Here is a 54,972-nt window from a genome sequence, read left to right as displayed (position 1 = left end):
CCGTCATTCCGCCGTTTCTGGCTGAAGTCGGCGAGCCTGATCGAAAAGACTGGCCAAAGGCTGCCAACAGTCATGGCAGGCGGAGTGCTTATGGTTGAGGTGACAAAACACATCCGACCGCCCAGCGGCAGTGTTGCAAAGGATGCCGAACGTCGTCCGATAAAGGCGCTTGATGGCCTTCTGAAACCAGCCTGAGCAGCCCAGTCATTTCCCCTCTTCAATTCGCAAAAATTGAGGGAAAAAGGACACAGGAATCGCAAAAACCTACACTTTCGTAACATTTTTCGTCTGTTTCAGCCGGATAAAAGGGTCGCACCCTCCTTAAGTAATTGAAATTGAACATTTTGTGGATAAACCTGTTGCCGTGATAATATATTGCTAGCTGGGTTCGGCTCTGCTACATCCCCGGTGATTTTGATCCCCGACCGTCTGGCCGGGGTTTCTTCACGCCCCCGGGGTAGCTGCCGCAACGCGAATTCGGGGCCCAAAATATCGGAAGGGTGGACGTGTCCGAACCAGCTTCGATTTCCACAGGCATTGCCAAGCGCTATGCCACCGCGATCTTTGAGATCGCCAAAGAGAATAATGACCTCGCAGGTCTGGAAACCGGAATCAATGATCTGGCAGCAGCATTGGGCGAAAGCGCCGAACTGCGCGACCTGATCGCATCGCCTCTGGTTTCGCGTGCCGAACAAGAAGGCGCCATTACCGCAATCGCTGACAAAATGGGTCTGCACGCCATCATGCGTAACACGCTGGCTCTGATGGCTCAGAAGCGCCGTCTGTTCGTAGTTCCCGAGTTGGTGCAGGTTCTGCGCGACATGCTGGCGGACGAACGTGGCGAAGTGACCGCCGATGTCGCGTCGGCCAAGGCGCTGACCAAGACACAACTGGAAAAACTGTCCAAGACGCTGTCCGAGCGTGTGGGCAAGACCGTGACAATAAATGCGACCGTTGATGAAAGCCTCATTGGCGGTCTTGTCGTTAAAGTGGGCTCGAAGATGATCGATAGCTCGATCCGTTCGAAGCTCAACTCCCTACAGAATGCAATGAAAGAGGTCGGATAAATGGGAATCCAAGCTGCAGAGATTTCTGCAATCCTGAAGGACCAGATCAAGAATTTTGGTCAGGAAGCCGAAGTGGCCGAAATCGGTCGCGTGCTGAGCGTCGGTGACGGGATTGCCCGCGTATACGGTCTGGACAATGTGCAAGCGGGTGAGATGGTCGAATTCCCCGGTGGCATCATGGGCATGGCGCTGAACCTGGAAAGCGACAACGTTGGTGTTGTTATCTTCGGTTCCGACCGTGACATCAAAGAAGGTGACATCGTCAAGCGCACCAACTCGATCGTGGACGTTCCGATTGGTAACGGTCTGCTGGGTCGTGTTGTTGACGGTCTGGGCAACCCGCTGGACGGCAAAGGCCCCATCGAATCCACCGAGCGTGGCGTTGCTGACGTCAAAGCACCTGGCATCATCCCGCGTAAATCGGTTCATGAACCGATGGCAACCGGCCTGAAATCGGTTGACGCGATGATCCCGATTGGTCGTGGCCAGCGTGAGCTGATCATTGGTGACCGTCAGACCGGTAAAACTGCCGTTGCTCTGGACGCCATCCTGAACCAGAAAACCTACAACGATGCAGCAGGCGACGACGAGTCGAAGAAGCTGTACTGCGTTTACGTTGCGATCGGCCAAAAGCGTTCGACCGTTGCGCAGCTGGTGAAGAAACTGGAAGAGTCCGGCGCGATTGACTACTCGATCGTTGTGGCCGCAACCGCGTCCGACCCGGCGCCGATGCAGTTCCTGGCACCCTATGCCGCAACCGCAATGGCCGAATTCTTCCGCGACAATGGCCGCCACGCACTGATCATCTATGATGACCTGTCGAAACAGGCTGTGTCTTATCGTCAGATGTCGCTGCTGCTGCGTCGTCCGCCCGGACGTGAAGCCTATCCTGGCGACGTTTTCTATCTCCACTCCCGCCTGCTGGAGCGTTCGGCGAAGCTGAACGAAGACTTCGGTGCTGGTTCGCTGACTGCTCTGCCGGTTATCGAAACGCAAGGTGGTGACGTTTCGGCGTTTATTCCGACCAACGTGATCTCGATCACCGACGGCCAGATCTTCCTGGAAACCGAACTGTTTTATCAGGGCATCCGTCCTGCTGTGAACACCGGTCTGTCGGTTTCGCGTGTGGGCTCTTCGGCTCAGACCAACTCGATGAAGTCGGTTGCCGGTCCGGTTAAGCTGGAACTGGCTCAGTACCGCGAAATGGCTGCGTTTGCGCAGTTTGGTTCCGACCTTGACGCCGCGACCCAGCAGCTGCTGAACCGTGGTGCGCGTCTGACCGAGCTGATGAAGCAGCCGCAGTACTCGCCGCTGACCAACGCTGAAATCGTCTGTGTCATCTTCGCCGGCACCAACGGTTACCTCGACAAGATCGACGTTTCCGATGTTGGCCGTTACGAAGCTGGCCTGCTGGCGCACCTGCGCGGCAAGCACGCCGACCTGCTTCAGTGGATCACCGACGAAGATCCCAAGATCAAGGGCGACGCTTCCGACAAGATCAAGGCTGCGCTGGACGAATACGCCGCAACCTTCGCTTAAGGGAGAGGCGGGCACATGCCAAATCTTAAGGATCTTAAAAACAGGATCGAGTCGGTCAAATCGACCCGCAAGATCACCAAGGCCATGCAGATGGTCGCGGCTGCAAAACTGCGCCGCGCCCAGGAATCTGCCGAAGCCTCGCGTCCCTATGCTGAACGGTTCAATGCCGTGATGGCGGGGCTGGCGGCATCGGTCGGGGGCAGCGACAGCGCCCCCAAGCTGCTCCGTGGTACGGGCAGTGATGATGTCCACCTGCTGGTTGTCATGACAGCTGAACGCGGCCTGTGTGGCGGCTTCAACTCGAGCATCGCCAAGCTGGCCCGTGTCAAAGCGGAAGAGCTGCGCCTGAAAGGCAAGACGGTCAAGGTTTTGACTGTCGGCAAAAAAGGCCGCGACGCGCTCAAGCGTGACCTTGGCGATCTGTTCGTTGGACATATCGACCTGAGCGAAGTCAAGCGTCTGGGTTACACCAACGCGCAAGACATCGCCAAGGGCATCCTGTCCCGTTTCGATGGGGGTGAGTTCGATGTTGCCACGATCTTCTACTCGAAGTTCGTCAACGTTGTGACCCAGATCCCGACGGCACAACAGGTCATCCCAGCCTCGTTTGAGGATACCGAGGGCGACGACAGTGGTGCCGTGTTCGACTACGAGCCCAGCGAAGAGGCCATTCTGGCCGACCTGCTACCAAAGGGGGTTGCGACTGCAATCTTCTCGGCTCTGCTCGAAAACGGAGCCTCGGAACAGGGTGCACGTATGTCCGCGATGGACAACGCAACACGCAACGCGGGTGAGATGATCGACAAGCTGACGATCCAGTTCAACCGTTCGCGTCAGGCCGTGATCACCAACGAGCTGATTGAAATTATTTCCGGCGCTGAGGCGCTGTAGAGACAAACCGGAGACGAAACATGGCGAATGCAAAAGGCAAAGTCACACAGATCATCGGGGCCGTCGTCGACGTGCACTTCGAAGATCAGCTGCCAGAAATTCTGAACGCGCTGGATACAACCAACAACGGCAAAAAGCTGGTTCTGGAGGTTGCACAGCATCTGGGCGAAAACACTGTCCGCACCATTGCGATGGACGCAACCGAAGGTCTGGTTCGCGGCGAAGCTGTAACTGACACTGGCGCACCGATCGCGGTTCCGGTCGGCAACGCAACACTGGGACGAATCCTGAACGTTGTGGGCGAACCTATCGACGAAAAAGGCCCCGTTGAAACCAAAGAAACGCGCGCCATTCACCAGCCTGCGCCAGACTTTTCGGATCAGGCAACGGAATCCGAAGTTCTGGTTACCGGCATCAAGGTTGTTGACCTGCTGGCCCCTTACGCCAAAGGCGGTAAGATCGGTCTGTTCGGCGGAGCCGGCGTTGGTAAAACAGTTCTGATCATGGAGCTGATCAACAACATCGCCAAAGTGCACTCGGGCGTGTCCGTGTTCGCGGGTGTTGGTGAACGGACCCGTGAAGGCAACGACCTGTATCACGAGATGATCGAATCCGGTGTTATCGTTCCCGAAAAGCTGGAAGATTCGAAAATCGCGCTGGTGTACGGCCAGATGAACGAGCCTCCGGGTGCACGTATGCGGATCGCTCTGTCGGGCCTGACCCTTGCGGAACAATTCCGTGACGCAACCGGTACCGATGTTTTGTTCTTTGTCGACAACATCTTCCGCTTCACACAGGCAGGTTCCGAAGTGTCCGCCCTGTTGGGCCGTATCCCTTCGGCGGTGGGCTATCAGCCGACACTGGCGACCGACATGGGCGCGATGCAGGAACGGATCACCTCGACCAAGTCGGGCTCGATCACCTCTGTGCAAGCCGTCTACGTCCCTGCGGATGACCTTACCGACCCCGCGCCTGCGACGTCGTTCGCGCACCTCGATGCGACCACCGTTCTGAACCGTGCGATCTCGGAAAAGGGTATTTACCCTGCTGTTGACCCGCTCGATTCGACCTCGCGTCTGCTTGATCCGGCAATCGTCGGTGAAGAGCACTATACCGTTGCGACCGACGTTCAGCAGATCCTCCAGCGCTACAAGTCGCTGCAGGACATCATCGCCATCCTCGGCATGGACGAACTGTCGGAAGAGGACAAACTGACCGTGGCCCGTGCCCGTAAGATCGAACGCTTCATGTCGCAGCCGTTCGACGTGGCACAGGTCTTCACCGGCTCGCCCGGCGTTCAGGTTCCTCTGGATGTCACCATCGCGTCGTTCAAGGCCGTTGTGGCCGGCGAATACGATCACCTGCCCGAGGCAGCCTTCCTGATGGTTGGCGGCATCGACGACGTGATCGCCAAAGCGGAGAAGATGGCCGCAGAAGCCGCCTAAGGAGCAAACCTGATGGCAAACACGATGCAATTCGACCTCGTCAGCCCCGAGCGGAGCCTTGCTTCGCTCAGCGCGACCGCGGTCCAGCTTCCCGGCGCGGACGGGGACATGACGGCGATGCCTGATCATGCCCCCACCATCACGACGCTGCGCCCGGGCATCCTGAAGGTCGAGGCACCCGAAGGGTCCAGTGAATATCTGGTCACCGGCGGGTTTGCTCAGATCAATGGCGATGGCCTGTCGGTTCTGGCCGAAAAGGCCATTCCGGTCGCCGAAGTGACACGGTCGCATCTGGACGATCTGGTCGCCGAGGCGCGTGCTTCGCACGAAGCAGCCAAGGCAGGCGATGATCAGACAATTGTCGATGACGCTGCCAAACTGCTGGCCGACATGGAAGCCCTTGGAACGCATATGAGCCTGTAAGGCTCATCGTATTCCGACAGTTAGAAACGGCCCCGTAAAAACGGGGCCGTTTTTTTATCGTGATTTTATCAATGCGACGGGTTAAGGTCCGGAATTACATAGATAAAGACAAATCAATGAAGACGTTTCGAACCCATCCAATTGGTATTGACCAAGGCGAGGCAGTTATTTTTTCCGAATTCGCCGATGGTGGCGAGATGTGGACGGGGGAAGGACCGCGCCAGCGGCGGTCGAGCGTTATGTTCAGCCAACCGTTCCGATCAAATCCGGTGGTTCAGATCGGTGTCTCTTTGTGGGATGTGGATACATCTTCCGCTCTGCGCGCCGAAGTTACGGCCGAAGACATCACGCCAGAGGGCTTTAGCGCCGTTTTCCGCACATGGTCGGATACACGGATCGCCCGGATACGGGTCACATGGACCGCCATCGGAGAGGTGGCCCATGACGATGATTGGAATATCTCTTAACGCATCCGGGGGCTAAGGTCTGGCAATACCTTTGTTATTTTTGCTCATAGTTACTGCAGCGCAGAATTGAAATATTCCAAGAACTGAATGGGAAATCCTGTGAAGCGGACGGTCGAATAAGTCGCCAAAGCACCGATTAGAAAGTACACCGGCACTCGAACCAGGGCATATCTGCGCAGAAGAACGCCAACTAACCCAATGAAGATCGAGGCAACAAGCAATAAAACCGATGTATGAAAAGCAATCCGAAAGAACTGATACGCGGCCTCGGTTGCAATTTTTGTAGCTCCGGCTCCTAGAATTAAGCTTGTGCATGCACAAACGCCGAATATCAGGCCTAAAACAGAACTAAGCGTCCGCGCCCTTTTGGACGCCGTGCGGTTCTGACCCGGGCCTGTTTCTGACCCGTCGGAGATTGGTTCGTTCCCCTGTTTATTGGCCGCAGTGAAGCCTCGGTACATCAGGACAACGCCAACCACCAGCGCCACAGCGCCCGCAACACCCAACCCGGCTGCTGCACCGATCCCGTAGCTCTGCTTTATCGCTTCGTAGTTTTCGTTCGCCTGTCTTACCGCATGTTGTCCGGTGCTTAAAAACCCAGCGCCAATCAATACCTTTCCGTAATTTGGTCGGGATAACGGGGTTTTGGCAGCCCTTTGTGCAAGAGCAGAATTCGGCTGTGGGCTTTTGGCGTTGATGCGTTGAATTCGATCTTGAAAATTGGTGTTTGACATATGGTATCTTCTTTCAGCTTCGAAATCACTTCATCGTGCCGACGGAATGTGGTGACAATTGGTCGGGAGGCAGCTTCTGAGTTTTCCCAAACAGGCGCAACGTTGAAACTCGTTGTAACTGGGTGTGCGACAAGGACGGGCGGCTAGGCTGAACCACCCACCCGGTTCATAGGGGGGCAGGCGCTACATGTTTGCATCCGTGTCGTGGACACGCGGTGATGCACTTAGTTTCACTTTGAATGGCCTTTGGAACGGAGCCCTAACCGTCTTTTTCTTCGATCATGTCCACACGGGTTGCGTGACGCCCGCCTTCGAACTCGGCCTCCAGAAACGCATCTACGATATCCAGGGCCTGACCTTCACCCACGACACGTGCGCCAATCGACAGCATGTTGGCGTTGTTGTGCGCGCGGATCATGCGGGCCGAGAAGGCGTCAGAACACACGCCACAGCGAATGCCCGGAACCTTGTTGGCCGCCATCATGATCCCCTGACCTGTACCACACAGGACGATCCCAAGGTGGCAATCGCCCGAGGCAACGGCCTGAGCCGCAGCTTTTCCGTGGACGGGATAGTGTGTGCTTTCAGGCGTCTTGGGACCGATATCGAAGACCTCCCAGCCTTGCGCTGCGATGTGGTCGGCGACCGCTTGGCGCAGCTCGATAGCCGCGTGGTCGCTGGAAAGAACAATGCGTTTTGAGGCTGTCACGGGTACGTCCTGTCTTGCTGTGTTGACAAAAAAGGGCGGCTGTTACGCCGCCCAACTCGGTCAGTCCATGTGATACATCGACTCGTAGATCGGTGTCAGAGTCTTATCCTCGAACAACGAAGACACGCTTGTCCCGTTCCAGATGTTCAGGATCGCCTGAGTGAAAATAGGCGCGGTTGGCACAATGCGGATGTTCTTGGCGTTGGTGATCTCTTTGGTGGGCTGGATCGTGTCGGTCAGCACCAGAGATTTCATCACCGAATTTGTCACACGTTCGACCGCCGGGCCGCTCATGACGCCGTGGGTGATGTACGAATGTACCTCTTTCGCGCCGTTATCCAGCAGAACCTGAGCGGCCTTGCACAGCGTACCCGCGGTGTCGCACATGTCGTCGACGATCAGGCAGATCTTGTCTTTGACGTCGCCAATCACTGTCATCTCAGCCACTTCGCCAGCCTTTTCGCGACGCTTGTCCACGATCGACAGGGGGGCGTTGATGCGCTTGGCAAGCTCCCGCGCGCGGGCAACGCCACCAACGTCAGGTGATACGACCATAAGCTCGTCCAGATTGTCCTGGAACTGGTGTTTCACATCCAGCGCAAAAATCGGCGATGCATAAAGGTTGTCGACAGGCATGTCGAAGAACCCCTGAATCTGTGCTGCGTGCAGGTCCATGGTCAGGATCCGCTCGATCCCGGCGCCGGTCAGCATGTTGGCCACCAGCTTGGCGCTGATTGGCGTCCGCGCCTTGGTGCGGCGGTCCTGACGGGCATAGCCAAAGTAGGGGATCACGGCGGTGATACGCTGAGCAGAAGACCGACGCAGTGCATCGGCAATGATCAGCAGCTCCATCAGGTTGTCATTCGCCGGGTTCGATGTCGGTTGGACAATGAACATATCCTCACCGCGTACGTTTTCGAACACTTCGACGAAAATCTCGCCGTCATTGAAGCGCTCGACCCGCGCATCGACCAGATTCTGATCGACGCCGCGATACAGGCTCATGCGTCGCGAGATGGATTCGGCAAGAGGAAGGTTGGCGTTCCCAGCGATAAGCTTGGGTTCGTTGAGTGTCGGCATCGGCTGAGGTCCCCGGGCAGCAATGGCAATGTGACAGATTCGTGATGTTGACACCGCTTAGCACGGGTCTAACGTCCAGCAAAGATAACGCAGCGGAGAAAGTGCAGATGACCCAGATTGACTACTATTTTGCGACACTCTCGCCCTATACCTATCTGGCGGGTATGCGGTTGGAAGAGATCGCGGCGAAACATGGCGCGACGATCAACTACAAACCGCTGGATATTGTCGCCCTGTTTGGGCGTACGGGGGGCACTCCTCCCAAGGACCGCCATATTTCTCGGATCGAATATCGGGCGCAGGAACTACAGCGACAGTCCAAGCAACTTGGTATGGAATTCAATCTACAGCCCGCGCATTGGCCGACCAATGCGGCGCCGTCATCCTATGCGATCATCGCTGCAATCAAGGACGGGTCAGGCGACGTTGGAAAGCTTGCGCATTCCTTCGTGCGGGCCTGTTGGGCCGAGGAGAAAGACATCGCGCAGGATGATGTGATCCGCGATTGCCTGACACAGGCCGGTTTTGATCCGGGGCTGGCGGATAGCGGCCTTCTGGTTGGCGCGGAAACTTATGCCGCCAATCTGGAAGAGGCCGTGGATCGCGGTGTATTTGGCGCGCCGTTTTACATCACCGAAGACGATCAGCGGTTCTGGGGGCAGGACCGGCTGGATGATCTGGATCGCCATTTGTCGGAACTGAAGGGGTGAGGGACACCCCCCTGGCAGACAACACTTTTGTCAGAACGTTGGGGCAGGGCGCGCGCAAGGTGCTCGCCCTGCACTGCACAATCGCGCATTCCGGGGCGTGGTCGGGGCTGGCGACGGCTCTAAAGGGCGAGGTGACATTTACGGCCCCCGACATGCCGTCCCATGGCCGCAGCGCGGATTGGGATGGGCACGGGGATTTCTTTGACCAAGTGACCCAACTGTCGGCCGCGCATCTGACCGAACCGATGGATGTGATCGGTCATTCCTTTGGCGGGATGCTGGCCCTTCGGCTGGCTGTCGAGTTTCCGGACTTGGTCCGCAGTGCGGTCCTGATCGAGCCAGTGTTCTTTGCGGTTGCGATTCAGGACACGCCCGATTTGGTGCGGCAACATGATGAAGAGGCGAAACCTGTCTCTGATGCGCTCGCGGCCGGAAATTTTGAGCAGGCCGCCCGTTTGTTCAACCGGATGTGGGGCGCACAGGACGGCCCACGATGGCCCGAATTGCCAGAGCGGACACGCGCGGGAATGATCCGTGGTATTCACGTTGTGCCCGCCGTTGATGACGCTTTGTTCCTTGATCAGAAGGGGATGCTGAACCCTGGCGTTCTGGACCGCGCATCTATGCCGGTTCTGATCCTGAGCGGGTCTGAGACGCACCCCGTCATGCCCGCGATCGGAGAAGGTCTTGCCCGGCGGCTTCCCAATGCCGGAACGGGCGTTGTTTCGGGTGCTGACCACATGGTCCCAATCACTCACCCGGATCAGACGGCTGCCGTCATTCGAAAGTTTTGGGGTGGTCTATCCTGAATCATGTTGTTGACAGGATGACACCCCTAATCCCTGAAATCACAACAAGCCGATGAACCGGTCGATATCATCTGAGTTGATCGACCAGTCGCAGACCAGTCGGCAGGCCAGGATCTCGTCGTCATCCGCACCGTCCAGCTCTGCGCCCCACAGATGATAAACCGCACCCGCTTGGTGCAACTGCTTGTGACGCGCGCGCGAAAACTGCGCAAAGATCATGTTGGCTTGCGGCTCATGTAGAAAGGTCGCGCCTTTGCCGCGTAGACCATCGGCCAGATGCGCGCAGTTGGCGTTGGCTTGTCGCGCCATCTGCAGCCACAGATCATCGTTCAGATATGCGGCCATCTGGGCGGACAAGTAACGATGCTTGGAGAACAGATGCGCACCTCGCTTGCGCCGCAGTTCGAATTCCCAGGCCTTGGATTCGTCAAAGAAAACTACCGCTTCGACACCCATCAACCCGTTCTTGGTGCCGCCAAAGCTGACCGCATCGACGCCCGCTTTCCACGTCATCTCAGCGGGCGAGCAATTGAGCGCGACCAACGCGTTGGTGAACCGGGCACCATCCAGATGAACTGGCAGGTCGTATTCCTTGGCGATACTGCACAGCGCCTGCAATTCGGCCAGTGAATAAACCGAGCCACGCTCTGTCACCTGAGTGATCGACACGGGCCCACGCTGGGGGCCGTGCACGCCACGTGTTTCTTCGGCCAAAATCGAGCGACGCAGCGCTGCGGGCTCCATCTTGTCGCCGCCCGGCACCAGTGTCAGCTTTGCGCCGCTATAGAACTCGGGCGCGTTGCATTCATCCTCGTGGATATGCGCGACGGGTGAACAGAACACGGTTTCCCATGGGTTTGAGAGTGTCGCCAGAGCCAGCGAATTCGCGGCTGTCCCGGTGGCCACCAGATAAACTGCGGCCCCTGGCGCTTCGAAGATTCCGCGAATACGATCGCGCACTTCGTTCATCAGGGTGTCCGCGCCATAGGCCATTTGATAGCCCTGATTGGCTTCGTTCAACGCGGCCATGACCTGTGGGTGAACCGGACCGGAATTGTCAGAGGCGAAATACATCAGCTGGGTTCCTCAATGATATAGTCTTCCCACTCTTCCAAGGGGGTTTCGAATTCGGACACCGTGCGCCCCTGAACTGACATGCCAGCTGCGTGCACGCTGTCCGGTGTACCTGATATCAGGGGATGCCATTCGTACAGCGGTTTCCCCTCCCACAGCAGTCGATAGGCGCAGGTTTGGGGCAGCCAATAGGCGTGATCGTCGATGTTGTTGGGCTTCATCACGATGCATTCCGGGACGAATTGGTGGCGGATGTCGTATTGTGTGCAGCGGCAGGTTTCGTCGTCCAGCAGACGGCAGGCGACGCAGGTGAGGGCGACCTCGCCGGTGTCCTCATCCTCAAGCTTGTTCAGGCAGCACTTGCCGCAGCCGTCGCACAAGGCTTCCCATTCGCGCTGGTTCATCTTGGTTAGCGGTTTGCGTTCCCAGAACCGCGGGCCAAGGCCTTTGCGATCGATCGGATCGGTGGTCATAGCGCGGCCAACAGGGTGCGGGCCTTGTCGCAATCGGCATCCATCTGCGCGATCAGGGCATCCAGCCCGTCAAACGTCATCTCGGGGCGCAGGTATTCGACCAGGCCGACGGACAAGGTCGAACCATACAGATCGCCTGAGAAATCGAACAGGAAGGTCTCGATATTCGGAACCTCTCCGTTGAACATTGGCCGTACGCCAACCGAGGAGGCGCCGTGATAGCTGCCCTGATGAGGTCCGTCGAGCACATCGACCAGCACCGCATAGACGCCAAATTTTGGCGGGTGCAACCCTTCGATGGACATATTCGCGGTGGGGAACCCAAGCTCGCGCCCGCGTTGTTCACCGCCGATCACTTCGCCCTCGACGCGGTGCCAATGGCCCAGCATTGCCGCGGCGTCGCGGGGGCGGCCATCGGTCAGCGCGGTGCGGATACCAGTCGAGGATACCACATCGTCAGACCGTTCCATCAGCGGTGCAATGGTGACGCCAAACCCCATTTCTTGCCCGAAACGGGCCATATCTTCGGCGGTGCCACTGCGCCCTTTGCCAAAACAGAAATCCGCGCCGACCACGACGTGCGATAGACCAAGCCCCTCGCAGATGACATTGCGGGCAAAGCCTTCGGGCGTCAGACCGGCAAGCGCTGCATTGAACGGCAATTCGTACAGCTTTTGCACACCCAGTTTCTCCAACCGGTGCGCACGTGCGTTTCCGCGCATCAGACGAAAAGGTGGGGCATCGGGTGCAAAGTACTCGCGAGGGTGAGGTTCGAACGTCAGAACACCAAGCGGAGCATCCGGGGCCACGCTTTGTGCAAGTTCAATCACCGACTGATGGCCCACATGTACGCCATCGAAGTTCCCGATTGCCACACTGGCACCGCGGTCTTCTGGCTCGACAAACTGGAAATCACGGATGATCTGCATGCAGCTTGCCTAGCGGGACTGGAGACCGGGTTCAAGCACCTGATTGGTCCAAATGCTGCGCAACAAAAAAGGGCACCGTTTCCGGCGCCCTTCAAAAGGATAGAGGTATCGAGGCTTCAGTCGAATTTGCGCGACGGGGCCAGAACCATCGCTTCGCCCACCAACACCTTCTTGCCGTCGACCGCACAGTGACAATCCAGTTTCACGCGACGCTTGGCAAAATCAATATCGATCACTTTGACCTCGGCATAGACCATATCACCGGGGCGCACCGGAGCCAGAAATTTGAGAGACTGACCCATATAGACCGTGCCGTGGCCCGGCAGCTGCTCGCCGATCACGGCCGAGATCAGGCCCGCCGTCAACATGCCGTGGGCGATACGCCCTTCAAAGATCGTGTCGCGGGCATAGTCGTCGTCCAAGTGTACCGGATTCCGGTCCGTCGAAACCTGCGCGAACATCTCGATATCTTCGTCCGTCACCACTTTGCGCAGGTGGCGGGTCATGCCCATCTCGATGTCTTCAATACAGATCGTGCCGCGTGGAAGATTATCCAACATGTCGCCCTCACTCGAGTTCAATGGGCAACAAAACAACTCAAGTTGCCCCGGTTTGGCAACTTTATTACTTCGCAACTGCAGAAAATCAAGTCTTTTCTGACTACCTCAATCGACCGATTGTGTAGGTAGGATTGATGTTTTCCTTTGCAATATAATCACTTAGGGATTCATGATGCGGATGATGCTCAGTTTTTGTTTCCGCTGCGGCCAAACCACCCGAGATGAACAGAGAATCAATCCCTTCGCCCATACCGCCGAGAATGTCCGTATGTGGGCCGTCGCCGATCACAAGAATGTCGCCATCAGGGATGTCATGACCCAATTCCTGCAGCCTGCGCCGCGCAAGATCATAGATCGGCGGGTGGGGTTTTCCGAAATACAGGCTCTCGCCTCCCATCTCGGTATACAGCTTCGCCAACGCGCCCGCGCACCATTCGCGTATCTCGCCCCGGTCAACAACGATGTCGGGGTTGGCGCAGAGCAGCTTCATGCCTTTCTGCTTGGCATAGAGGAAATCGGCGCGATTGACCGCCGGATCCGCCATTGGGTCGAACGGCCCGCAGCAGACGATCCCTTCGGCCTCATCCAGCGGGACACGTTCGATGTGGATCGGATGGTGTAGTATTTTTAGCGGCTCAAAGAAACCCGCGTCGCGTTCCCATTCCCCCATGAAATAGACTTTTTCACCAACCGCCCCACGGAACATGGCCGACCGAGCCGAGTCCCCGCTGGTGGCGATGGTGTCATAGGCATCTGCGGGGACATTGAATTGTCCAAGCTGCTCAGCCACGCCAGCACGCGGTTTGGGTGAGTTGGTGACCAGCACAACGATCCCGCCTTGCGCCCGGTAGTTTTGCAAAGCCGCGACCGCATCGGAATAGGCAGTGATGCCGTTGTGAACGCATCCCCACAGGTCTACGAACAGTGCCTTGTAGCGGCCTGAAATCTCGGAAAGCGTGTGGATGATCTGGGTCATGGGAGCCTCGGGACCTGAAATTCTGAGTTGTGACAGCTATGGCAAAGCTTTCACCTCTTGGCCATCCCGCAATACCAATTGCGGGTCGAACACGGTGTGTCTGATCGTGTCATTCGACGATTTCTTCGACATCGGGTGCTTGTTGGACGTTTTCGGTGCCCAATATGATCTGTGCGCCGATCCTGTTCTGGAAACGCACTACGACCAGATAACCCGGCCCCAGCTCTTTCTGAAGTACGTCGACCAAAGGCGTCTCACGCAGGGTCTCGGGCAGCAAACCGGCGATCGAGGATACTTTGTAAGCCGCTTCAATCGGAAGGTCCACGATCAGCCAAATATCGGCGTGTTTACGTTTGGCATTCACGTCCACGCGGATGATCTCAACTGACACCGGATCGGCCCAGTCCCGGATCGTTTGCGCCAACTGTGCTTCGGTCCGGGTTTCGAGGTAACGGTTGTAGGTCGACTTTCCCAGTTGAAGGACAACGAAGGCTAGGAATGCCAGTGTCACCACCACGCTTGCTGTGAAGTTCAGCTTGCGCCGACCCTTGCTAAACACCACCGCCCGCGCTGCATATACGATGTAAACCGCGCAGGCCGACAGAATGATCGCTCCAAGGTTGGTGGCAAACAGCAGGCCGGCCTCATAGGCCTCGGCGGGCTCGTCGAAATACAGCAACACACCCGAAGCAGACAGAGGTGGCACCAAGGACACCCCGATGGCTGCACCGGGAAGCAGGCTGGCCTCGGACCGGTTGATTTGAACGTAAGCTGCAGCCACTCCGGCGGCCAGCGCAACGATCAGATCCTCGGTTCCCGGATCCGTTCTGGCCAAAACCTGATCGGGGATCAGAATGCCGCGCGGGACGTCTGCGACATAGACAAGAAGCCACGCCAGCAAGACACTGATTACCGCGGCACCGCAGACAATCAAAGCCAGTTTGAACGCGCGACCCAGCCATCCCATCACCATCGCCGCCGCAACCCCAAGGATCGGGGTCATCAATGGCGCAACAAGCATTGCGGCAATGACGACCGCACTGGAATCTCGCAGCATGCCCATCGTGGCGATCACCACGGATAAGGTCAGAAGCATGGCAAACCGCCGCCAATAGGCAGATTTGTCCTTGCCTTCAAACCTCAGGATGTCGCGTGTAGTGCTGAACTTGCGGGAACTCATGAACGTCGTCTGACCCAATTCGCTGTCTGGCTATTGATGGCAGACTACCAACGGATGCCATTCGCGCAAAACATTAGTAGCAAAGAAAAAAGGCGCCCGGGTGGGGCGCCTTTCGGTTGGGATGTTTGTCAGCGTCAAACCTTGAGGTTCGGGATGATCTGTTTTTTGCGGCTCATGATGCCGGGCAGGACTACGGCATCGCCGTCCACGCTTGCGCCAAAGCTCTTTTCCGCGACGTCTTTGACCAGATCGTTCGGCACCAGCAGGGTGGCCTCTTCGTTCAGGATATCGACCACGAACAGCAGAACCTGATCAACGCCGTCTTCCTTGGCCACGTCAGCCATCGAACCCGCTAGGCTTGCCTTGCGGTCCAGTACAACGCCCGGTGCGGTGGTTTCCAGAACCGAAACGCGGAACTTGGTACCGTCGACCTCATATTCCTTGCTGTCCATGCGGATCAGTTCGGCGTCCGAGAAAGACGACACATCCGATTTGGCCGCGAACATTTCCGCGGCATAGGTCGCGACGTCCAGACCCAGCTCGGCAGCCAGCTTCTCGGCCACTGCGCGGTCATGTGCGGTGGTGGTGGGTGAGCGGAATTCCAGCGTATCCGACAGGATGCAGGTCAGTGCGGCGGCTTTGATGGCGTCGGGCATCTCGGCGGCGTCGTCACCGATCAGGTCCATCATGATGGTCGCAGTGCAAGCCAGCGGACGCACGGTGATGTCGATCGGGCCTTTGGTTTCCAGACCGCCAACCAGCTTGTGGTGGTCGATGATTGCGCGGATGTCGGCGCTGTTTACGCTGGCTGGCAGCTCGGCCGGGTTGTTGGTGTCCACGATGACTACCGGTGCGCCCTCGGCCACGTCCTCGATGATGCGCGGCTTTGGCAGGTCCCAGCGCTGCAGCAGGAATGCTGCTTCGGTGTTGGGTTCGCCCAGCAGAACGGGTTCAGCCTGTTCGCCTTTGATTTCGTTCAGGTACCATGACCACAGGATAGGTGAACCTGTGGAGTCGGTGTCGGGGGATTTATGTCCAAATACGAGCGTTGTCATGTCAGCGTCCTGAGGGTGATCATTTTGCGCGCCTTATAGGGCGGTCCGCCGGGGTTGTCACCCGACAGTGTTTACGCTGCGACGGTTGGTCTGAAATCGAGGTGGGTCAGAACGGGGCACGGGTCAGGGTGTACCCGGCCTGTTGCAATTGGTTCAGCAGCCCGAAGTCGCCCCCAAGATGCCCGGCGCCGACCGCGATCACGGCAGTTTGCTCCTGAATGTTCAGAATTTTCTGCATCCAGATGCTGTTGCGCTCGACCAGAAGTTTTTGTTCGAAATCGTTCCATTCCTCGTCGAAAACCTCGGGCGACAGACCCGATTCTTCCAATCCCTGAAGGCGGGCGAGCTGGATGATTTCAACATGTTTCTCTTCCAGATATGCATTAGCCATCGTCGCCAGTTGATCCTCGCTGCCGCCCATGGCACCGGCCATCCGCACAAGGGACTGGACCTGCTTTTCGATGGGGTGGCTGTCGAACATACTCATAAGATCGGCAACCTGTTCAAGCGAGCGTTTGGGGATGCCCAACTCGTCAGCCAGTTGATCCAGACGGGCGTCCATCCCGTGGCTCGCACTGGGGTCCTGCATCATACACGGGGGGACGCCCAGCATCATGCTTAGAAACCAGGGACGCATTTTGGCTGCCATCCAGCCGGGGATACCGCGCTCGGATAGCCCGTCAGACAGGGCAGACCAATCTTCCTCGGACATCAGGTCAATCAGGCTGGGTCCCGAGGTGATCATCACCGGGCTCATGTCCTTGGCCAGGTCTTGTTCGAACGCGTCCATTTCTTCCTGCGTGACCTCGAAATAAAACGCGTCCGCATCGCTGAGGGCCGGCGTTAGCCGTTCTACCACTGCGTCCATGCGTTGGTCATTGGCATGCAACGTACCAACAAGGTGCAGGATCGTGTCGCCCTGGGACGCGATCCAGTGATTGCCTTCGGGAAACGGGATATCGGCCACTGCCTGTTGCAATTCGGACTTTACCGCAGGGCTCAGTCCCGGCCTCAGATCATTCCCTTCGCATGCGGCCTGTATGGTGGCGGGCAAGAATAGGAAAAGTAGCGGTGCAAACAAGCGCATAAGGATCATCTCGGAAACTACAGTGTGACCGCGACATTGCCTTTGCGCAGCAATGTATTCAAGCCAGATGCAGGTGATGGCTGGCGTTCGCGGCAAATTTGCATAGCATGGCGGAATGGACCGCGAGCAGGATCTATACCCGCCGATCAAGGCGCTGTTCGAGCGCCAGGGCTATACCGTCAAAGGCGAAGTCGGCGCTGCCGATATCGTCGCTGTTCGGGATGGCGATGAGCCGGTGATTGTTGAGCTAAAGCTGCGGTTCTCATTGGCGCTGTTTCATCAGGCGATCACGCGGTTAAGGGTGACTGATCAGGTATATGTCGGTGTGTGCAAACCAAAAGGGCGAACCGCGCGGCGTGCGTTAAAGGACAATTTAGCGCTGTGTCGCAGGCTTGGTCTTGGTCTGATCACTGTACGTGCCGACGGCGCGGTCGAGGTGCAATGTGACCCGGGCCCGTATGCACCGCGAAAAAACAAAGTAAAGGCGGCTCGTCTGCTCCGTGAATTTGACCGGCTTGAAGGTGATCCCAACGCAGGTGGGGCCACCCGGCACGGGATCGTGACGGCCTATCGTCAGGACGCGCTGAAATGTGCAGCCCATCTGGCCGAATGCGGCGCGACAAAGGGGGCGGAAGTTGCCCAATCCACCGGCGTCGCCCAGGCCACGCGCCTGATGCGGGATAATCACTACGGGTGGTTCGACAAGGTCGATAAGGGGGTCTATGCGCTGTCGGCTACGGGGGCCGAAGGGTTGAAGCACTGGGCCTATAGCTGGGAAGAGACCAGCTGAGCCTCGCAACCAAAAAAATCCATCACAGCTTGTTGACTCGGGGTTTCCGACTCCCTAGCTATGCGTCGTTATCACTCTCTACCCTTGAGTGCTAACGCCTCGCCAGCCGGCGAGGGGAGGATAGATAAACTTTGAGCCCAAGGAGCTGCAAAGATGGCATTGAAACCGCTTCATGACCGTGTGCTGGTTCGTCGTACCGAAAGCGATGAGAAAACCGCAGGCGGGTTGATCATTCCCGAAAGCGCAAAAGAAAAGCCCAGCGAAGGCGAAGTCGTTTCGACCGGTGAAGGCGCGCGCAAGGACAGCGGCGAACTGATCGCAATGGCTGTAAAAGCTGGCGACAAGATCCTGTTCGGCAAGTGGTCGGGCACCGAGGTTCAGGTCAACGGCGAAGAGCTGCTGATGATGAAAGAAAGCGACATCATGGGGATCATCGAGTAAGCGCCCACGCTTCTCTGATCTTCATTTCCAACATTTTTCTCAAGGAGAAACAACATGGCTGCTAAGGACGTCAAGTTCGACACCGATGCCCGCAACCGCATGCTGTCAGGTGTGAACATCCTGGCCGATGCTGTCAAAGTGACCCTGGGCCCCAAAGGCCGCAACGTGGTTCTGGACAAATCCTTCGGCGCACCGCGCATCACCAAAGACGGTGTATCGGTTGCCAAAGAAATCGAACTGGAAGACAAGTTCGAAAACATGGGCGCGCAGATGGTGAAAGAAGTCGCCAGCCGCACCAATGATGAAGCTGGCGACGGCACCACCACTGCAACTGTCCTGGCTCAGTCGATCGTCAAAGAAGGTCTGAAGCAGGTTGCTGCTGGCCTGAACCCGATGGACCTGAAGCGCGGCATCGACCTGGCAACTGCCAAAGTCGTTGAAGGCATCAAAGAGATGGCGCGTGAAGTCAAAGACTCGGCAGAAGTCGCTCAGGTTGGCACCATCTCGGCCAACGGCGAAGCCGAAATCGGTCAGCAAATCGCAGACGCGATGCAGAAGGTTGGCAACGAAGGCGTTATCACCGTCGAAGAAAACAAAGGTCTGGAAACCGAGACCGATGTTGTCGAAGGTATGCAGTTCGACCGTGGCTACCTGTCGCCTTACTTCGTCACCAACGCAGACAAAATGATCGCAGATCTCGACGACTGCATGATCCTGCTGCACGAAAAGAAACTGTCCTCGCTGCAGCCGATGGTTCCGCTGCTGGAGCAAGTGATCCAGTCGCAAAAGCCGCTGCTGATTATTGCAGAAGACGTTGAAGGCGAAGCGCTGGCAACTCTGGTTGTTAACAAACTGCGCGGCGGCCTGAAAATTGCTGCTGTCAAAGCACCGGGCTTCGGCGATCGCCGCAAGGCCATGCTGCAGGACATCGCAATCCTGACCGGCGGTCAGGTCATCAGCGAAGATCTGGGCATGAAGCTCGAGTCCGTCACTATGGACATGCTGGGCACTGCCAAGAAAATCGAAATCACCAAAGACGAAACCACCATCGTCGACGGTGCTGGCGAGAAAGCCGAGATCGAAGCACGTGTTGCCCAGATCCGCACTCAGATCGAAGAAACCTCGTCGGACTACGACCGTGAGAAGCTGCAAGAGCGCGTTGCCAAACTGGCAGGCGGTGTTGCTGTTATCCGCGTAGGTGGCATGACCGAAGTTGAAGTGAAAGAGCGTAAGGATCGTGTTGACGATGCTCTGAACGCAACGCGCGCAGCCGTTCAGGAAGGCGTTGTTGTGGGCGGTGGCGTTTCGCTGGTTCAGGCCGGTAAAGCACTGGACACTCTGAAAGGCGCAAACGCTGATCAGGACGCAGGCATCAATATCGTGCGTAAAGCCATCGAAGCGCCGCTGCGCCAGATTGCTGAGAACGCGGGCGTCGACGGCGCAGTTGTTGCAGGCAAAGTTCGCGAATCTTCGGAAGCGGCCTTTGGTTTCAACGCTCAGACCGAAGAGTATGGCGACATGTTCTCGTTCGGCGTTATCGATCCGGCCAAAGTTGTCCGCACTGCGCTGGAAGATGCAGCATCGGTTGCTGGCCTGCTGGTCACCACCGAAGCAATGGTTGCTGACAAGCCTGCCAAAGACGGCGCGCCTGCTGGCGGCGGCATGCCCGACATGGGCGGCATGGGCGGCATGATGTAAGACGTCGAATTCGCCTCGGCGAATTCTGACGGTCCCGACAGGCGCTTGGCTGTAAGGCCAAGCTGCCGAAGGGGAAGCCTTAAAATATAGGGACGGGGTCGCCTTCGGGCGGCCCCGTTTCGTTTTGCGGACCATCCCGCAGGAATGTCAGTGTGCAAAACGCGCCGAAACCGGCTATGCGGTTGATATGAAACTGTTCCTATTCACGTGCCTGACGATGTGCGCCTTTGCGTCCAACTCAATACTTAATCGTCTGGCGATTGATAGTGGCGCCAGCGATCCTGCTGCCTTTGCCGTGGTGCGGGTCTTAGCTGGTGCAGTGGTGCTGGCCGGGTTGGTTCTTCTAAGGGCTGGCCACTTGCCCCTGTTTGACCGACGCAGGATTGCCGGGGCGGGGTCGTTGTCCCTGTACATGATCGGATTCTCTGTCGCCTATCTGACGCTGGACGCGGGTCTTGGCGCGCTGATCCTGTTTGGGGTGGTGCAGGTGACGATGTTCACTGCGACATCAATGAAAGGCACGCTGCCCACTGGTCAGCAGATCGCGGGCGCCGCAATCGCGTTGCTGGGGTTGGTCTACGTGCTGTGGCCGTCCGGATCGATACAGGTCAACCCGATCGGGGCTGCCCTGATGATCGCCGCCGGGATCGGCTGGGCGATCTATTCGTTGGTTGGCAAGTCCGAACCGGATGCCTTATCCGGCACTGCGGCCAATTTTGTCGTGGCATTGCCCGTGACAACGCTGGCTTTGTTGGCGACAGGAGGGGCTTGGCACATGACCGCTAACGGATACTTGCTGGCCGTGCTGGCCGGCGCGGTTACTTCGGGGATGGGGTATGCGCTGTGGTATCAGGTTCTGCGGGAATTGACGCCCACAACGGCGGCCGTCGTGCAACTCAGCGTTCCGATCATAGCCATTATTGGCGGTATCCTCCTGCTGGGTGAGGCCGCCAGTCTGCGTTTGATCCTGGGGGCGGGTCTGGTATTGGGCGGAATTGCATTGGCTGTTCTGCGCAGGACGCCGCGGTAGGGGTTTATTCGCTGGACGTTAGGCCTTATCTGGCGGCTATGCGTTATTTGCTTGCCCTCTTTCTGTTCTTTGTGCCTGCCATTGTGCAGGCAAAATGCGTGGTCCTGCTGCATGGGCTGGCACGGACCGAAGCGTCCTTTACCGTGATGGAACAGCTGTTCAAGACGCATGGTTATACCGTCGTGCGCCCGGGATATCCATCCACTAACCTACCTATTCCCGAATTGGCTGCACAGACACTGCCAGATGCATTTGCCGAATGCGGTGACGACAAGGTCAATGTGGTTGCGCATTCGATGGGCGGCATCTTATTGCGCTATTGGCTGCAGGATAACCATCCGGAAAATCTGGGCCGCGTGGTCATGCTCGGCCCGCCCAATCAGGGCAGTCAGTTGGTGGACGAACTTAGCGCGTATGAGGTGTTCGGGATGCTGAATGGCCCGGCTGGCCTGGCGTTGGGGACGGGCCCCGAAGGTATCCCAAGGCAACTGCCGCCTGCGGATTTCGAACTGGGTGTCATCGCCGGCGAGAATTCGTTGAACCCGCTGTTTTCGTCAATGATCGATGGGTCGGATGACGGCAAGGTCTCGGTTGAGACCACCAAGGTCGACGGGATGGCGGACCATATCGTACTGCCAGTGACCCACACATTCATGATGAACAACCCCCGCGTTATGGCGCAGGCGCTGCATTTCATCGAGTTTGGACAGTTTGACCCACAGATCACATGGTTGGACGGGGTGATGGAAATCATCGACGAAATTTGCATCGGGCAGGATTGTTCGGAACCCGCGTCGGAGCCGTCCCAATGACCGCACTTTCTCTAACTTTATCCGGCGCAGAGGTCTTGTTGCCGGACCAAGGGATGACTCGTGCAGACCTGCCCATTGCAGAGGGGATCGTGCAAGAGGACCGCGCAGGCCGAACAATCGATCTGTCGGGATATCTTGTGATGCCCGGTATCATCGATCTGCACGGCGATGGGTTCGAGCGCCACATCGCACCGCGACGAGGGGCGATGAAGCAGATGGACGAGGGCATCCTGTCGGTCGAGGCCGAACTGGCCGCCAACGGGATTACGACGGCGGTTCTGGCCCAGTTCCTCAGTTGGGAGGGCGGCGTGCGCGGCCCTGAATTCGCAGGCCAAGTGTTCGATGCCATCGCGTCGGTCAAAGATCGTGTGGTGACTGATCTGCTACCTCAGCTACGGTTCGAAACACACATGCTGGAGGAATACCCCAGCCTGCCTGAACGCATCACCGATTGGCGGGTGCCCTATGTCGTGTTCAACGACCACTTGCCGCACGACCGATTGGCCGAGGGGCGCAAGCCGCCACGTTTGACGGGTCAGGCGCTTAAGGCCGGGCGCAATCCGGACGCACATTTTGAGATGCTGCTGTCCATGCATGCCCGCCGGGATGACGTGCCCGCTGCCTTAGACACACTCTGTACGGCGCTGGCCGAACAGGGTGTCCGTATGGGCAGTCATGACGACGCAACCGCCCAAACCCGCGCCGATTGGCGGGCGCGGGGGGCGCAGATCGCGGAATTCCCAGAAACGCTAGAGGCAGCCGAGGCTGCACGGGCTGCTGGGGATCACGTTATTCTCGGATCACCCAACGTGGTGCGTGGCGGATCGCACAAGGGCAACGTCAGCGCGTTGGATCTGATCACGATGGGGCTGTGTGATGCGCTCGCCTCGGATTACCATTACCCCAGTCCCAGGCGCGCGGCTTTGATGTTGGCCAAATCCGGTCTGTTGGATCTGGCCGGAGCCTGGGCGTTGGTCTCTTCCGGTCCGGCACGGGTTCTTGGGTTGCTGGACCGGGGCACACTCGCCCCGGGTCAACGCGCAGACCTAGTGATCCTTGATGCTCGGTCCCACCGCGTCGCCGCCACGCTGGCAGGTGGGCGGGTTAGTTTCATGTCCGGCGATATCGCCGCACGGTTCGTGGGCTGAGTCACCGCGTGATGCGGTTGAAATGCGCCATCTTGCGGCCCGGTTTGACCTCAGCCTTGCCATAGAGATGAAGCGCCACGTCGCGTTCCCGTGCCAATTCCGGCACACGGTCCATATCATCACCGATCAGGTTCTCCATGACCACGTCCGAATGGCGCTGCCCATCACCCAAGGGCCATCCTGCCACGGCGCGGATATGCTGTTCGAACTGATCCACCGCGCAGCCGTTCTGTGTCCAGTGACCCGAGTTATGCACCCGAGGTGCAACCTCATTCACGATCAACCCTTGCGGTGTGACGAACAGTTCGACGCCCATGACGCCGACGTAGTCCAGCGCGTTCAGGATATTGGCGGCCAACAGAACAGCATCCGTCCGCTGTGCCGGGGCGAGGCGGGCAGGGACCGTCGTTGTGTGCAGGATGCCGTCGCGGTGTACGTTCTCGCCGGGGTCGAAACAGGCCACCTGACCGTCGATGCCGCGGGCGGCGATGACCGATACCTCGTGGCTGAAGTTGATGAACCCTTCGAGGATTGCAGGCGCACCTGCCATATCGGCCAGTGCGGCCTCGGCATCCTCGGGACCGCGCAACCGCGCCTGTCCCTTGCCGTCATAGCCGAAACGACGTGTTTTCAGGATGGCTGGCGTGCCAATCTGGTCAATCGCTGCCTTTAGGCTGTCCAGATCGGTGATGTCGGCGAACGGCGCTGTTTTCAGACCCAACCCGGCAAGGAAAGTCTTTTCGGTCAGTCGATCCTGACTGACCCGAAGCGCCTCGCGCCCCGGATGGATAGGGCAATGAGATTCCAGCAGGTCCAGCGCTTCGGTTGGGATGTTTTCGAATTCATAGGTGATGACATCAACCGACTCGGCAAACGCTTTAAGCGCCGCTGCGTCATCATAAGCTGCGGTGGTCACACGATCCGCCACCTGACCGGCGGGTGGGTTGGCACCCGGCTCATAGATGTGGGTTACAAAGCCCAACCGGGCCGCCGCGACGGACAACATCCGGCCCAATTGGCCACCGCCCAGAATTCCAATCCGCGCCCCCGGAGCAAGCATGTCCGTCATCAGTCAGTCTCCAACCTTTTTCCAATCGCCTGCAGGGCCGAGCGCAGCGCATCATGTGCGTTGCCCGCATGCAAGGCCTGCGTCATTTGCAGGCTGAGTGTTCCATCCGTTGCCAGCGCGTCCCGTTCTTCGGCCAAACGCCCGGCTTGCCCGGTTTGCATTGTGTGCAGAAACCCGGATAGCAGCTGTGTCGTATAAAACTCTGAGGCATCCGCGTCGCCCGTTTGCTCGGCCAGCCACTCGGCACCCGTTGCCAACACGTCCAGAAGGCCCGGGACCATGGCGCAGACGGCAAAATGTGCATTCAACGCGGCCTCGTTGGATACCTTAACGACCGGGTTCTCGGGTTCGAACAATTCAGCCAGCAAGGCGTCGTTTCCGAACGCTGCAAGCGGGCATCCACCTTGTTGAAGAAAACCCAGTGGGATCGTTTGTACAAAGTCAGTTGCGGGCGCGCATAGCGCAGCAAGCTGATCCACCGATACAGCCGCCATCACCGATACAATCTGCTGATCCGAGCGAAAGTTTAGCTGTTGCAAAACGTTCGGAGCGATTTGGGGGCGCAGGCAAAGAAAAACGATGTCTGATGCGTCAAGAACCGCTTGTGGGTTCGCGACCACGACATCCAGTTCAGCTTTCAGTTCGGCCGAGACTGTGGCGTTGCGCTCAGTCACAGCGATCTCGTGCCCCTTGGCCGCAAGAAAGCGCGCAATGGGGGCTGCAATATGTCCGGTTCCGATGAAGCCGATACGGCTCATCCCTGCGGTTCCTCGGGGATTGAGGTCGAAAGGGCCGCGCGCCAGGCATCCAGACGATCAGCCAGCGCTGGGTCTTGCAGGGCAAGGATACCGGCCGCCATCAATCCGGCATTGGCCCCACCGGCCGATCCGATGGCCATCGTCGCCACCGGAAAGCCTTTGGGCATCTGCACGATGGAGTATAGCGAATCGACGCCGGACAGGGCGCGAGTCTGAACAGGCACACCGATCACCGGCACGCGCGTCTTTGAGGCCATCATCCCGGGCAGATGTGCAGCACCGCCCGCACCCGCGATAATCACATCCAGGCCGCGCTGAACGGCGGTTTTGCCATAGTCCCAAAGGCGATCAGGGGTGCGGTGGGCCGAAACGATGCGTTTTTCATACGCAATGCCCAGTTCATCCAGAATGTCTGCGGCTTCTTTCATCGTGGGCCAGTCCGACTGGCTGCCCATGATGATCCCCACTTTCACATCGCTCATCCGCTTGTCGCCCTTGCCTGCCGAAAGAGCGCGCACTATAGCCAAATCGGCCTATCTGGCAATGCGGTACAGGGCCTTCAGGCGATGATATCCGGGGTCAGACGATCCTCGATCAGGCGAATGATGTCCTTAAGGCGCAGTTTCTGCTTTTTCAGCCGCTTGATCGTTAACTGATCCGACGTCCCCGTCGCTTGCAGCGCCTCGATCGCCTCGTCCAGATCGCGGTGCTGGCGGCGAAATACCTCCAGCTCGACCCGAAGAACTTCATCTGTTTTCATTGAAATGTCAGTGGGCGCGTTCATGAACGACTCGGTTGTTGTTGTGGTGCTTTCCACACAAGATAGTGTGTCAGGGTTTATCCGGCCAGACCTTGTGGACATCCCTGCATATTCCCATATTCTATCATACGCGGTTGCCAAAACGGGACCGCACCACACGTCGCTTTGGCAATAAAGGACGAAAATACGTGTCGAAACTTACTCTTGGCTCATACCCGCATCTTTTGGGGTTCGAGCAATTGGAACGCCTTCTAGAACGGTCTGCAAAGGCCGGAAACGAAGGATACCCGCCCTATAACATCGAACAGACCTCGGATTTTTCCTATCGCATCACGCTGGCTGTAGCCGGTTTTGCGGAACAGGACCTGTCGATTACCATCGAGGATCGCCAACTGGTGATCCGGGGCCGTCAACGCGACGATAGCGAGGGGCGCATCTTTCTGCATCGCGGCATCGCGGCGCGTCAGTTCCAGCGCATGTTTGTGCTGGCGGACGGTGTCGAGGTGGGCGAGGCGATCATGGAAAACGGTCTGCTGCATGTGGATCTGACCCGCGCCGTGCCTGAAACCGTGGTTCAGACAATCAATATACGGAAGGGGTAAGAGCAATGAATACACCGATTGAAATCAACACCGAAGGCGACCGGATCGTCTATGTAAAAGCCGTCGATGTTGCTGACCTGCCGCGCGAAGTGCGCGAACAGGCCGGTGATCTGGATCAGCTCTACGCTGTGCATGACTCAGATGGTCAGCAACTGGCCCTGGTCGCAGATCGCAAGCTGGCCTTTATTCTGGCGCGCGAACATGACTTTTCCCCGGTGGCCGTGCACTAAAACGGCCCGCGCAACGTGTGATTTTCCCGTGACATCCGCCGCCCCACGGGTGAGATATGCGAACCAATACGGGTTCGCAGGGCGGAGGCACCAAACATGAGTTGGTTTGATTTTGACTGGGTGGACGCATTCAGCGACCGCGCCTTTGGCGGCAATGGATGCGCCGTGGTGCATGGTGGGGCCGTCCTACCCAAAGATATCTGCACGGCTTACGTGCGCGAAACGTCCTTGGTCGAATGTACCTTTACCGGGCCGTCTGACGTGGCCGACTTCCAAGTGCGCTATTTTCTGGCCAGCCGTGAAATCCCTTTTGCGGGTCATCCAACCATTGCCACTGTCGCGGCGATGCGGTCGCGTGGGCTGTTTCAGGGGGATGCACTGACACTGGACACCGGGGCAGGGATCGTTTCCATCCAACTCAATGGTGATGAGATTGAGATGACGCAGGTTGCCCCGCAATTTGGTGCGATGGTTCCTGCCGATCTGGTTGCCACCGCCATCAGCCTGCCGGAAAGCGCGATCATCTCCCCACCTCAGATGGTATCCACAGGGTTGCCCTTTTGTGTCACCGTATTGCGCGATCATGAAGCCTTGCGCGCCGCGAAGTTGGTTGAAGAACCTTTGCGAAAAGTGATCGAAGCAGGCGGGTATTCGGGGTCGGACATGGCCGAGCCCTTCCTTGTGACGCTGGAAGGTGCGACCGAGGCGGGCGACACATTCTCACGTCTGTTGATGCTGCCGCCCAGCCCGCCCGAGGACCCCTTCACGGGATCAGCAACCGGGGCGATGGCAGCTTATCTGTGGAAGTATGGTTTGATGCCCAAAGATACGTTTACGGCAGAACAGGGCCACGACTTGGGCCGCCCCGGCCAAGCGACCGTTAAACGCGTTGGACCCGCCGATGCGATGACCGGTATCAAGGTGGCGGGTCGCGGCTATATTCTAATGCGCGGACAGGTCAATTTTCTCAGGCAACTGTCATGACCGAACCCGCAATCGCCATCCTGCCTTACGGGCATCGATTAGGGCTGAAACTGGCTTCGGTTCCATTGTCCGATCTGATCTGGCCCGAAGGGTGCCCCGAGCGGTTGGAGGGAAAAACGGTAGGCGATCTTGAGCGTACTGACCATCTGATCATGTATCCCAATTCTACCGTGCATTTGCGCCTGCGCCGGGGCACCCGCGCCCGGATTTCGCTGATGATGGGCGAACCGTCGGCCATTCACGCCAAGCACGACAAGATGCTCCGCTACACTTGGCGGCGGTTTTTTCGGGTGATGACGTTTCATGATGTGCTGTTGCGAAACCTTCCCAATGCGGTGTTTCTGCCCTACGGCGTGACGATGGTGCCGGATTGGCGTGACCTCAACGTAGAGAAAACGAAGTCCTGCTCGCTCATCGCCTCAGCCAAACGCGATCTGGAGGGGCACCAACTGCGCCATTCGGTGATTGACTGGGTGCGTGAAACGGGCGCCGACGTTGAAATCATGGGGCGTGGATACACGCCGTTTGATCACAAATCCGACGGTTTGGCACCGTATCGCTATTCCGTTGTGATCGAGAATGTGCGCGAGAAGAACTATTTCTCGGAAAAGCTGACAGATGCGATCCTATGCTCAACGGTCCCGATCTATTGGGGGTGTCCGAATATCGGGGACTTCATGGACACAGCCGGTATGATCCTCTGTGAGTCCGAGGCCGACATTCAGCGCGCGATCAACAGCCTGTCCGCTGACGACTATGCTGAACGTCTGCCGCATCTGAAAGCTGAGCAAAGCAAGGCGGCAGAGTTCGGTGACTTTGATGGCCGTGCGGTGCGAACCCTGCGGGAACAGATAAACGCGGCCTAGTCGTCCAATGGCCGCGGGGCCAGCCACCCCACCGGTAAAATCGGGTTCGCCAAGGCGTCGATCCCATGTCGAAGGCAAAGCCGCTGCAGATATGATCCGCTGACCGGCAGCCCGGCGGTTTTGGCTGCCATGAATTTTTTCTGATGTCCGTAGATGTGGACTGAATGCACCTTATCCCGTTCGATCTCGGCCGTGGAAATGCGCGGATCGTGCAGTTTCCATAGCTGTTCCTTGTTCAAAGGATAGAACACATCCGACTGCATCGCGTGGCTGTCTTCGCCGGTCCGGCGCAGAAAAAACTCCAGCGCCTTGGGGCCAGAGCTGCCCCAGGGCAGTGTTTCAATGCCCCAGGTTTCACCGTTTCGGATGCGCCTGCGATTGTGTCGAAACAGCCGACCGCCACGCCAGGGCTGGGTAGGGTTGGCCGAGGTCACGAAATCAATCCATAACGCCAGTGTCTCTGAACCTTCCGGCAGCCGCAGGATGCCGTTGGGAAAGGTGCCTGATTGCGACGACCCGAAAACGTAAGTCGAAGAAAAGTCGAATGGTTTGACGCAATATGCATCCAGATCGACCCAGATGAACGGGGTTTTCTGCATAAGCCGCAGTCGAAAGATGTCAGAAAACACTGCGACCCCTAACCGGTCTTCCGGTCGGAAATCAAACGGCGCTGGCCAAAGGATATCAGAAGCGGGCCGTATCTCGGTGCCGCTAGGCACGCCTTGGATGTCATGCACGTTATACAGGATAAACCGGTGACCGTTATCCAGATAGGATTGAATGCATAACGCTTCGAGCCAGCTCAGATCTGAACCGAACCAGAAACCGGCAATTGCAGGCAAGTCGCGGGTCATGGGCACTTTGCATTTTGGTTAGGGTCTGCATTTGCACCAAGGCAGCGTTCGCATGTCAATCAACAAAAAAACGGCCAATTCTGGCCGCTTTGCTTGTTCGTTGTAACAATTAGGATGCTGCAATCAGACCCATGCTTTCCAGTTTCAGCAAAACCTGATGGGCGCAGTTGTCGACCTCGACATTTTCGGTCTCGACGCTCAGTTCGGGGTCCGCGGGAACATCATAAGGGTCCGAGATTCCGGTGAACTCTTTGATCTTGCCTTCGCGGGCCAGCTTGTACAGTCCCTTGCGGTCGCGGCGTTCGCATTCCTCAATGGTGGTGGCCACATGAACCTCGCAGAAGGCACCGAATTGCTCGATCTCTTCCCGGACCGCACGGCGGGTCGTGGCATAGGGCGCGATCGGGGCGCAGATTGCGATGCCGCCGTTCTTGGTGATCTCGCTGGCCACATAGCCAATGCGGCGGATGTTCAGGTCGCGGTGTTCCTTCGAAAAGCCCAGTTCGGACGACAGGTTTTTCCGAACGATGTCACCATCCAGCAAGGTAACAGGGCGGTCGCCCATCTCCATCAGCTTGACCATAAGAGCGTTGGCTATCGTCGATTTGCCCGAGCCAGAGAAGCCGGTAAAGAACACAGTGAATCCCTGCTGCGAACGCGGCGGGAAGCGACTGCGCAGTTCCTGTACAACTTCGGGGAACGAGAACCATTCCGGAATCTCAAGACCTTCACGCAAACGGCGGCGCAGTTCTGTGCCCGAAATGTTCAGGATCGTAACGTTGTCCCTGTCGAGGATTTCGTCGTTCGGCTCGTATTGCGCGCGTTCCTGCACAAAGACCATGTGTTTGAAATCAACCATCTCGACGCCGATCTCATCCTGGTATTTGCGGAACAGATCCTGCGCGTCATAGGGACCGTAGAAATCTTCGCCCTGGCTGTTCTTGCCCGGGCCAGCATGGTCGCGGCCGACAATGAAATGCGTGCAGCCGTGGTTGGCGCGGATCAGCCCGTGCCAGACGGCCTCGCGCGGGCCGGCCATGCGCATTGCAAGGTTCAGCAGCGACATAGAGGTGGTCGAGGCTGGGTATTTGTCCAATACCCCTTCATAGCAGCGCACGCGGGTAAAGTGGTCGACGTCACCCGGTTTGGTCATGCCCACGACCGGATGGATCAGCAGGTTGGCCTGCGCCTCTTTCGCGGCGCGGAACGTCAGTTCCTGGTGCGCGCGGTGCAGCGGGTTGCGGGTCTGGAACGCCACGATACGCCGCCAGCCGACTTTGCGGAAATAGGCGCGTAGCTCGTTCGGAGTGTCGCGGCGCGCGCGAAAGTCGTAATGGACCGGCTGTTGAATGCCGACCACAGGACCGCCCAGATAAACTTTGCCCGCGACGTTGTGCAGGTAGTTCACCGCCGGGTGGGCGTCATCATCTGCACCAAAGACTTTCTCGGCCTCACGCGCTTTGTCAGGCGTCCAGCGATCCGTAACGGTCATGGTGCCCAGAATGACGCCTTCCTGATCACGCAGAGCGATGTCCTGGCCCAATTCGATTTTGTCGGCAAACGCCTCGTCCACGTCCAGAGTAATGGGCATCGGCCACAAGGTGCCGTCGGCCAGCCGCATGTTTTCAACGACATTGTCGTAGTCCGCCTGGCTCAGGAACCCCTTGAGGGGGTTGAACCCGCCGTTCATCAGCAATTCCAGATCGCAGATCTGGCGCGGGCTCAGGTCCCAGCTGGTCAGATCTGCGGCTTCCACCTTCAGTTTCTGTGCTGAATCGTAGGACACGAACAATTCGGGGATTGGGGCCAGGTTACTTAACATCGTCATAGGAATACTCTTATCGAAGTGCTGTTTTGCCAGTGATTAAGGGGCGTTTGCCCCGGCTTTTGGGTGAAGTCCATATACCTTGGTGAAACAAAGGACGATATGCGCGGTTTTTCCCCGCAATGGAAGGATATTCCGGTTTGTGTGGCAATCTGCGAAGCTGGTTCCCGAGGCGGGCAACAATTCCGCAGAATTGAGAGCGAGTGTTCTTATGCAGCAACACTGGCGTTCAGATCTGCGGCTTTGGGGACGGGCAGGGCAGGAATCGGGCGCGTCACGCCACGCAGGTCGAATGGGCGAACCTGCCGCATATCGCCGTCATATCCTGCCGCCAGCAATAACTCTTCCGAGACCAGAAGTTCGCAGCCCAGGTTCTTGGTTTCGGCCTCTAACCGGCTGGCCACATTCACGGTGTCGCCGATGATTGTACGGGCGGCGTGGCCCGCGGCACCGATTTCACCCAGAACAAGGTCCCCCAGATGCAGGCCCATTCCGATGCGGATCCGAGGGCTGCCTTCTGTTTCCAGCTGCTGGTTGAAACGCTGCAAGGCAAGGCTGATATCAATGGCCGCTTTCATCCCGGCACGCGCAGAGCTTCGCGCGTCGGCGGTTTCGAACACGGCCAACAGGCCGTCGCCCATGTATTTGTCGACCACTCCGCCCTCAGCCGTGATCGCCGGAACGATGGCGTCGAAAAAGCGGTTTAGCAGGAAAACGATGTCATAGGGCAGTTGGCCAGCGGTGCGCGAGGTAAAGCCGCGCATGTCCAGAAACAGGACCGCCAATTGCCGTTCCTGACCCTGGCTTGCATGTGCCCGGTGTCGGGCGCCATCTGGACGGAACATGCGAAACGCCGTGATCGGAGCCATCGGTCGGATTTGACATGCCAGCCGGGCACCCGCCGGGGCGCTGACCGCAGCAAGGCTTCGGGCTTCGACCTCACCAGGTTCGGGCAGTTGATCCCCGCCCGCCTCGACAATCACGCGGCAGGTGGTGCAGCGCCCTTTGCCACCGCATAGCGCCGTGTGTGGAATGCCGTTGGCCTGGGAAATTTCAAGCAGGGTCATTCCTTTTTCGGCAACGACCTCAGGGCCTTGAGCGTATTTGACGCGCACGGAATGTCGGCGGCGCCACAGCTTGCGGATCGCAAATACCGCCAGGGATGCGCCAAGGGCCACCCAGAACGCCATGAGCGCATTGTCTTTTACGCTGAACAGGTGCTGGAAGTCTTCGGGAGAGGGCCAGTTGTAATGCTCGATATATTGTTCGCGCAAAAACGGGTCTGCAAAATCAGCCCAGATACGGCGCCCCTCCGTCAACACTCCGGCAAGGGCAAATGTCGGAACAAACACAGCCAGGCCAATCAGATATGGCACCAATTTGGGCCACCAGCGGGTCAGCCGCAGCCACATGTGCAGTCCGATACAGCCATGCACCCACACCACCAGCAACAACAGGCTTTGCATCCAGACCGCGTAGCTCGGCCACATCAGAACGATGATATAGCCCATTTCATCGTTCACATCGTAAACCGTGTTCGCATAGCGCGTTTGCACGATATGCGAGATCAGCTGCAATGGGATCAACAACCCCAGAACCATCTGCAACCCCGTGCTGAACGGCATGCGCAAAGTCCGGCGCTGGCTGATCGAGTACAGGGCTAACCCCGCGTGAATCAAAAGAGCAGCATAGAGTATTATGCTGCCTACATCGTGACGTGTGATTACATGCCGGGCATCCTGCATGTCATGCAGGTAGTCCGTGTGAAACAGACCAAGGCCGATGTTGATGAAGTGAAAGAACGCAAAGGCGAACAGAACTAGGCCGCTGCCGATCCTCAGCCGGGTCGCCCACCCGCCTTGCCACAGAACAGTTTTCAATCAGATCACCTGCGTTGGTCTCGCTTGAGGCCGAGTCTGATACGCCGCAGCTTAGCGGTCAAGCGCAGGTTGCGGATAGGGCGGTGTCCAATCTGTTGACGGCGTATTCACACGGATCAGCGAAGGAGACGGGTCGAACAGGACAATGTGGCTGAGTTCGGGGCGCGAGCGTGAGCTGTATAGCAACCCGTCAGCGCCTGCGTCACGCGCGCGGTCCGAGAACGTCCATGTCGGCGAGGTGCCCTGCTTGGCGTGAATGTCCTGCCAAACGACCGATGCCTTGCGCTGTCCACGTAAGTCGACCAGTTTTGCGCCTGTCACGGTTGCCCGCTGTAAGACCCGTGGTGGATCGCCCGCCGAAACATATCTTCGAATAGCGACCCCAGCACCTTCTGCGCTGAGCGAGGCGTAAAACGCCGTCTGCCCCGAGTAATGAAAACGCCCCTCTGGCGCCCGAGCAGGGGCCAAAGGGGCGTCCAATTGCGTCAGAAAAAGAATTCTCCAGACCGGGCCAGAGAATTCCAGCATCAGATCAATCCTGTTCGGCCAGGAAACGCTCGGCATCCAGCGCGGCCATGCATCCCATGCCGGCGCTGGTCACAGCCTGCCGGTAGATATGGTCCGTCAGATCCCCGGCGGCAAATACACCCGGCACCGAGGTCTCGGTCGAACCTGGCTTGGTCACGACATAGCCGCCCATATGGCTTTCCAGTGAGTCCTTGACCAGTTCATTGGCAGGTGCGTGTCCGATCGCGACAAAAACGCCTTTGCAGGGGATCTCGGTAATCTCGCCGGTCTTCACGTTTTTGACCCGCACACCTTCGACACCCAGCGGGGCATCGGTGCCGGTCACTTCTTCCAACTCGTGGAACCACAGGGGTTCGATTTTTTCATGCTTCAGCAGCCGGTCCTGCAGGATCTTTTCCGCGCGCAGCTCATCACGACGATGGATCAAAGTGACCTTGCTGGCAAAATTGGTCAGAAACAGCGCCTCTTCTACGGCGGTGTTGCCGCCACCGATGACCACGATTTCCTGTCCGCGATAAAAGAAGCCGTCGCAGGTCGCGCAAGCGGAAACGCCAAAGCCCTTAAATTTCTCTTCCGACGGCAGGCCCAGCCATTTGGCGCGCGCGCCGGTGGCCAGAATGACGGCATCTGCTGTGTAAACAGTGCCGCTGTCGCCGGTTGCGGTGAACGGGCGTTTGCTGAGGTCCAGATCGTTGATGATGTCACCGATGATTTCACAGCCCATCGCCTTGGCATGGTCCTGCATACGCACCATCAGGTCGGGGCCTTGAACCTCGGTGTCTCCGGGCCAGTTTTCGACCTCGGTCGTTGTGGTCAGCTGGCCGCCCGGCTCGATGCCCTGAACCAGAATCGGCTCCAGCATCGCGCGGCTTGCATAAACGCCGGCCGTGTAACCGGCCGGTCCCGATCCGATGATCAGAACCCTGGTGTGTCGTGTTTCGGCCATAGTACCCCCAACTCGATCTGCCTGATTGGGGCGCGTGGCCCCTGACGGATGGATATAGCGAGCGTCGCGCAGGGCTTAAACCCCCAACCTTTTGACAGGCAGTCATGCATTTGCGGCAAGGTGCCCAAAAAAAGAACATTGAAAATATAGAATATTGCGCAGGTGCGAAAGATAATTGCGCATTGGTCGGGTGCTGATATAACAACCGAAAAATTAGGAGCATTTCATGGTCGCGATACGGCTGGATGAGATTGACCGCAAGATTTTGGCAGAATTGCAGGCAGACGGTCGCATGACCAATGTCGAGTTGGCAAAACGCGTAGGTATTTCAGCGCCGCCTTGCCTGCGGCGCGTGCGTACGTTGGAAGAATCCGGGCTTATTCGCGGCTACCATGCCGATGTGAACTCACGCGAGTTGGGGTTCGAGGTTCAGGTCTTTGCCATGGTGGGGTTGGAAAGCCAGGCCGAATCCGAACTTAACGCATTTGAGGAACGCTGCCGCGAATGGCCGCTGGTTCGGGAATGCCACATGTTGAACGGCGAGGTGGACTTTATCCTGAAATGCGTCGCCCCCGACCTGAGCAGTTTTCAGCAGTTTCTGACGGGCGAGCTGCTGACTACGCCCAATGTAGCCAGCGTAAAAACATCGCTGGTTATTCGCGGCGCCAAGGACGAACCCGGCGTTCCCTTCGACGTTCTGGAAGAACGAATGAACCGGACGGCGTGAACATCATTCGCTTTTGATGCGATTTTGACGGCGGCAGAAATGCTGCGACCGTCAATGATAGAACCCAACTAATTATCAGCTGCATAATGCCCCCACACTGCAGTTAGTTTTTTGTTTTCAGGCCGTAAGCGCATCTATCTCACCGTCTCCGGCGCGTGGCAAAACCAGCGGGCCAAAATCGCTCAGCGATTCGATATGCGCAAACAAGTTCAGGTAGATCGATCTGAGCGATTGGCTAACCTGGCGTGCGGCATTGACTCCTGGATGGTATGATTCGAATTGCAGGCCATCGACCTTGATGACCGAATGACGTTTCAGGCAGATGTGAAACAGCTCAATCGGGGTCGGCGGCAATGTTTCGATCACGCTCATACCGTCCTGGAATTCATGGACAGGGGTCAGAATTTCGGCCCCGTCGTGTAAATGGCGCAGATGCGCAGGTGTGCCCAGCAGACGTGCTGCGGGTCCCGCGATTACGCCGGACAGCGGCTTTTGCATTCCAAATGTATCGGCCATGATCCGAGTTAGCGGGCGTGTTCGACCACGCGAATCCTCGCGTCCGGGAATCAGGGTCACCGACCCCTTCCACAACACGGTCTGCAGCGCGCCATCCTGTGTCAGAACCAAGTCGCCCGGCAGCAGATCTTCGATCGCCAATGGGCCGTTTTCGGTTTCCACCAGGGATCCGCGTGTAAAGGCACAAAAGGCGTCTTCGAACATGGGCAATGCCGGAGCGATGTGGCGCGTTTGCGAAACATCTCCGTTTGGCATCAAGGTACTGACCTCATAGCGCCGCAACTGGGCCTTTGGTCTTGCGTTTGTCCTCGGAATTTCGCGCAGCATGGCCGAAGTTTCGACCGCGTTTCTGGCTGCGCGCGTCAAGGAATGTGGAATTGTCATTTTCATTCCGTCCCCTCTAAAATACCGTTCAGACGGGTAAAGCCCTCCGTACAGGGCAACCTGACCGGCGTTTTCTTTGTCTTTAGAGAGATGGCGACCACAGGTCGCGCGCCTTTAAGGCGTCGCAATGCGATGGATTTACATTTTTCTTTGGTCAACACGCTGACCCCCCAGACAAACTCATTAAAACGCAGGCGGAAATTACCTGCGCACACACACCCCTAAACATCGCCGCTGGAAATTTCAGCGGTTAGTCACACATCGGCCCGGAGCACCCCTCCGATGTGCGTCTTGACCCTTGGAACCGGCAGCATGGTTCCTTGGGCTTTTGGTCAGCGTTGGCGTGCCAAGCGGCGCGCGACCCTGACCGAAGAACTGGAAACCCGTTTCCACGGCATTTCCGGTGCCTGTTCTCGCGTGGCCGCAACAACGGCACTGAGAAAACGAGATTTAACCTTCATGTTATTGTTCCTGCTCGTGCCGGGGCAGCTACCCCGGGTTCCTGTGTAGGATCAGTGTGACGCGTCAATGCGGCACCGATAAGGCTGACTCAGGATTTAAACAGTAAAGTCGAAGGTCGGCAGATCCCCTTATTTTGGAATGCCTCACACCGCGGGATAATCGTTTGATAAACACCTGAGTGCGGACAATAAAAGTCAAAATGTCTCGACTCAAACAGACACAATAAATATGGCGAAAAAGCGGCAATTTCGCCATATTTTGGGCGTGCTCTATAATTTAATGGCGGAAATCAGGCGGCCGTAATCGGCCTCTTTCGCGTGGGTTGAGCGGCGGTAGGAATAGAATCTGTCCGGGTCTGAATAGGTGCAGTGCCGCGTCCATTCCGCCTGACCCACCCCGGCTTGCCGCAATCTGTGCAGACCAAAGGCGGGCAGGTCGAACTGCAGCCGATCCCCATTGCCATTTGCAAAGAACCTGAGGTTTTCGGGCGAATCCGCAGCGAATTCATCCAGGAAATCTGGGCCGACCTCATAGGCGCCTTGTGAAATAGTAGGACCAATGACTGCGACGGTATTTTCCCGCTGCGCGCCCAATGCCTCCATTGCGTCCAGGGTTGCCTCCAATACACCGTCCAAAGCACCGCGCCACCCGGCATGCGCAGCCCCGATCACATTCGCGTCAGAATCGGCAAACAGGACCGGTTGGCAATCCGCTGTCAGAATCGTCAGTGCCAGTCCCGGGGTTGCGGTGACAACGGCATCTGCTTTGGGTTTGTCGCCGTTTATCGGAGCGTCCACCGTCAGAACGGTTGGGGAATGCACTTGATGCACGCCGACCAATGCGTCCGGGCTGACCTCCATAGCGGCGGCCACGCGCTGGCGGTTCACTGCCACCGCTTCGGTTTGGTCAGACGAGCCATAGCCGCAATTCAATCCCGCGAATATTCCGGAAGACGCACCGCCCCGACGGCTGAAGAACCCGTGGCGGACCGGCGATAGGACGTCCGAGGTCAGAATTTCCAATGTCATGGTTCCAGTCCCGGTGGAGGTGCAGCATAAGAAGGATAGAGGCCCAGTACTTTGAACAGATTTCCCATTTCCTCGGGATGCGTCAACCGGCGATGTGCAGCAATGAGCGTCTCAAGCTCAGTCCCGCCGAGTGGCGCAGCCAGCGCCTGCGCGCGGGCCGTGATGCCCAACCGTTCCAGAAACATGCCCTGGGGTGTCAGCTTTGTATGGGCGCAACCGGCGGCGCGCGCGGCAATAGCAAGGGGTTCGAAATCTACATGCGCGGTCAGATCCGCCTGGCCCGGAGCTTGCAGGGGATCAACACGTTCGTGTGATTGCAAAGCTTGAAACGTGTCGCCCAGCGAATGCCAGTCACCGTAATCCACGATCAGACCCGCCCCGCCATAAGTGGCGATCCGCCCAGCGATCACGGTCAGGATCGGAATTGCGGCCGTGCAAAGTTCAACCAGATCGCCATCTTGGGTGTCGATCATGCGATCCGTTAGCGCGACCTGAGCTGTGTTCGGCCCCAGTCCATACGTCAGCGATTCGCCCTGCACACCGATCAGACGTTCGCACCAGCCATCGCCGTCACGTATGAATTGGCGGACTGGCAGGGCATCAAAAAATTCGTTCGCCACCAGAAACAGGGGTGCATCGGGGAGGTCTGTGAGCATATCGATCCAACGCGGGTTGTGACCGCTCAGCGATTGCGCCTGTCTGTCCCGCAGGGCAGGGGAGGCTTCGAACAAAACAATTTCTGCGGCCTCGTGAAACCCGGATACGCTGCTGGTTGCGCGCAGGATATCCGCCATCAGGGTGCCGCGACCCGGTCCCAACTCTGCTAGAATGAATCTGTCCGGCTTGTCCTGATCCATCCAGCTTTGCGCCAGTGCAAGCCCGATCATTTCTCCGAACATCTGGCTGATTTCCGGGGCGGTGGTGAAATCCCCCTGCGCGCCCAGCGGATCACGAGTGGTGTAGTATCCAAACTTGGGGTTCAGCAGGCATTCAGTCATGAAATCGGCCACGCTCATCGGGCCATTCAGCGCAATTTGCGCCAGTAGGTGATCCTTAAGGTTCATTGAGTGCGTCGCGCGCGCAGCGCAAACCACAGGCCAAGCGCGATCATTGGCAGCGACAGCATTTGCCCCATGGTCAGGCCATAACCACCCACGTGCCATGCCAGCCCCAGCGGATTCCCGGCCGAGACAAACTGTGCGTCAGGCTGACGAAAGAACTCAACAATGAAACGCGAGGCACCATAACCTGCCAGAAATACACCCATCACCAGACCGGGCTTGTGAAACGCCCCACGTCGATAGGCCATCCACAGCAAAAGTGCGCCCAGCAACAAACCTTCCAGTGCGGCTTCATAAAGTTGTGAAGGGTGTCTGGCACACATCCCGGCTACAACACCCGGGCAGTCCTGTGCGGCACCACCTGGAAAGATCACCGCCCATGGAACGTCGCTGGGTCGCCCCCAAAGCTCGGCATTAGTGAAGTTCGCCAACCGCCCTAACAACAGCCCGGGCGGCACAGCATGTGCGATAAGATCAGCCAAAGACAATACCGGCAGCTGGTAACGCCGAGCATAGAGATAGGACGCAACGACAACCCCCAGCAGACCACCATGGAAGGCCATGCCGCCCTGCCAGATCATCAAAATCTCTAGTGGATGCGATAAGTAATAGGCCGGTTGATAAAACAGAACGAACCCCAGTCGCCCGCCGAGAATCACGCCGAGGATGATCCAGGTGATCAGATCCTCAAGTTGCTGCGGCTTCATCGGTGGTGTCTGATCAGGCCAAAGGGCCGGGCGCTTCAGCGCCGCAGTACCCAATCGCCATGCGATCAGAATACCGGCAATATAGGCCAGTGCGTACCATCTAAGTGCGAACTCCATCCCGAACAGCGAGATCGAGAAAACTTCGGGCGAAAGGTCGGGGAAATTCAGAACAGCCTGCATGTGCGTCTCATTGCCCGGGGTTAGCAGGGCAAGTCAACCTTGAGCCCGGGCCATTCTTTACCCATATAGAGACCAACCGCGATACCGGAGTAAAGCCATGCAAACCCGTAACAAGATTCTTGATGACGTTTCCCAACTGATGACCAACGCCATGGGCGTGGCCCAAGGCGCGAAGGACGAGGCCGAAAACGCGATGAAGTCGATGATCGACCGCTGGCTGGCCGACCGCGATTTCGTCACGCGCGAAGAGTTTGATGCTGTGCGGGCCATGGCCCAGAAAGCGCGCGAAGAGAACGCAGCGCTTGAGGCGCGTATTGCGGAGCTTGAAGCCAAGCTGGATAAATAAGTTCCGCACACTCGAGATTTTGAAAAAAGAAAGCCGCCGCGCAATCCACGCCGGGATTGTGCGGTGTTGTGTATTCTGACGACTTGCCAAATTTAATCAAGACAAAGCTGGCGGTGGCACCAATATTTTGATCGCCGTTGCCGACTGTCCACAACTTATTGATGTTATCCCCAACAAATAGGGTTGCCAGAACCCTGCCCGCGGCGCACCATATCTAGTACAGGCAGACGGGGGAAGCCCGGCTTGTAGAGCAAGCAACTAGCGCTGGGGCGCTGCCAGCCCCTAAAAGGCTAGAGATTAGTGAGGTGGCATTATGGCCCTTTCCGAACAGTTTCTCGAAGAAGACCTTCATCCAATCGACATTGTTGAACATCTTGCCGAACACCATGACTGGGATTTCGACCGGATCGGGGATGATCAGATTGCCATGGCTGTCGAAGGACAGTGGCGCACCTATTCGATCACTTTGGCCTGGTCCAACTATGACGAAACGCTCCGCATGGTGTGTTCTTTCGAAATGGAGCCGCCTTCCGAGCGTGAAAACGTGCTTTATGAGCTGCTCAACAAGATGAATGATCAGTGCTGGGCCGGTGCATTTACGTATTGGGCCAATCAAAAGCTGATGGTTTACCGGTACGGTTTGGTTCTTGCGGGTGGCCAGATGGCCAGCCCGGAACAGATCGACACGATGATCACCGCCGCGGTTCTGAGCGCCGAGCGCTATTATCCCGCGATCCAACTGGTCACCTGGGGCAACCGCGATCCCGAGGATGCCATGCAGGTCGCCATTGCAGAGGCCTACGGCCGCGCGTAAAGATTTGCCCCAAACCGTATAAGGAGAGGGGCAATCATGGACATGTCACGCGTCGCCGAGCAGGGGCTGGTTCTTCTGGGGTGCGGCAAGATGGGTTCGGCCATGCTCGCCGGTTGGTTGGAGCATGGCCTTCCTACGTCAGCCGTCTGGGTGATCGACCCGTATCCTTCGGATTGGCTGAAGGCGCAAGGCGTCAATATCAACACTCCATTACCCGAGGCCCCGGCGGTCGTTTTGGTGGCCGTCAAGCCGCAGATGATGGGAGAGGCGCTGCCAGCGATCAAAGCACTGGGCGGAGGCGGCAGCCTGTTTGTGTCAGTCGCAGCGGGCACATCGATAGCTACCTTTGAAGCTTTGTTGGGTGAAGGCACCCCAATCGTGCGGGCGATGCCAAACACACCGGCTGCGATCCGGCAGGGGATCACAGCATTGATCGGCAATACAAACGCCTCAGACGCCGATATAGCCCTAACGGAAAACCTACTATCCGCAATTGGCGACACAGTTCGCCTTGAGAACGAGGCGCAGATGGACGCGGTGACCGGGCTTAGCGGTTCGGGTCCGGCTTACGTTTTCCACCTGATCGAAACGCTGGCAGCGGCAGGACAAGCACAGGGCTTGCCGCATGATCTCGCGATGAAGCTGGCCAAATCGACCGTGGCCGGGGCAGGGGCTTTGGCAATGGCGGCAGAGGAAGACCCCTCGCAATTGCGCGTCAACGTGACGTCGCCCAACGGTACGACGCAAGCCGCGCTTGAAGTGCTGATGCATGAGGAAGAAGGTTTCCCGGACCTGCTGCACCGCGCAGTCAAGGCCGCAACTGACCGATCCAAGGAGCTGTCCCGTGAGTGAGATTTCATTCGATGATTTTATGAAAGTCGACATCCGCGTCGGCAAGGTCATCCGGGCAGAACCCTATCCCGAGGCTCGCAAGCCCGCGATCAAGATGTGGATCGACTTTGGGGACGAAATTGGCGAGCGCAGAACCTCGGCCCAGATAACGGCGCATTACGATCCGGCGACGTTGGTGGGCAAGCAGGTGATGGCCGTTGTCAATTTCCCACCGCGCCAGATCGGCAAGTTCATGTCCGAGGTTCTGGTGCTGGGCCTGCCCGACGACAAGGGCGAGATCGTTCTGATCGGCCCGGATGGCGAGGTTCCAACCGGTGGACGGATGCACTGATGAAACTTTTGATCGCACGCCCTATGACCGCCGCTGTCGAGGCGCGCGCCCGCGCCGAATTCGACGTCGAGATCCGCAGCAGCACGTTGCCAATGTCGCCCGACGAAATGCGGCGCGCATTGGCTGAATTTGATGTGGTCGTGCCCACCCTGGGCGATCAGTTTTCGACCACAATTTTCTCCGAAGTGCCGCAACCGCGTTGCAAACTGCTGGCCAATTTCGGTGTAGGGTACAATCATATCGACGTCGCTGCCGCGCAGGCCTCAGGGGTTCAGGTCACTAACACCCCCGGTGCGGTTACCGATGCCACTGCTGACATCGCGATGACCTTGCTGTTGTCGACCGCGCGCCGCGCGGGCGAGGGGGAACGGCTGGTCCGTTCGGGCAACTGGCAAGGCTGGCATCCGACTCAAATGCTGGGTCATCACGTGACCGGCAAACGTGTTGGGATCGTCGGGATGGGCCGTATTGGCCAAGCGATTGCGTGGCGTTGCCATTTTGGTTTCGGGATGGACGTGGCGTACCAGTCGCGCAGCCCGAAAGAGGTGGAATTTCCCGCAGAAAACATACCGGACCTGAAAGAACTGGCCGCTGCGGTCGATTTCCTGGTGCTCGCCGTGCCCGGCGGTACGCAAACGCGCCACCTGATCAATGCGCCGGTGCTGGAGGCGATGAAACCTTCGGGCATCTTGATCAACATCGCGCGCGGAGAAGTTGTGGACGAATCCTCCCTGATCGCTGCCCTGCAATCCGGTCAGATCGCAGGCGCGGGCCTTGATGTGTATGAGTTCGAACCCACCGTTCCACAGGCCCTGCGCGATATGGAGAATGTGACGATACTGCCCCATCTTGGCACAGCGACCGAAGAGGTGCGCACCGATATGGGGCATATAGCGCTGGACAACGTTACGGCTTTCGTCGCGGGGCGATCTTTGCCGAACCCGGTCTAGCGCCCGACGGCCTCGCGCCAGTGTTTGCGGCACAGCGAAACATAAGTTTCATTGCCGCCGATCTGTACCTGCGCGCCTTCGGTAATGGCGTTGCCGTTTTCGTCCTGACGGATGACCATCGTGGCCTTGCGCCCACACTCGCAAATGGTCCGCACTTCGCGCATCTCGTCCGCCAGCGCGAGCAGGGCAGCGGAGCCGGGAAACAGGCAGCCCTGAAAATCCACGCGCAAGCCATAGGCAAGGACAGGCACCTGCAGGTCATCCACTGCGCGGGCCAATTGCCAGACTTGCTCTTCGGTCAAAAATTGCGCCTCATCAATAAAAACGCAGGTGATGTTCCCTTTTTTCAGGCGCTGTTCAATCATCGCGAACACGTCGGTTCCGGCGGCGAACGTGTCCGCATCAGCCGATATGCCGATCCGCGACGCAATCCTGCCAACACCGGCCCGGCCATCAAGGGCCGCGGTCATCAAATAGGTGTCCATCCCCCTCTCACGGTAATTGTGCGAGGCTTGCAGTAACACGGTCGATTTTCCCGCGTTCATCGTCGAATAATTAAAGTATAGTTTTGCCATGGGTCGGGTCTAAAACGCCTGCTTTGATCGGGCAAGCCATCAAGAGCTATAATAAGCGACGTCGCCGTTATTGTTGCAGAGGTCGAGCGTAAGCCCATTGGGGATGGATTCCCCCGCCTCAACAACAGCGACGCCGTCGGCCAACATGCGGCCTAACCGTAGCAGGACAAGAATACCGACCCGCAATCACTCATTACTGGCATTAAATGCCGCCACTCACTCACAAAACCCCCGCATATCTGAGGGATAGCCAACATATGACATTTCAATTATGAATCGAGTATGGGAAATTTCTTTTCCCTTTCCCCCACAATGGCAGATTTAGTGGGGCGTGCAGGCAGTAAGGGTAAAAACATGGCAGATATCGGGGCCTACCTGAAAAAACACACTGAAGCGCTGGTTAAAGACGTGGGAATCGAATCCGCGTGCGAGATTACCGGCAAATCCAAAGCCACGTTGGGCCGTTATTATTCTGACAATGTCGAACATACCGATCGGTTCATGCCGGTCGATGCGGTGGCGCGGCTTGAGGCAGTGGCAAACTTCCCTCACGTCACCTCGGCGCTGGCCGATCTGAAGAACATCACCCTGTCCTATGACGGGCGCAATGACGACAGCCCCCGTACTGGCGGAGTGAATTCCGACGTCATCGCGCTGAGCCAGCGGTTTGCGATGCTGATGACCGAATATCAATCGGCGATCGAGGACGGCATCATCACGGTGAACGAAGCCAAGCGTCTTCTGAGGGAAACCAGCCAGCTGCAACAGGTCCTGCTGGATATGAAGCTGCATCTGGAAGAGGAAAGCGTGAGCTGACGGCGGTTTACTATCTACTCGCTACGGTCAATTGCCCCTCGAATGGGGATCAGGCGACAAGCTATGTTTAATTTCCATACGCCCAAGCTTCCTAAACCTCTGAATCTTGACCTTGCCTTGCTGAACGGCGGCGGGTCATGCCCGAGCCAGTTCTATGGCCAAACTCATGACGAACGGGATGTTTATGTTCGCTACCGAGGCGGTCGGCTGAGCGTTCAGATTGCTGAAAAACCCGGTGCCGACCCCGCCAGCGCCGAACCGATTCTTGAGGCGGATGTTGGCCCGATCTTAGACGGGACGATTTCGCTGAGGCATTTCTGCCACTATTTTGGTGTCACTGTTCGGGGTGTTCTACCCACGGAATCCAGCCCTGATGCAGACAGAAACACTGACTTGTCCGGCGAAACAACTTACTTTCGAGCTTACTTGGATCGGATCACGCTCGAAACGTCTCGGGTAATTTTGAAGGTCTGTACGCAGGCTTTTCCGAAGGCGATTTTGGTGCGTCCGGTCTTGGATGAAAAGTTCAAGCTGAAAGAGTTGGCCGAAGTGACCGCGGACGTGACCGATGACGCTGTCTGGCTAATTGATGGCGCAACGAGCGTTGCTGACATCAAAACAAGTCCCGGCCGCTACGTTTTGCCAAATGAGGGGCAACTCCAGATCTATTTGGGATCCGAACTTTGGAAATGGCCCCGCCCCCGGAACTCGAGCAGAGGCTGTGAACTTGCCTCTCAAGATCTGGGACGAAAGCTGATTGTCGCTGGTTTAAGGGGAATGCCCAAAGATGAAGAAGTGGCGTTTTCCAGTTTTCACATTTCGACACAATTCCCGACGTCGGATATTGCTGCACGGCCCGGGTTGTCCGCACTAGGTGATGCGCTGAAAGCGGTATTGCCCGAAGCTGGTTTAAAGCAGGTCAATTTGGACACGGATCAGGTTGTAGCGACGTTCACTCGGCCACTAGACCCAGCCTTGTACCAATGGTGTAAGTCAGAGCCAAACCGTTGGTTGGAAGTAACACGCGAGAGCCGCGACGGCCCTTGGCTTGGTGTTTGCCCCGAGTGATCTCGGCATATCACCCGTGCCGCTTTACAATCACCGACCCAACCGAATACCCCGCACCGAACGAACAGATAAGGCCGACATCTCCGTCTGACAGGTCATCCGAATACTTGGAAAACGCGATGATGGACCCGGCCGAGGAGGTGTTGGCATAATCCTGCAGGATGTTGGGCTGTTCGCTTGCCTCGGGCTCGCGGCCCAGAACCTTTTTGCCGATGAAATCATTCATCGTCTTGTTGGCCTGATGCAGCCACAGGCGTTTCAGATCATCACTGTTCACGCCTTCCGAATCCATGTGATCCGAGATGTGCTTGCTGACCATCGGCAGCACTTCTTTGAAGACTTTGCGTCCGTTCTGCATGAACTGCATGTCACGACGATCGACCACCCCGTCAGGGCGTGAACGGCGCAGGAAGCCGTTGTTGTTGCGGATATTGTTCGAGAATTCGGTCGCGCAACGAGTCGACAGAATTTCGAAATGCGGACCCTTCGCGTCTTCGACCCGCTCGATCAAAGTGGCGGTGGCCACGTCGCCAAAGATGAAATGACAATCGCGGTCGCGCCATTCCAGATGGCCTGAACAAATCTCGGGGTTCACCACCAATGCGGCACGGACCGAGCCAGAGCGAACCATGTCTGCGGCGGCCTGAATCCCGAAAGTTGCCGAAGAACAGGCGACATTCATATCAAACCCGAACCCGTTGATTCCAAGCGCTTGCTGGATTTCGATCGCGACGGCGGGATAGGCGCGTTCGTGGTTAGACGCGGCGCAGATCACCAGATCGACGTCCTCGGCGCTGCGCCCGGCCTGTTCCAGTGCCTTTTTACATGCGTCCACGGCCATCTCGGTCATGATGCCCGGTTCGTCATCGCCACGTTGACGCAACAAGGGATGCATCACGTCAGGGTCCAGAACACCGTCCTTGTCCATCACGTAGCGTTTCTCGATGCCCGAGGCCTTGAAGATGAATTCTTCTGACGAATGCTGCATCGGCTCAATCTCACCCGCCGCGATTGCGTCTGCGTTTTGGGCGTTCATCTTGTCGGCATAGGCGTTGAAGGCCGTGACAAGTTCGGCGTTGGTGATGACGTTTTCGGGGGTGAAAACACCTGAGCCGGTGATCGCGGGCGTGTACATGATAAGACCTGAATGTTTCGGATTCGCCCAAAATGCAGTCATACAAGGGTTAGATCAAGAGACGTTGACCCAAGGGAATGTCAAAGTTTGTGCTGAAATCCACTTCACATCTTGAATAGTTCATTTTTCGAAGTATATGCGAGACCAAAGTTACAAACGGATTCACCGATGACCCATGACGATAGCGCGCTGGTTCGCTGCCTCAGCCCCGAAGTGCAGGCGATGATGGGGGTCTATGCGCTCTACTGGAAACTGGAAGAAAGCCTAGACGCACTTGAGGTCGGGCTGAGCCATCAGGAATGCCATATGATGGTCAAGCTTGAGCGACCCAAACGCATGGGCGTTTTGGCTGCAGATATGCTGACGGTGCCGTCCACCATCACGTCAACCGCTGACGCGCTAGAAGAGGCAGGGTACTTGACCCGCCAGCGCGATCCGGAAGACCGTCGGGCGTGGTTGTTGGTTCTGACCGACAAGGGGCTTGAGATGCGGCAGGTTCTGATGTCCGAGGCGGGGGACCTGTTCCGCCGAGCCTCTGGGCTGGATGCTGACGAAACTGCCGAATTTGCACGACTGGCCCGGAAGATCCGGGAAAATATAATGAAAATAGGAATTCCTGAGGGATTGAAGAAATGAAACTCTTCACTGTACTGAGCGTCGCTCTGACCGTGTTCGCCACCTCCGTTTTGGCGCAGGATAGCTCCAAACCCGTAAAACTAATGATGGTCCAAGAGACATCGCCCGGTTTCTCGCGCCAGTTTTTTGGTCGCGTCGCTGCGCGGCAGACGGTCGATTTGGCCTTTCAGGTTTCCGGGCAAATCGTCGAAATGCCGGTGACCGAAGGGTTCGTGATACCCAAGGGTGAACTGATTGCACAACTGGATCAGGAACCATTCCAGCGTCGCTATGACCGCGCTGTGCTGCAAATGGATCAGGCGGATCGTACCGTCGCCCGCCTTTCCCGTCTGCGCGGAACCACAGCCAGCCAGGTGGCAGTGGATGACGCGGAAACCGAAGCGCAACTGGCGGATATCGCTGTCCGCGATGCAGAATACGATCTGGAACATGCAACGCTGACCGCGCCGTTTGACGCGCTGGTCTCGCGCCGAACGGTCGAGGCTTTCACGACCGTAAACGCAGGGGCGCCCATCGTGCGTATCCACGACATGTCCGAATTGCGGATCGAAGTGGATGTTCCGGAAATCCTGTTCCAACGATCGGGTCAGGAAGATGACATCACGATTACGGCGAAGTTTCCAACCAGCGACGAGGTCTTCCCTCTGCAGATCCGGGAATTTGACGCCGAAACCTCGAGCGTGGGTCAGACTTTCCGCATCCAATTTGGCCTCACGCCACCTGAAGGATTGCAGATTTTGCCGGGTTCGTCAGTGACCGTGAATGTGAAGGTCCAGGACGCTCGGACAGGTATCGTTGTGCCTGCAACGGCCATCATTTCGGACGCAGAGGGCGGTCTGGGTGTCATGGTGTTTTCACCGGTTGGGGCCGATGAAGGCGCCGTCCAGCTTGTGCCGGTTACCATCGAGCCCACACAGACCGGCGAAGTCCGTGTTTTGACCGGGTTGAACGATGGCGATGAGATCGTCGTCGCGGGTGGCAGCACCTTGACAGATGGCCAAGCCGTTCGCCGCTTTGCTGGCTTTGCGAACTGAAGGGCGGATCGATGAACATTGCGCGCGCATCCATTGATCGCCCGATCTATACGTGGCTGATAATCCTGATCGCCCTGTTTGGTGGCGTCTGGGGTTTCCTCTCGTTGGGACGTCTGGAAGATCCGGCCTTTACCATCAAAAACGCGGTCATCGTGACCCAATATCCCGGCGCAACCGCTGAACAGGTGGCGCTGGAGGTATCCGAGCCACTAGAATCCGCCATCCAGCAAATGGGTGAGGTTGATACGATCACATCCGTGAACCAGCCCGGACTTTCACTGATCGAGGTTGAGATCCAATCGACATATGACGGAACCGAATTGCCCGAAATCTGGACCAAGCTGCGCGCCAAGGTGCGTGATACGGCCCGCAGCCTGCCGTCCGGAGTGCAGGCGCCGTTGGTCAATGACAGGTTCGGCGACGTGTTCGGGCTGTTCTATGCTGTAACAGCGGATGGGTTCTCGGACGCTGAAAAACACGAGCTATCGACCTTTCTGCGGCGCGAATTGCTGATGGTCGAAGGCGTCGCAGACGTAGAAGTGATGGGCCTGCCGCAAGAGGCGATCTTTGTAGAACCCGATTTGGCCATCTCGGTGAACCAGAACGTGCCATTGCAAGCCCTCAACGAGGCCATTGCCAATGCGGATTCAGTGAACGCTTCGGGCTCGGTCCGTTCAGAGAATGACCGCACGACCATCCTGACCGCCGAAGGGTCGGACAGTGTTTCAGCGATTGCGGGATTGTCCGTTGGCTCGCAAGGGCAGGTGATCAACCTATTTGATATGTCCGACGTGTATCGTGGCCGTCAGACCGACCCCGAGGTGATGATCCGGTTCAACGGCACCGAAGCCTTCACATTGGGCATCGCGGGGCTATCCACCGAAAACATTGTCGAAGTGGGCAAACGCGCGGATGCAAAATTCGCCGAGCTGGATTCGCAAATCCCGTTTGGCGTCGAAATCCTGCCGATCTACCAACAGCACGTGGTGGTCGAGCAGGCCTCGAATGACTTTCTGGTAAATCTCGCCATGTCCGTGACCATTGTGGTTATCGTACTCGCGGTGTTCATGGGATGGCGCGCGGCGGTTGTTGTCGGGTCAACTCTGTTGCTGACCGTGGTGGGAACGCTGCTGTTCATGTCGATGTTCTCAATCGAGATGGAGAGGATCTCTCTGGGTGCGCTGATCATCGCGATGGGTATGTTGGTGGATAACGCCATTGTTGTCGCCGAAGGCATGCAGATCGCTATGCTGCGCGGGAAGAACTCGCGCGATGCCGCGGATGAGGCTGCTTCCAAGACGCAAATCCCGTTGTTGGGCGCGACCGTCATCGGGATCATGGCCTTTGCAGGGATCGGTCTTAGCCCGGATGCGACGGGCGAGTTCCTGTTCTCTTTGTTTGCTGTAATCGGTATCTCGCTGCTGCTGAGCTGGGTGCTGGCACTGACGGTGACACCAATGCTTGGCCACTATTTCTTCAAGCAGGGTGAGGCAGGCGCTGTGGATGCCTATGGCGGGATCATGTTCCGTGTCTACGGCAGTGTCCTGCGCTGGGCGCTCCGGTTCCGCTGGCTGGTCGTTGCCGGTTTGATTAGCGTCACTGTTGCCTGTTTCGCCGGGTTTGGACTGGTCAAACAGCAGTTCTTCCCGGATTCGAACACGCCGCTGTTCTTCGTGCACTACAAACTGCCGCAAGGTACGCCCATCGCGCGAACGGCCGAGGATATGGCTGTATTCGAAGAATGGCTGGACAAACGCGACGATGTCGTTGCCGTCACCACATTTGTTGGGCAGGGGGCAACCCGGTTTCTGCTGACCTATTCGGCAGAGAAACCGAACCCTAGCTATGGCCACATGATCATCCGTACAGAAACTCTGGATGACATTCCCGCATTGCAGGCTGATCTAGAGGCGTTTGGCTCGGCTCAATTCCCCGAAGGTGAGTTCCGCACCAAGCGTCTGATCTTTGGCCCTGGCGGCGGTGATCCGATCCAGGCCCGGTTCTCGGGTAGTGATCCGGCCGTTCTGCGGCAGCTTGCGGACGAAGCGATTCAGCGGATGCGCGGTGCGTCCGAGAACGCTTTGCATGTCTATCAGGACTGGCGTGAGAAAGAACTGGCGGTTCAGCCTATCTATGCGACAGAACGAGCGCAGACTGCCGGTGTCACCCGTGAAGACATCGCCGGAACGCTGCAATTTTCGACCGATGGCATCAGGGCGGGTGTATTCCGGGAACGCGACCGTTTGATCCCGATCATTATCCGCCGGCCTGCGGACGGAGATTACTCGATCGTCGATCAGGTCGTGTACTCGGACCAGTCCGAAAAGTTTGTGCCAATCGAACAGATGGTCGACGGGTTCGAGTACAAATCGCTCAACACGCTGGTTCATCGTCGTGACCGGGTGCTGACCATTACCGTCGGCGCCGAAATTCCGGCGGGTCTGACGGCGGCTCAGGTCCACTCGGAAGTGCGCGCTGCCATCGAAGAGATGGAACTGCCCGCAGGGTATCGCATGGAGTGGGGTGGCGAGTTCGAGAACGCCGGTGACGCCAATGAAAGCCTGGGCCGTCAGTTGCCGGTCAGCCTGCTGATCATGGTGCTGATTTCGGTGCTGATTTTCAACGCCGTCCGTCAGCCGATTATCATCTGGTTGCTGGTGCCGATGTCCGTGAACGGTGTCGTTATCGGCCTGCTGGGCACAGGCTTACCATTCACCTTCACCGCGTTGCTGGGTCTGCTCAGTCTGTCGGGGATGCTGATCAAGAACGGCATTGTTTTGGTCGAGGAAATCGATCTGGTCCGCGAAACCGGCAAAGGCCTGCGCGAGTCGATTATCGAAGCCTCGGTCTCACGTCTGCGCCCTGTGATGCTGGCGGCGATCACCACTATTCTGGGCATGGCGCCGTTGCTGACGGATGCGTTCTTCAAGTCCATGGCGGTGACGATCATGGGTGGCCTGGCCTTCGCGACAATCCTGACGATGGTCGCAGCACCTGTCTTCTACATGATCTTTTTCGCGCGGGATGAAAAGCGCGAGGCGAAAGAAGCCATCGCGTAAGATGTCCCGGGCGGCGATTTCAGCCGCCCGGATCCCTTGCCGGGTCGTAGTGATGGAAAATCAGGACAGCTTGTTCCCATCGGGATCACGCAGATAAGTTACATAGAAATTAGGTGCGAAAAAGTTCCGTCGGCTCAGTGCCGCAGCCCGCACGTTTTTAGATCAATGGGACAAAGGGCACATCACACGCTGCAAGCGTCATCATTGCGGCTAAAACCATAAACTTACGCATTAGTTTTTCCTTCTGCTCAATCACAGAAAAGATGCGCGCCCGGCGACATAAGGTCAACGGGCGCGCGAAACGGTCGGTCGTGTAAGCAGGTTAAGGCCGATCAGCCCTGCAGCGATCTAACCTCGACATCACCCTCGGCCTGCGCCTTGATTGCCAACGCGGCGGCGTGGCTTGCGGCAGCTGTCGTGTAGTACGGGATCTTGTCATACAGAGCGATGGATCGGATGGCTTTGCTGTCCTCAACCGCTTGCGCACCTTCGGTGGTGTTCATCAACAGCTGAACCTGGCCGTCTTTCAACATATCGACCACGTCCGGGCGGCCCTCATAGACCTTGTTGACGATCTCACAGGCAACGCCCTGCTCGGCCAGCCAGCTTTGTGTGCCACGGGTCGCGACGAGCGAGAAGTCTTGTTCCAGCAGAACCTGAGCGGCTTCAAGCATGGCCGCACCCTTGTCCGCGTCCTTGATCGAGATAAACGCGCGACCCGAGGAAGGCAGAACCATGCCTGCCCCCATCTGCGCCTTGAGGAAGGCACGTGGGAAGTCGCGGTCCCAGCCCATGACCTCGCCGGTGGAACGCATTTCCGGGCCCAAAATGGTGTCAACGCCGGGGAAGCGGGCAAAAGGTAAAACAGCCTCTTTCACCGAGAACCACGGCATGTCCGGATCGGCCAGCGTCATCTGGTCGGCAATCTTGGTGTCCTGACCTTCCTTATACGCGGGGCGCATGGGGAAGTTCGACAGTTTCTCACCTGCCATGACGCGCGCTGCAATCGAAGCAATCGCACTGTCGGTCGCCTTGGCCACAAACGGTACTGTCCGCGAGGCGCGCGGGTTCACTTCGATCAGGTAAATCTCATCGTCCTTGATCGCGAACTGCACATTCATCAGGCCGACAACGTTCAGCGCTTTGGCTAACTTGAACGTCTGACCCTTGATCTGATCGATAATCTCTGCCGATAGCGAGTAGGGCGGCAGCGAACAGGCCGAGTCGCCGGAATGCACGCCGGCCTCTTCGATATGCTGCATGATGCCCGCAACATGCACGTCGGTGCCGTCGCACAGCGCGTCCACGTCCAGCTCAACCGCGCCCGCCAAGTAGCTGTCCAGCAGCACAGGGCTGTCGCCGGAGACGACCACAGCCTCGTTGATGTAGCGTCTCAGTTGGTCCATGTCGCGCACGATTTCCATCGCACGACCGCCCAGAACGTAAGAGGGGCGGATCACCAGCGGAAAACCGATCTCTTCAGCAATATCCAGCGCCTGCGCGTCGGTTGATGCGATGCCGTTTCTGGGCTGTTTCAGGCCCAGATCATTGACCAGCGCCTGAAAGCGTTCACGGTCTTCGGCCAGATCGATGGCATCCGGAGTGGTGCCCAGAATCGGAATGCCTTCGGCTTCCAGCGCGTTGGCCAGTTTCAGGGGGGTCTGACCGCCGTACTGAACAATCACGCCGTGCAGGGTGCCGCTTTCCTGTTCCTTCGTCAGGATTTCCATGACGTGTTCGAAAGTCAGAGGTTCAAAATACAGACGATCCGAGGTGTCGTAGTCGGTCGACACGGTCTCGGGGTTGCAGTTGATCATGATGGTTTCATAACCAGCCTCGGTCAGCGCGAAACAGGCGTGGCAGCAGCAATAATCGAACTCGATGCCCTGACCGATCCGGTTCGGGCCGCCACCAAGGATGACGACTTTCTTACGGTCAGACGGACGCGCCTCGCATTCTACGTCACCCATCATGGGGGCTTCGTAGGTCGAGTACATATAGGGCGTCTGCGCCTCGAACTCGGCGGCGCAGGTGTCGATGCGTTTGAACACGGCCGTAACACCCAGATTGCGGCGCGCCCGGCGGACGTTGTCTTCGTCACGACCGGTCAGATTGCCCAAACGCGCGTCAGTAAAGCCCAGCATCTTGAGCTTACGGATGCCTTCCTCGGTCACAGGCAGGCCGTCTTTGCGCACTTGGCGTTCGGCTTCGATGATCTCGCGGATACGGGCAAGGAACCAAGGGTCGAACTTGGTGACGCCAAAGATCTCATCGTCGGTCAGCCCGTGGCGCATTGCTTGCGCGATGGTGCGCAGACGGTCAGGCGTCTGCTGGCTGATTGCCTTGATAACGGCGGCCTTGTCGTCGACTTCTTCCCAAACGCCAACGTTCAGGCCGGGGATTTCGATCTCATCAAACCCGGTCAGGCCGGATTCCATCGAGGCCAGCGCCTTTTGCATCGATTCGTGGATCGTGCGGCCGATGGACATCGCCTCACCTACCGATTTCATCGCGGTGGTCAGGTAGGGCTCGGAGCCGGGGAACTTCTCGAACGCGAATTTTGGGATCTTGGTGACAACATAGTCGATGGTCGGCTCAAAGCTGGCCGGGGTGACCTTGGTGATGTCGTTGTCCAGCTCGTCCAGCGTGTAGCCCACAGCCAGCTTGGCGGCGATCTTGGCAATCGGGAAACCGGTTGCCTTTGACGCCAGCGCCGAAGACCGCGATACGCGCGGGTTCATCTCGATCACGACCATCCGACCGTCGACCGGGTTGATCGCCCATTGCACGTTCGATCCGCCGGTCTCGACCCCGATCTCGCGCAGCACGGCAATCGAGTGATTGCGCATGACCTGGTATTCTTTGTCGGTCAGCGTCAGGGCCGGGGCAACGGTGATCGAGTCACCCGTGTGCACGCCCATTGGGTCGATGTTTTCGATGGAACAGACGATGATGGCATTGTCGGCGGTGTCGCGCACCACTTCCATCTCGTATTCTTTCCATCCCAAAAGGCTTTCATCGATCAGGATCTGGCCCACTGGCGAGGCATCCATGCCGGTCCGACAAATATGGATATAGTCTTCGCGGTTATACGCCACGCCACCGCCAGTGCCGCCCAGCGTAAAGGCGGGGCGGATGATGGCGGGTAAGCCCACATTTTCAAGGGTTTCGAGGGCCAGTGCCACACCGGCGTCCAGGTCTTTCTTGCCGCTTTCGTTCTTGGGGGCAGTTACGACCTCGGCCTTCGGGTTTTCGATGCCCAGCCGGTCCATCGCCTCGCGGAACAGGGCGCGGTCTTCGGCCATTTCGATGGCGTCGCGCTTGGCGCCGATCATCTCGACCCCAAACTTGTCCAGCACGCCCATCTCTTCCAGCGCAAGCGACGTGTTCAGGCCGGTCTGCCCGCCCATGGTGGGCAGCAGCGCGTCGGGGCGTTCTTTTTCAATGATCTTGGCGACAACTTCGGGCGTGATCGGTTCGATATATGTTGCGTCGGCCAGTCCGGGGTCGGTCATGATCGTGGCGGGGTTTGAGTTCACCAGAATGACCCGGTATCCTTCTTCCCGTAGTGCCTTGCAGGCCTGAGCGCCGGAATAGTCGAACTCGCAAGCCTGACCAATAACAATGGGGCCCGCCCCGATGATCATGATCGACTGAATGTCGGTTCTTCTCGGCATGGCCACGTTCCTTCGATTGTCCGCGATTCAGGGCACCCCCAAGCGCCCAAATTGTCCTGCGTTATAGGGACCGCGCGAAAAGGTGCAAGGGGGATCGGAAACAGGGGCGAAATTGCCGCTTTCCCCCCTTTCCCTTGGCGGCGTATTCTCTATACCGCGCAGCACGGCAAATGAGGATGCAATTG

General features: G+C 57.7%; 59 protein-coding genes (2 of these 59 running past the window's edge). 32 read left to right on the top strand and 27 right to left on the bottom strand.

Annotated features, from left to right (window positions below; genetic code table 11):
- From AC2FLA_RS04690 to AC2FLA_RS04660, 7 genes are all read left to right on the top strand, one after another.
- Nucleotides 1-195, top strand: the 3' end of a protein-coding gene (locus AC2FLA_RS04690) for a class I SAM-dependent methyltransferase (protein WP_109313357.1). Its footprint begins 540 nt before the window's first position; only the last 195 of its 735 coding nucleotides appear in the window; the start codon falls outside the window, past its left edge; it ends in the stop codon at nt 193-195.
- Between the two features lie 311 nt (nt 196-506).
- Nucleotides 507-1,067, top strand: coding sequence for a F0F1 ATP synthase subunit delta (locus AC2FLA_RS04685; RefSeq protein WP_058276054.1), 561 nt, complete (start codon nt 507-509; stop codon nt 1,065-1,067).
- Nucleotides 1,068-2,606 (top strand): F0F1 ATP synthase subunit alpha, encoded by a 1,539-nt coding sequence (gene atpA / locus AC2FLA_RS04680; RefSeq protein ID WP_058275507.1) that lies wholly within the window; start codon nt 1,068-1,070, stop codon nt 2,604-2,606.
- A 15-nt stretch (nt 2,607-2,621) separates the two neighbouring features.
- The gene (locus AC2FLA_RS04675; RefSeq protein ID WP_058276006.1) at nt 2,622-3,497 is read left to right on the top strand and encodes a F0F1 ATP synthase subunit gamma; all 876 of its coding nucleotides are present in this window, start codon (nt 2,622-2,624) and stop codon (nt 3,495-3,497) included.
- A gap of 20 nt (nt 3,498-3,517) precedes the next feature.
- Nucleotides 3,518-4,942 (top strand): F0F1 ATP synthase subunit beta, encoded by a 1,425-nt coding sequence (gene atpD, locus AC2FLA_RS04670; RefSeq protein WP_058275509.1) that lies wholly within the window; start codon nt 3,518-3,520, stop codon nt 4,940-4,942.
- A gap of 12 nt (nt 4,943-4,954) precedes the next feature.
- A complete protein-coding gene (locus AC2FLA_RS04665) occupies nt 4,955-5,365 on the top strand; it encodes a F0F1 ATP synthase subunit epsilon (RefSeq protein WP_058276005.1) in 411 nt (136 codons plus the stop codon).
- A gap of 116 nt (nt 5,366-5,481) precedes the next feature.
- Nucleotides 5,482-5,832, top strand: coding sequence for an H-type lectin domain-containing protein (locus tag AC2FLA_RS04660; RefSeq protein ID WP_496720857.1), 351 nt, complete (start codon nt 5,482-5,484; stop codon nt 5,830-5,832).
- 50 nt (nt 5,833-5,882) lie between these two features.
- On the opposite strand, the gene AC2FLA_RS04655 is transcribed toward AC2FLA_RS04660, so the two are convergent.
- The 3 genes from AC2FLA_RS04655 to AC2FLA_RS04645 all read right to left on the bottom strand — a co-directional run bounded on the left by AC2FLA_RS04655 (nt 5,883) and on the right by AC2FLA_RS04645 (nt 8,355).
- Nucleotides 5,883-6,566 (bottom strand): hypothetical protein, encoded by a 684-nt coding sequence (locus tag AC2FLA_RS04655; RefSeq protein ID WP_496720855.1) that lies wholly within the window; start codon nt 6,564-6,566, stop codon nt 5,883-5,885.
- A 259-nt stretch (nt 6,567-6,825) separates the two neighbouring features.
- Nucleotides 6,826-7,275: a ribose 5-phosphate isomerase B gene (rpiB, locus tag AC2FLA_RS04650; protein ID WP_496720853.1), complete on the bottom strand. Its 450-nt coding sequence runs from the start codon at nt 7,273-7,275 to the stop codon at nt 6,826-6,828.
- A gap of 60 nt (nt 7,276-7,335) precedes the next feature.
- A complete protein-coding gene (locus AC2FLA_RS04645; protein ID WP_058275513.1) occupies nt 7,336-8,355 on the bottom strand; it encodes a ribose-phosphate pyrophosphokinase in 1,020 nt (339 codons plus the stop codon).
- A 107-nt stretch (nt 8,356-8,462) separates the two neighbouring features.
- On the opposite strand from AC2FLA_RS04645, the gene AC2FLA_RS04640 reads away from it, so the two are divergent.
- A complete protein-coding gene (locus tag AC2FLA_RS04640) occupies nt 8,463-9,065 on the top strand; it encodes a 2-hydroxychromene-2-carboxylate isomerase (protein ID WP_496720851.1) in 603 nt (200 codons plus the stop codon).
- Complete coding sequence (locus AC2FLA_RS04635; RefSeq protein WP_496720849.1) at nt 9,062-9,874, top strand: alpha/beta fold hydrolase; 813 nt, start codon at nt 9,062-9,064, stop codon at nt 9,872-9,874. The genes AC2FLA_RS04640 and AC2FLA_RS04635 overlap by 4 nt, the downstream gene beginning before the upstream one ends.
- 39 nt (nt 9,875-9,913) lie before the next feature.
- Here AC2FLA_RS04635 and AC2FLA_RS04630 read toward each other — a convergent pair whose 3' ends face one another.
- The 8 genes from AC2FLA_RS04630 to AC2FLA_RS04595 form a co-directional block, all read right to left on the bottom strand.
- Nucleotides 9,914-10,948 (bottom strand): threonine aldolase family protein, encoded by a 1,035-nt coding sequence (locus tag AC2FLA_RS04630; RefSeq protein ID WP_282118966.1) that lies wholly within the window; start codon nt 10,946-10,948, stop codon nt 9,914-9,916.
- Nucleotides 10,948-11,421 carry a YcgN family cysteine cluster protein gene (locus tag AC2FLA_RS04625; RefSeq protein ID WP_058275998.1) on the bottom strand — a complete coding sequence of 158 codons (474 nt, stop codon included), beginning with the start codon at nt 11,419-11,421 and terminating at the stop codon, nt 10,948-10,950. Before AC2FLA_RS04625 ends, AC2FLA_RS04630 begins: the two co-directional genes overlap by 1 nt.
- On the bottom strand, nt 11,418-12,350 hold the full coding sequence (locus AC2FLA_RS04620; protein ID WP_058275997.1) for a bifunctional riboflavin kinase/FAD synthetase: 933 nt from the start codon (nt 12,348-12,350) through the stop codon (nt 11,418-11,420). Before AC2FLA_RS04620 ends, AC2FLA_RS04625 begins: the two co-directional genes overlap by 4 nt.
- Nucleotides 12,351-12,466: 116 nt before the next feature.
- A complete protein-coding gene (locus tag AC2FLA_RS04615) occupies nt 12,467-12,910 on the bottom strand; it encodes a MaoC family dehydratase (RefSeq protein WP_058275996.1) in 444 nt (147 codons plus the stop codon).
- Between the two features lie 100 nt (nt 12,911-13,010).
- The gene (locus AC2FLA_RS04610) at nt 13,011-13,886 is read right to left on the bottom strand and encodes a TIGR01459 family HAD-type hydrolase (protein ID WP_496720846.1); all 876 of its coding nucleotides are present in this window, start codon (nt 13,884-13,886) and stop codon (nt 13,011-13,013) included.
- Nucleotides 13,887-13,995: 109 nt separating this feature from the next.
- The gene (locus AC2FLA_RS04605; RefSeq protein WP_108859273.1) at nt 13,996-15,066 is read right to left on the bottom strand and encodes a DUF389 domain-containing protein; all 1,071 of its coding nucleotides are present in this window, start codon (nt 15,064-15,066) and stop codon (nt 13,996-13,998) included.
- Nucleotides 15,067-15,200: 134 nt separating this feature from the next.
- Nucleotides 15,201-16,121, bottom strand: a complete 921-nt coding sequence (locus AC2FLA_RS04600; RefSeq protein WP_496720844.1) for a manganese-dependent inorganic pyrophosphatase — start codon at nt 16,119-16,121, stop codon at nt 15,201-15,203.
- Nucleotides 16,122-16,227: 106 nt separating this feature from the next.
- Nucleotides 16,228-17,175 carry a TraB/GumN family protein gene (locus AC2FLA_RS04595; RefSeq protein WP_496720842.1) on the bottom strand — a complete coding sequence of 316 codons (948 nt, stop codon included), beginning with the start codon at nt 17,173-17,175 and terminating at the stop codon, nt 16,228-16,230.
- 148 nt (nt 17,176-17,323) lie between these two features.
- On the opposite strand from AC2FLA_RS04595, the gene AC2FLA_RS04590 reads away from it, so the two are divergent.
- From AC2FLA_RS04590 to AC2FLA_RS04565, 6 genes are all read left to right on the top strand, one after another.
- Complete coding sequence (locus tag AC2FLA_RS04590) at nt 17,324-17,998, top strand: DUF2161 domain-containing phosphodiesterase (protein WP_496720840.1); 675 nt, start codon at nt 17,324-17,326, stop codon at nt 17,996-17,998.
- A 153-nt stretch (nt 17,999-18,151) separates the two neighbouring features.
- Nucleotides 18,152-18,439, top strand: a complete 288-nt coding sequence (locus AC2FLA_RS04585; protein WP_058275523.1) for a co-chaperone GroES — start codon at nt 18,152-18,154, stop codon at nt 18,437-18,439.
- Between the two features lie 54 nt (nt 18,440-18,493).
- Nucleotides 18,494-20,137, top strand: a complete 1,644-nt coding sequence (groL, locus tag AC2FLA_RS04580; protein WP_058275524.1) for a chaperonin GroEL — start codon at nt 18,494-18,496, stop codon at nt 20,135-20,137.
- A 187-nt stretch (nt 20,138-20,324) separates the two neighbouring features.
- Complete coding sequence (locus AC2FLA_RS04575; protein WP_496720838.1) at nt 20,325-21,167, top strand: DMT family transporter; 843 nt, start codon at nt 20,325-20,327, stop codon at nt 21,165-21,167.
- 38 nt (nt 21,168-21,205) lie between these two features.
- Complete coding sequence (locus AC2FLA_RS04570) at nt 21,206-21,979, top strand: alpha/beta fold hydrolase (protein ID WP_496720836.1); 774 nt, start codon at nt 21,206-21,208, stop codon at nt 21,977-21,979.
- Nucleotides 21,976-23,127: an alpha-D-ribose 1-methylphosphonate 5-triphosphate diphosphatase gene (locus AC2FLA_RS04565; RefSeq protein WP_496720834.1), complete on the top strand. Its 1,152-nt coding sequence runs from the start codon at nt 21,976-21,978 to the stop codon at nt 23,125-23,127. Before AC2FLA_RS04570 ends, AC2FLA_RS04565 begins: the two co-directional genes overlap by 4 nt.
- A 1-nt stretch (nt 23,128) precedes the next feature.
- On the opposite strand, the gene AC2FLA_RS04560 is transcribed toward AC2FLA_RS04565, so the two are convergent.
- The 4 genes from AC2FLA_RS04560 to AC2FLA_RS04545 form a co-directional block, all read right to left on the bottom strand.
- The gene (locus AC2FLA_RS04560; RefSeq protein WP_496720832.1) at nt 23,129-24,196 is read right to left on the bottom strand and encodes a 5-(carboxyamino)imidazole ribonucleotide synthase; all 1,068 of its coding nucleotides are present in this window, start codon (nt 24,194-24,196) and stop codon (nt 23,129-23,131) included.
- Complete coding sequence (locus tag AC2FLA_RS04555) at nt 24,196-24,954, bottom strand: NAD(P)-binding domain-containing protein (protein WP_496720830.1); 759 nt, start codon at nt 24,952-24,954, stop codon at nt 24,196-24,198. The genes AC2FLA_RS04560 and AC2FLA_RS04555 overlap by 1 nt, the downstream gene beginning before the upstream one ends.
- Nucleotides 24,951-25,436, bottom strand: coding sequence for a 5-(carboxyamino)imidazole ribonucleotide mutase (gene purE / locus AC2FLA_RS04550; protein WP_496720974.1), 486 nt, complete (start codon nt 25,434-25,436; stop codon nt 24,951-24,953). Before purE ends, AC2FLA_RS04555 begins: the two co-directional genes overlap by 4 nt.
- Before the next feature lie 77 nt (nt 25,437-25,513).
- Complete coding sequence (locus AC2FLA_RS04545; RefSeq protein WP_058275529.1) at nt 25,514-25,738, bottom strand: YdcH family protein; 225 nt, start codon at nt 25,736-25,738, stop codon at nt 25,514-25,516.
- Between the two features lie 164 nt (nt 25,739-25,902).
- On the opposite strand from AC2FLA_RS04545, the gene AC2FLA_RS04540 reads away from it, so the two are divergent.
- The 4 genes from AC2FLA_RS04540 (at nt 25,903) to AC2FLA_RS04525 (ending at nt 28,396) form a co-directional block, all read left to right on the top strand.
- On the top strand, nt 25,903-26,316 hold the full coding sequence (locus tag AC2FLA_RS04540) for an Hsp20 family protein (RefSeq protein WP_058280036.1): 414 nt from the start codon (nt 25,903-25,905) through the stop codon (nt 26,314-26,316).
- A gap of 5 nt (nt 26,317-26,321) precedes the next feature.
- Complete coding sequence (locus AC2FLA_RS04535; RefSeq protein ID WP_058275531.1) at nt 26,322-26,546, top strand: DUF1150 family protein; 225 nt, start codon at nt 26,322-26,324, stop codon at nt 26,544-26,546.
- A gap of 96 nt (nt 26,547-26,642) precedes the next feature.
- A complete protein-coding gene (locus AC2FLA_RS04530) occupies nt 26,643-27,530 on the top strand; it encodes a PhzF family phenazine biosynthesis protein (protein WP_496720828.1) in 888 nt (295 codons plus the stop codon).
- Entirely contained in the window at nt 27,527-28,396 is an 870-nt protein-coding gene (locus AC2FLA_RS04525; RefSeq protein WP_496720826.1) for a hypothetical protein, read from the top strand. The genes AC2FLA_RS04530 and AC2FLA_RS04525 overlap by 4 nt, the downstream gene beginning before the upstream one ends.
- Here the strand turns inward: AC2FLA_RS04525 and AC2FLA_RS04520 are convergent.
- From AC2FLA_RS04520 to trxB, 5 genes are all read right to left on the bottom strand, one after another.
- Nucleotides 28,393-29,250 carry a hypothetical protein gene (locus tag AC2FLA_RS04520; protein WP_496720824.1) on the bottom strand — a complete coding sequence of 286 codons (858 nt, stop codon included), beginning with the start codon at nt 29,248-29,250 and terminating at the stop codon, nt 28,393-28,395. The two genes, AC2FLA_RS04525 and AC2FLA_RS04520, sit on opposite strands and share 4 nt — an antisense overlap.
- Before the next feature lie 109 nt (nt 29,251-29,359).
- Nucleotides 29,360-31,078, bottom strand: coding sequence for a bifunctional sulfate adenylyltransferase/adenylylsulfate kinase (locus AC2FLA_RS04515; protein WP_496720822.1), 1,719 nt, complete (start codon nt 31,076-31,078; stop codon nt 29,360-29,362).
- 206 nt (nt 31,079-31,284) lie between these two features.
- Complete coding sequence (locus tag AC2FLA_RS04510) at nt 31,285-32,955, bottom strand: adenylate/guanylate cyclase domain-containing protein (RefSeq protein ID WP_496720820.1); 1,671 nt, start codon at nt 32,953-32,955, stop codon at nt 31,285-31,287.
- 51 nt (nt 32,956-33,006) lie between these two features.
- Nucleotides 33,007-33,483 (bottom strand): RES family NAD+ phosphorylase, encoded by a 477-nt coding sequence (locus AC2FLA_RS04505; protein ID WP_282118986.1) that lies wholly within the window; start codon nt 33,481-33,483, stop codon nt 33,007-33,009.
- Nucleotides 33,484-33,487: 4 nt separating this feature from the next.
- Nucleotides 33,488-34,429 carry a thioredoxin-disulfide reductase gene (gene trxB, locus AC2FLA_RS04500; RefSeq protein ID WP_282118987.1) on the bottom strand — a complete coding sequence of 314 codons (942 nt, stop codon included), beginning with the start codon at nt 34,427-34,429 and terminating at the stop codon, nt 33,488-33,490.
- A 226-nt stretch (nt 34,430-34,655) separates the two neighbouring features.
- Here trxB and AC2FLA_RS04495 point away from each other — a divergent pair, with 226 nt between their 5' ends.
- Nucleotides 34,656-35,156 carry an Lrp/AsnC family transcriptional regulator gene (locus tag AC2FLA_RS04495; RefSeq protein WP_058275538.1) on the top strand — a complete coding sequence of 167 codons (501 nt, stop codon included), beginning with the start codon at nt 34,656-34,658 and terminating at the stop codon, nt 35,154-35,156.
- Between the two features lie 117 nt (nt 35,157-35,273).
- Here AC2FLA_RS04495 and AC2FLA_RS04490 read toward each other — a convergent pair whose 3' ends face one another.
- A complete protein-coding gene (locus AC2FLA_RS04490) occupies nt 35,274-36,056 on the bottom strand; it encodes a Hint domain-containing protein (RefSeq protein ID WP_282169096.1) in 783 nt (260 codons plus the stop codon).
- A 282-nt stretch (nt 36,057-36,338) separates the two neighbouring features.
- On the opposite strand from AC2FLA_RS04490, the gene AC2FLA_RS04485 reads away from it, so the two are divergent.
- Nucleotides 36,339-36,566: a hypothetical protein gene (locus AC2FLA_RS04485; RefSeq protein WP_496720818.1), complete on the top strand. Its 228-nt coding sequence runs from the start codon at nt 36,339-36,341 to the stop codon at nt 36,564-36,566.
- 221 nt (nt 36,567-36,787) lie between these two features.
- Here the strand turns inward: AC2FLA_RS04485 and pgeF are convergent, their stop codons facing one another.
- The 3 genes from pgeF to lgt are packed head-to-tail and all read right to left on the bottom strand — an operon-like array spanning nt 36,788 to nt 39,494.
- A complete protein-coding gene (gene pgeF, locus AC2FLA_RS04480; protein ID WP_496720816.1) occupies nt 36,788-37,546 on the bottom strand; it encodes a peptidoglycan editing factor PgeF in 759 nt (252 codons plus the stop codon).
- A complete protein-coding gene (locus tag AC2FLA_RS04475) occupies nt 37,543-38,610 on the bottom strand; it encodes a class I SAM-dependent methyltransferase (protein WP_496720814.1) in 1,068 nt (355 codons plus the stop codon). Before AC2FLA_RS04475 ends, pgeF begins: the two co-directional genes overlap by 4 nt.
- Nucleotides 38,607-39,494: a prolipoprotein diacylglyceryl transferase gene (gene lgt, locus AC2FLA_RS04470; RefSeq protein WP_496720812.1), complete on the bottom strand. Its 888-nt coding sequence runs from the start codon at nt 39,492-39,494 to the stop codon at nt 38,607-38,609. Before lgt ends, AC2FLA_RS04475 begins: the two co-directional genes overlap by 4 nt.
- A 97-nt stretch (nt 39,495-39,591) precedes the next feature.
- On the opposite strand from lgt, the gene AC2FLA_RS04465 reads away from it, so the two are divergent.
- From AC2FLA_RS04465 to AC2FLA_RS04445, 5 genes are all read left to right on the top strand, one after another.
- Entirely contained in the window at nt 39,592-39,840 is a 249-nt protein-coding gene (locus AC2FLA_RS04465) for an accessory factor UbiK family protein (protein WP_496720810.1), read from the top strand.
- Between the two features lie 313 nt (nt 39,841-40,153).
- A complete protein-coding gene (locus tag AC2FLA_RS04460; protein WP_058275545.1) occupies nt 40,154-40,654 on the top strand; it encodes a type III secretion system chaperone family protein in 501 nt (166 codons plus the stop codon).
- A gap of 36 nt (nt 40,655-40,690) precedes the next feature.
- The gene (proC, locus tag AC2FLA_RS04455; protein ID WP_496720808.1) at nt 40,691-41,506 is read left to right on the top strand and encodes a pyrroline-5-carboxylate reductase; all 816 of its coding nucleotides are present in this window, start codon (nt 40,691-40,693) and stop codon (nt 41,504-41,506) included.
- On the top strand, nt 41,499-41,837 hold the full coding sequence (locus AC2FLA_RS04450) for a tRNA-binding protein (protein ID WP_496720806.1): 339 nt from the start codon (nt 41,499-41,501) through the stop codon (nt 41,835-41,837). The genes proC and AC2FLA_RS04450 overlap by 8 nt, the downstream gene beginning before the upstream one ends.
- Nucleotides 41,837-42,787 (top strand): 2-hydroxyacid dehydrogenase, encoded by a 951-nt coding sequence (locus AC2FLA_RS04445; RefSeq protein ID WP_496720804.1) that lies wholly within the window; start codon nt 41,837-41,839, stop codon nt 42,785-42,787. The genes AC2FLA_RS04450 and AC2FLA_RS04445 overlap by 1 nt, the downstream gene beginning before the upstream one ends.
- On the opposite strand, the gene AC2FLA_RS04440 is transcribed toward AC2FLA_RS04445, so the two are convergent.
- Nucleotides 42,784-43,362, bottom strand: coding sequence for a thymidine kinase (locus AC2FLA_RS04440; RefSeq protein ID WP_496720802.1), 579 nt, complete (start codon nt 43,360-43,362; stop codon nt 42,784-42,786). The two genes, AC2FLA_RS04445 and AC2FLA_RS04440, sit on opposite strands and share 4 nt — an antisense overlap.
- Nucleotides 43,363-43,716: 354 nt before the next feature.
- Between AC2FLA_RS04440 and AC2FLA_RS04435 the strand changes: the two genes are divergently transcribed.
- Nucleotides 43,717-44,178, top strand: a complete 462-nt coding sequence (locus tag AC2FLA_RS04435; RefSeq protein WP_058275729.1) for a hypothetical protein — start codon at nt 43,717-43,719, stop codon at nt 44,176-44,178.
- A 63-nt stretch (nt 44,179-44,241) separates the two neighbouring features.
- Nucleotides 44,242-45,246, top strand: a complete 1,005-nt coding sequence (locus AC2FLA_RS04430; protein WP_496720800.1) for a hypothetical protein — start codon at nt 44,242-44,244, stop codon at nt 45,244-45,246.
- Nucleotides 45,247-45,256: 10 nt separating this feature from the next.
- On the opposite strand, the gene AC2FLA_RS04425 is transcribed toward AC2FLA_RS04430, so the two are convergent.
- A complete protein-coding gene (locus tag AC2FLA_RS04425) occupies nt 45,257-46,381 on the bottom strand; it encodes a beta-ketoacyl-ACP synthase III (RefSeq protein ID WP_496720798.1) in 1,125 nt (374 codons plus the stop codon).
- Between the two features lie 168 nt (nt 46,382-46,549).
- Between AC2FLA_RS04425 and AC2FLA_RS04420 the strand changes: the two genes are divergently transcribed.
- Genes AC2FLA_RS04420 through AC2FLA_RS04410 form a run of 3 tightly spaced genes read left to right on the top strand, consistent with a single transcriptional unit; the run spans nt 46,550 to nt 51,110 of the window.
- Nucleotides 46,550-47,017, top strand: a complete 468-nt coding sequence (locus AC2FLA_RS04420) for a MarR family winged helix-turn-helix transcriptional regulator (RefSeq protein ID WP_496720796.1) — start codon at nt 46,550-46,552, stop codon at nt 47,015-47,017.
- Entirely contained in the window at nt 47,014-48,051 is a 1,038-nt protein-coding gene (locus AC2FLA_RS04415; RefSeq protein ID WP_496720794.1) for an efflux RND transporter periplasmic adaptor subunit, read from the top strand. The genes AC2FLA_RS04420 and AC2FLA_RS04415 overlap by 4 nt, the downstream gene beginning before the upstream one ends.
- An 11-nt stretch (nt 48,052-48,062) precedes the next feature.
- Nucleotides 48,063-51,110, top strand: a complete 3,048-nt coding sequence (locus AC2FLA_RS04410; RefSeq protein WP_496720792.1) for an efflux RND transporter permease subunit — start codon at nt 48,063-48,065, stop codon at nt 51,108-51,110.
- A gap of 332 nt (nt 51,111-51,442) precedes the next feature.
- On the opposite strand, the gene carB is transcribed toward AC2FLA_RS04410, so the two are convergent.
- A complete protein-coding gene (gene carB, locus AC2FLA_RS04405; protein WP_496720790.1) occupies nt 51,443-54,787 on the bottom strand; it encodes a carbamoyl-phosphate synthase large subunit in 3,345 nt (1,114 codons plus the stop codon).
- Nucleotides 54,788-54,963: 176 nt separating this feature from the next.
- On the opposite strand from carB, the gene AC2FLA_RS04400 reads away from it, so the two are divergent.
- Nucleotides 54,964-54,972, top strand: partial view of an aminodeoxychorismate synthase component I gene (locus AC2FLA_RS04400; protein ID WP_496720972.1) — the 5' end (the start) only. The gene runs 1,119 nt beyond the window's last position; only the first 9 of its 1,128 coding nucleotides appear in the window; its start codon is at nt 54,964-54,966; its stop codon lies beyond the right edge, outside the window.

It is taken from the genome of Ruegeria sp. CDSA033 (assembly GCF_059612305.1).
The sequence above is the reverse complement of the archived record's forward strand: the minus strand, read 5'-3'. Positions and strand labels throughout refer to the sequence as shown.

What these genes read in the sequence shown, in the direction of transcription:
- AC2FLA_RS04410 (WP_496720792.1), top strand. Translation starts at nt 48,063, where the DNA reads ATGAACATTGCGCGCGCATCCATTGATCGCCCGATCTATACGTGGCTG.
- AC2FLA_RS04545 (WP_058275529.1), bottom strand. Translation starts at nt 25,738, where the DNA reads ATGAACGCGCCCACTGACATTTCAATGAAAACAGATGAAGTTCTTCGG.
- AC2FLA_RS04615 (WP_058275996.1), bottom strand. Translation starts at nt 12,910, where the DNA reads ATGTTGGATAATCTTCCACGCGGCACGATCTGTATTGAAGACATCGAG.
- groL (WP_058275524.1), top strand. Translation starts at nt 18,494, where the DNA reads ATGGCTGCTAAGGACGTCAAGTTCGACACCGATGCCCGCAACCGCATG.
- AC2FLA_RS04440 (WP_496720802.1), bottom strand. Translation starts at nt 43,362, where the DNA reads ATGGCAAAACTATACTTTAATTATTCGACGATGAACGCGGGAAAATCG.
- AC2FLA_RS04675 (WP_058276006.1), top strand. Translation starts at nt 2,622, where the DNA reads ATGCCAAATCTTAAGGATCTTAAAAACAGGATCGAGTCGGTCAAATCG.
- AC2FLA_RS04430 (WP_496720800.1), top strand. Translation starts at nt 44,242, where the DNA reads ATGTTTAATTTCCATACGCCCAAGCTTCCTAAACCTCTGAATCTTGAC.
- AC2FLA_RS04605 (WP_108859273.1), bottom strand. Translation starts at nt 15,066, where the DNA reads ATGAGTTCCCGCAAGTTCAGCACTACACGCGACATCCTGAGGTTTGAA.
- AC2FLA_RS04460 (WP_058275545.1), top strand. Translation starts at nt 40,154, where the DNA reads ATGGCCCTTTCCGAACAGTTTCTCGAAGAAGACCTTCATCCAATCGAC.
- AC2FLA_RS04415 (WP_496720794.1), top strand. Translation starts at nt 47,014, where the DNA reads ATGAAACTCTTCACTGTACTGAGCGTCGCTCTGACCGTGTTCGCCACC.
- AC2FLA_RS04475 (WP_496720814.1), bottom strand. Translation starts at nt 38,610, where the DNA reads ATGAACCTTAAGGATCACCTACTGGCGCAAATTGCGCTGAATGGCCCG.
- purE (WP_496720974.1), bottom strand. Translation starts at nt 25,436, where the DNA reads ATGAGCGATGTGAAAGTGGGGATCATCATGGGCAGCCAGTCGGACTGG.
- AC2FLA_RS04565 (WP_496720834.1), top strand. Translation starts at nt 21,976, where the DNA reads ATGACCGCACTTTCTCTAACTTTATCCGGCGCAGAGGTCTTGTTGCCG.
- AC2FLA_RS04590 (WP_496720840.1), top strand. Translation starts at nt 17,324, where the DNA reads ATGGACCGCGAGCAGGATCTATACCCGCCGATCAAGGCGCTGTTCGAG.
- AC2FLA_RS04490 (WP_282169096.1), bottom strand. Translation starts at nt 36,056, where the DNA reads ATGACAATTCCACATTCCTTGACGCGCGCAGCCAGAAACGCGGTCGAA.
- AC2FLA_RS04570 (WP_496720836.1), top strand. Translation starts at nt 21,206, where the DNA reads ATGCGTTATTTGCTTGCCCTCTTTCTGTTCTTTGTGCCTGCCATTGTG.
- AC2FLA_RS04420 (WP_496720796.1), top strand. Translation starts at nt 46,550, where the DNA reads ATGACCCATGACGATAGCGCGCTGGTTCGCTGCCTCAGCCCCGAAGTG.
- AC2FLA_RS04585 (WP_058275523.1), top strand. Translation starts at nt 18,152, where the DNA reads ATGGCATTGAAACCGCTTCATGACCGTGTGCTGGTTCGTCGTACCGAA.
- lgt (WP_496720812.1), bottom strand. Translation starts at nt 39,494, where the DNA reads ATGCAGGCTGTTCTGAATTTCCCCGACCTTTCGCCCGAAGTTTTCTCG.
- AC2FLA_RS04655 (WP_496720855.1), bottom strand. Translation starts at nt 6,566, where the DNA reads ATGTCAAACACCAATTTTCAAGATCGAATTCAACGCATCAACGCCAAA.
- AC2FLA_RS04505 (WP_282118986.1), bottom strand. Translation starts at nt 33,483, where the DNA reads ATGCTGGAATTCTCTGGCCCGGTCTGGAGAATTCTTTTTCTGACGCAA.
- AC2FLA_RS04445 (WP_496720804.1), top strand. Translation starts at nt 41,837, where the DNA reads ATGAAACTTTTGATCGCACGCCCTATGACCGCCGCTGTCGAGGCGCGC.
- carB (WP_496720790.1), bottom strand. Translation starts at nt 54,787, where the DNA reads ATGCCGAGAAGAACCGACATTCAGTCGATCATGATCATCGGGGCGGGC.
- AC2FLA_RS04640 (WP_496720851.1), top strand. Translation starts at nt 8,463, where the DNA reads ATGACCCAGATTGACTACTATTTTGCGACACTCTCGCCCTATACCTAT.
- AC2FLA_RS04520 (WP_496720824.1), bottom strand. Translation starts at nt 29,250, where the DNA reads ATGACCCGCGACTTGCCTGCAATTGCCGGTTTCTGGTTCGGTTCAGAT.
- proC (WP_496720808.1), top strand. Translation starts at nt 40,691, where the DNA reads ATGGACATGTCACGCGTCGCCGAGCAGGGGCTGGTTCTTCTGGGGTGC.
- AC2FLA_RS04425 (WP_496720798.1), bottom strand. Translation starts at nt 46,381, where the DNA reads ATGTACACGCCCGCGATCACCGGCTCAGGTGTTTTCACCCCCGAAAAC.
- AC2FLA_RS04600 (WP_496720844.1), bottom strand. Translation starts at nt 16,121, where the DNA reads ATGACAACGCTCGTATTTGGACATAAATCCCCCGACACCGACTCCACA.
- atpD (WP_058275509.1), top strand. Translation starts at nt 3,518, where the DNA reads ATGGCGAATGCAAAAGGCAAAGTCACACAGATCATCGGGGCCGTCGTC.
- AC2FLA_RS04625 (WP_058275998.1), bottom strand. Translation starts at nt 11,421, where the DNA reads ATGACCACCGATCCGATCGATCGCAAAGGCCTTGGCCCGCGGTTCTGG.
- AC2FLA_RS04515 (WP_496720822.1), bottom strand. Translation starts at nt 31,078, where the DNA reads ATGACGATGTTAAGTAACCTGGCCCCAATCCCCGAATTGTTCGTGTCC.
- AC2FLA_RS04435 (WP_058275729.1), top strand. Translation starts at nt 43,717, where the DNA reads ATGGCAGATATCGGGGCCTACCTGAAAAAACACACTGAAGCGCTGGTT.
- pgeF (WP_496720816.1), bottom strand. Translation starts at nt 37,546, where the DNA reads ATGACATTGGAAATTCTGACCTCGGACGTCCTATCGCCGGTCCGCCAC.
- AC2FLA_RS04555 (WP_496720830.1), bottom strand. Translation starts at nt 24,954, where the DNA reads ATGAGCCGTATCGGCTTCATCGGAACCGGACATATTGCAGCCCCCATT.
- AC2FLA_RS04485 (WP_496720818.1), top strand. Translation starts at nt 36,339, where the DNA reads ATGTGCGTCTTGACCCTTGGAACCGGCAGCATGGTTCCTTGGGCTTTT.
- AC2FLA_RS04665 (WP_058276005.1), top strand. Translation starts at nt 4,955, where the DNA reads ATGGCAAACACGATGCAATTCGACCTCGTCAGCCCCGAGCGGAGCCTT.
- AC2FLA_RS04465 (WP_496720810.1), top strand. Translation starts at nt 39,592, where the DNA reads ATGCAAACCCGTAACAAGATTCTTGATGACGTTTCCCAACTGATGACC.
- AC2FLA_RS04575 (WP_496720838.1), top strand. Translation starts at nt 20,325, where the DNA reads ATGAAACTGTTCCTATTCACGTGCCTGACGATGTGCGCCTTTGCGTCC.
- AC2FLA_RS04530 (WP_496720828.1), top strand. Translation starts at nt 26,643, where the DNA reads ATGAGTTGGTTTGATTTTGACTGGGTGGACGCATTCAGCGACCGCGCC.
- AC2FLA_RS04620 (WP_058275997.1), bottom strand. Translation starts at nt 12,350, where the DNA reads ATGCAGATCATCCGTGATTTCCAGTTTGTCGAGCCAGAAGACCGCGGT.
- AC2FLA_RS04525 (WP_496720826.1), top strand. Translation starts at nt 27,527, where the DNA reads ATGACCGAACCCGCAATCGCCATCCTGCCTTACGGGCATCGATTAGGG.
- AC2FLA_RS04610 (WP_496720846.1), bottom strand. Translation starts at nt 13,886, where the DNA reads ATGACCCAGATCATCCACACGCTTTCCGAGATTTCAGGCCGCTACAAG.
- AC2FLA_RS04495 (WP_058275538.1), top strand. Translation starts at nt 34,656, where the DNA reads ATGGTCGCGATACGGCTGGATGAGATTGACCGCAAGATTTTGGCAGAA.
- atpA (WP_058275507.1), top strand. Translation starts at nt 1,068, where the DNA reads ATGGGAATCCAAGCTGCAGAGATTTCTGCAATCCTGAAGGACCAGATC.
- AC2FLA_RS04560 (WP_496720832.1), bottom strand. Translation starts at nt 24,196, where the DNA reads ATGACGGACATGCTTGCTCCGGGGGCGCGGATTGGAATTCTGGGCGGT.
- trxB (WP_282118987.1), bottom strand. Translation starts at nt 34,429, where the DNA reads ATGGCCGAAACACGACACACCAGGGTTCTGATCATCGGATCGGGACCG.
- AC2FLA_RS04645 (WP_058275513.1), bottom strand. Translation starts at nt 8,355, where the DNA reads ATGCCGACACTCAACGAACCCAAGCTTATCGCTGGGAACGCCAACCTT.
- AC2FLA_RS04630 (WP_282118966.1), bottom strand. Translation starts at nt 10,948, where the DNA reads ATGTATTTCGCCTCTGACAATTCCGGTCCGGTTCACCCACAGGTCATG.
- AC2FLA_RS04660 (WP_496720857.1), top strand. Translation starts at nt 5,482, where the DNA reads ATGAAGACGTTTCGAACCCATCCAATTGGTATTGACCAAGGCGAGGCA.
- AC2FLA_RS04535 (WP_058275531.1), top strand. Translation starts at nt 26,322, where the DNA reads ATGAATACACCGATTGAAATCAACACCGAAGGCGACCGGATCGTCTAT.